The sequence below is a fragment of the Paenibacillus sp. y28 genome, from assembly GCF_037137075.1.
Classification (GTDB): Bacteria; Bacillota; Bacilli; order Paenibacillales; family NBRC-103111; genus JBBBNV01.
Map to the genome: position 1 here is coordinate 1 of NZ_JBBBNV010000027.1, position 57,671 is coordinate 57,671.

Annotated in this window: 59 protein-coding genes and 1 riboswitch (1 of these 60 running past the window's edge); of the genes, 2 read left to right on the plus strand and 57 right to left on the minus strand. The window is 53.0% G+C overall.

Annotated features, from left to right (window positions below; genetic code table 11):
- Positions 1-397: 397 nt before the first annotated feature.
- The 34 genes from lysS to pth all read right to left on the minus strand — a co-directional run bounded on the left by lysS (position 398) and on the right by pth (position 37,419).
- A complete protein-coding gene (lysS, locus tag WBG83_RS18155) occupies positions 398-1,894 on the minus strand; it encodes a lysine--tRNA ligase (protein WP_336746700.1) in 1,497 nt (498 codons plus the stop codon).
- 227 nt (positions 1,895-2,121) lie between these two features.
- Positions 2,122-2,598: a transcription elongation factor GreA gene (gene greA, locus WBG83_RS18160; RefSeq protein WP_336746701.1), complete on the minus strand. Its 477-nt coding sequence runs from the start codon at positions 2,596-2,598 to the stop codon at positions 2,122-2,124.
- Positions 2,599-2,815: 217 nt separating this feature from the next.
- Complete coding sequence (gene dusB, locus WBG83_RS18165) at positions 2,816-3,844, minus strand: tRNA dihydrouridine synthase DusB (protein ID WP_336746703.1); 1,029 nt, start codon at positions 3,842-3,844, stop codon at positions 2,816-2,818.
- 160 nt (positions 3,845-4,004) lie between these two features.
- Positions 4,005-4,514 (minus strand): 2-amino-4-hydroxy-6-hydroxymethyldihydropteridine diphosphokinase, encoded by a 510-nt coding sequence (gene folK / locus WBG83_RS18170; protein WP_442955853.1) that lies wholly within the window; start codon positions 4,512-4,514, stop codon positions 4,005-4,007.
- Positions 4,515-4,529: 15 nt separating this feature from the next.
- Complete coding sequence (folB, locus tag WBG83_RS18175; RefSeq protein ID WP_336746706.1) at positions 4,530-4,895, minus strand: dihydroneopterin aldolase; 366 nt, start codon at positions 4,893-4,895, stop codon at positions 4,530-4,532.
- 173 nt (positions 4,896-5,068) lie between these two features.
- Positions 5,069-5,902, minus strand: coding sequence for a dihydropteroate synthase (gene folP, locus WBG83_RS18180; RefSeq protein WP_336746707.1), 834 nt, complete (start codon positions 5,900-5,902; stop codon positions 5,069-5,071).
- A 46-nt stretch (positions 5,903-5,948) separates the two neighbouring features.
- Entirely contained in the window at positions 5,949-6,827 is an 879-nt protein-coding gene (locus WBG83_RS18185; RefSeq protein ID WP_336746708.1) for an aminotransferase class IV, read from the minus strand.
- On the minus strand, positions 6,824-7,411 hold the full coding sequence (gene pabA / locus WBG83_RS18190) for an aminodeoxychorismate/anthranilate synthase component II (protein ID WP_336746710.1): 588 nt from the start codon (positions 7,409-7,411) through the stop codon (positions 6,824-6,826). Before pabA ends, WBG83_RS18185 begins: the two co-directional genes overlap by 4 nt.
- A complete protein-coding gene (locus WBG83_RS18195) occupies positions 7,395-8,987 on the minus strand; it encodes an anthranilate synthase component I family protein (protein WP_336746762.1) in 1,593 nt (530 codons plus the stop codon). The genes pabA and WBG83_RS18195 overlap by 17 nt, the downstream gene beginning before the upstream one ends.
- 200 nt (positions 8,988-9,187) lie before the next feature.
- Positions 9,188-10,129 carry a cysteine synthase A gene (gene cysK / locus WBG83_RS18200; RefSeq protein WP_336746711.1) on the minus strand — a complete coding sequence of 314 codons (942 nt, stop codon included), beginning with the start codon at positions 10,127-10,129 and terminating at the stop codon, positions 9,188-9,190.
- A 128-nt stretch (positions 10,130-10,257) separates the two neighbouring features.
- On the minus strand, positions 10,258-11,190 hold the full coding sequence (locus WBG83_RS18205; RefSeq protein ID WP_336746712.1) for a peptidylprolyl isomerase: 933 nt from the start codon (positions 11,188-11,190) through the stop codon (positions 10,258-10,260).
- 22 nt (positions 11,191-11,212) lie between these two features.
- On the minus strand, positions 11,213-12,079 hold the full coding sequence (gene hslO / locus WBG83_RS18210; protein WP_336746713.1) for an Hsp33 family molecular chaperone HslO: 867 nt from the start codon (positions 12,077-12,079) through the stop codon (positions 11,213-11,215).
- A 24-nt stretch (positions 12,080-12,103) separates the two neighbouring features.
- On the minus strand, positions 12,104-12,871 hold the full coding sequence (locus tag WBG83_RS18215; RefSeq protein WP_336746714.1) for a type III pantothenate kinase: 768 nt from the start codon (positions 12,869-12,871) through the stop codon (positions 12,104-12,106).
- Positions 12,868-13,740: a carboxylating nicotinate-nucleotide diphosphorylase gene (gene nadC / locus WBG83_RS18220; RefSeq protein WP_336746715.1), complete on the minus strand. Its 873-nt coding sequence runs from the start codon at positions 13,738-13,740 to the stop codon at positions 12,868-12,870. Before nadC ends, WBG83_RS18215 begins: the two co-directional genes overlap by 4 nt.
- A complete protein-coding gene (gene nadB / locus WBG83_RS18225) occupies positions 13,700-15,346 on the minus strand; it encodes an L-aspartate oxidase (protein ID WP_336746716.1) in 1,647 nt (548 codons plus the stop codon). Before nadB ends, nadC begins: the two co-directional genes overlap by 41 nt.
- Positions 15,347-15,384: 38 nt before the next feature.
- The gene (gene nadA / locus WBG83_RS18230; protein WP_336746717.1) at positions 15,385-16,323 is read right to left on the minus strand and encodes a quinolinate synthase NadA; all 939 of its coding nucleotides are present in this window, start codon (positions 16,321-16,323) and stop codon (positions 15,385-15,387) included.
- A gap of 200 nt (positions 16,324-16,523) precedes the next feature.
- Positions 16,524-18,497 (minus strand): ATP-dependent zinc metalloprotease FtsH, encoded by a 1,974-nt coding sequence (gene ftsH, locus WBG83_RS18235; RefSeq protein WP_336746718.1) that lies wholly within the window; start codon positions 18,495-18,497, stop codon positions 16,524-16,526.
- Between the two features lie 79 nt (positions 18,498-18,576).
- On the minus strand, positions 18,577-19,116 hold the full coding sequence (hpt, locus tag WBG83_RS18240) for a hypoxanthine phosphoribosyltransferase (RefSeq protein ID WP_336746719.1): 540 nt from the start codon (positions 19,114-19,116) through the stop codon (positions 18,577-18,579).
- 40 nt (positions 19,117-19,156) lie between these two features.
- Positions 19,157-20,593 carry a tRNA lysidine(34) synthetase TilS gene (tilS, locus tag WBG83_RS18245; protein WP_336746720.1) on the minus strand — a complete coding sequence of 479 codons (1,437 nt, stop codon included), beginning with the start codon at positions 20,591-20,593 and terminating at the stop codon, positions 19,157-19,159.
- A gap of 32 nt (positions 20,594-20,625) precedes the next feature.
- Positions 20,626-21,561 (minus strand): protein kinase domain-containing protein, encoded by a 936-nt coding sequence (locus WBG83_RS18250; protein ID WP_336746721.1) that lies wholly within the window; start codon positions 21,559-21,561, stop codon positions 20,626-20,628.
- The gene (locus WBG83_RS18255; RefSeq protein ID WP_336746722.1) at positions 21,545-22,315 is read right to left on the minus strand and encodes a hypothetical protein; all 771 of its coding nucleotides are present in this window, start codon (positions 22,313-22,315) and stop codon (positions 21,545-21,547) included. Before WBG83_RS18255 ends, WBG83_RS18250 begins: the two co-directional genes overlap by 17 nt.
- A 202-nt stretch (positions 22,316-22,517) precedes the next feature.
- Positions 22,518-23,210, minus strand: coding sequence for a Crp/Fnr family transcriptional regulator (locus WBG83_RS18260; protein WP_336746723.1), 693 nt, complete (start codon positions 23,208-23,210; stop codon positions 22,518-22,520).
- Positions 23,211-23,390: 180 nt separating this feature from the next.
- A complete protein-coding gene (spoIIE, locus tag WBG83_RS18265) occupies positions 23,391-25,838 on the minus strand; it encodes a stage II sporulation protein E (RefSeq protein WP_336746763.1) in 2,448 nt (815 codons plus the stop codon).
- Positions 25,839-26,087: 249 nt separating this feature from the next.
- Positions 26,088-26,570: a S1 domain-containing RNA-binding protein gene (locus WBG83_RS18270; protein WP_336746724.1), complete on the minus strand. Its 483-nt coding sequence runs from the start codon at positions 26,568-26,570 to the stop codon at positions 26,088-26,090.
- A 121-nt stretch (positions 26,571-26,691) separates the two neighbouring features.
- Positions 26,692-26,985 (minus strand): FtsB family cell division protein, encoded by a 294-nt coding sequence (locus tag WBG83_RS18275; RefSeq protein WP_336746725.1) that lies wholly within the window; start codon positions 26,983-26,985, stop codon positions 26,692-26,694.
- Positions 26,986-27,005: 20 nt separating this feature from the next.
- Entirely contained in the window at positions 27,006-27,518 is a 513-nt protein-coding gene (gene yabQ / locus WBG83_RS18280; protein ID WP_336746726.1) for a spore cortex biosynthesis protein YabQ, read from the minus strand.
- The gene (gene yabP, locus WBG83_RS18285) at positions 27,515-27,796 is read right to left on the minus strand and encodes a sporulation protein YabP (RefSeq protein WP_336746727.1); all 282 of its coding nucleotides are present in this window, start codon (positions 27,794-27,796) and stop codon (positions 27,515-27,517) included. Before yabP ends, yabQ begins: the two co-directional genes overlap by 4 nt.
- A 196-nt stretch (positions 27,797-27,992) precedes the next feature.
- Complete coding sequence (locus WBG83_RS18290; RefSeq protein WP_336746728.1) at positions 27,993-28,262, minus strand: RNA-binding S4 domain-containing protein; 270 nt, start codon at positions 28,260-28,262, stop codon at positions 27,993-27,995.
- Positions 28,262-28,534: an HU family DNA-binding protein gene (locus tag WBG83_RS18295; RefSeq protein WP_336746729.1), complete on the minus strand. Its 273-nt coding sequence runs from the start codon at positions 28,532-28,534 to the stop codon at positions 28,262-28,264. The genes WBG83_RS18290 and WBG83_RS18295 overlap by 1 nt, the downstream gene beginning before the upstream one ends.
- A gap of 103 nt (positions 28,535-28,637) precedes the next feature.
- On the minus strand, positions 28,638-30,140 hold the full coding sequence (gene mazG, locus WBG83_RS18300; RefSeq protein WP_336746730.1) for a nucleoside triphosphate pyrophosphohydrolase: 1,503 nt from the start codon (positions 30,138-30,140) through the stop codon (positions 28,638-28,640).
- A gap of 147 nt (positions 30,141-30,287) precedes the next feature.
- Positions 30,288-32,042, minus strand: a complete 1,755-nt coding sequence (locus tag WBG83_RS18305) for a putative polysaccharide biosynthesis protein (RefSeq protein WP_336746764.1) — start codon at positions 32,040-32,042, stop codon at positions 30,288-30,290.
- A 226-nt stretch (positions 32,043-32,268) separates the two neighbouring features.
- Positions 32,269-32,811, minus strand: coding sequence for a stage V sporulation protein T (spoVT, locus tag WBG83_RS18310; RefSeq protein WP_336746731.1), 543 nt, complete (start codon positions 32,809-32,811; stop codon positions 32,269-32,271).
- A 284-nt stretch (positions 32,812-33,095) separates the two neighbouring features.
- On the minus strand, positions 33,096-36,617 hold the full coding sequence (mfd, locus tag WBG83_RS18315; RefSeq protein WP_336746732.1) for a transcription-repair coupling factor: 3,522 nt from the start codon (positions 36,615-36,617) through the stop codon (positions 33,096-33,098).
- Positions 36,618-36,852: 235 nt separating this feature from the next.
- On the minus strand, positions 36,853-37,419 hold the full coding sequence (gene pth, locus WBG83_RS18320) for an aminoacyl-tRNA hydrolase (protein WP_336746765.1): 567 nt from the start codon (positions 37,417-37,419) through the stop codon (positions 36,853-36,855).
- 137 nt (positions 37,420-37,556) lie between these two features.
- Between pth and WBG83_RS18325 the strand changes: the two genes are divergently transcribed.
- Complete coding sequence (locus tag WBG83_RS18325; RefSeq protein ID WP_336746733.1) at positions 37,557-37,757, plus strand: hypothetical protein; 201 nt, start codon at positions 37,557-37,559, stop codon at positions 37,755-37,757.
- A 151-nt stretch (positions 37,758-37,908) separates the two neighbouring features.
- Here the strand turns inward: WBG83_RS18325 and WBG83_RS18330 are convergent, their stop codons facing one another.
- The 14 genes from WBG83_RS18330 to WBG83_RS18395 all read right to left on the minus strand — a co-directional run bounded on the left by WBG83_RS18330 (position 37,909) and on the right by WBG83_RS18395 (position 50,133).
- Complete coding sequence (locus WBG83_RS18330) at positions 37,909-38,538, minus strand: 50S ribosomal protein L25 (RefSeq protein WP_336746734.1); 630 nt, start codon at positions 38,536-38,538, stop codon at positions 37,909-37,911.
- 75 nt (positions 38,539-38,613) lie between these two features.
- Positions 38,614-40,002 carry a bifunctional UDP-N-acetylglucosamine diphosphorylase/glucosamine-1-phosphate N-acetyltransferase GlmU gene (gene glmU, locus WBG83_RS18335; RefSeq protein ID WP_336746735.1) on the minus strand — a complete coding sequence of 463 codons (1,389 nt, stop codon included), beginning with the start codon at positions 40,000-40,002 and terminating at the stop codon, positions 38,614-38,616.
- A 105-nt stretch (positions 40,003-40,107) separates the two neighbouring features.
- Positions 40,108-40,392, minus strand: a complete 285-nt coding sequence (gene spoVG / locus WBG83_RS18340; RefSeq protein WP_336746736.1) for a septation regulator SpoVG — start codon at positions 40,390-40,392, stop codon at positions 40,108-40,110.
- A 103-nt stretch (positions 40,393-40,495) separates the two neighbouring features.
- Entirely contained in the window at positions 40,496-40,876 is a 381-nt protein-coding gene (locus WBG83_RS18345) for a RidA family protein (RefSeq protein WP_442955854.1), read from the minus strand.
- 2 nt (positions 40,877-40,878) lie between these two features.
- Positions 40,879-41,715, minus strand: coding sequence for a pur operon repressor (purR, locus tag WBG83_RS18350; protein WP_336746738.1), 837 nt, complete (start codon positions 41,713-41,715; stop codon positions 40,879-40,881).
- Positions 41,716-41,871: 156 nt separating this feature from the next.
- The gene (ispE, locus tag WBG83_RS18355; protein ID WP_336746739.1) at positions 41,872-42,744 is read right to left on the minus strand and encodes a 4-(cytidine 5'-diphospho)-2-C-methyl-D-erythritol kinase; all 873 of its coding nucleotides are present in this window, start codon (positions 42,742-42,744) and stop codon (positions 41,872-41,874) included.
- A gap of 130 nt (positions 42,745-42,874) precedes the next feature.
- A complete protein-coding gene (locus WBG83_RS18360) occupies positions 42,875-43,054 on the minus strand; it encodes a small, acid-soluble spore protein, alpha/beta type (RefSeq protein WP_336746740.1) in 180 nt (59 codons plus the stop codon).
- Between the two features lie 188 nt (positions 43,055-43,242).
- Positions 43,243-43,518, minus strand: a complete 276-nt coding sequence (gene veg / locus WBG83_RS18365) for a biofilm formation stimulator Veg (RefSeq protein ID WP_336746741.1) — start codon at positions 43,516-43,518, stop codon at positions 43,243-43,245.
- A 164-nt stretch (positions 43,519-43,682) separates the two neighbouring features.
- Positions 43,683-44,552 carry a sporulation peptidase YabG gene (gene yabG / locus WBG83_RS18370; protein WP_336746743.1) on the minus strand — a complete coding sequence of 290 codons (870 nt, stop codon included), beginning with the start codon at positions 44,550-44,552 and terminating at the stop codon, positions 43,683-43,685.
- Between the two features lie 31 nt (positions 44,553-44,583).
- Positions 44,584-45,489: a 16S rRNA (adenine(1518)-N(6)/adenine(1519)-N(6))-dimethyltransferase RsmA gene (gene rsmA / locus WBG83_RS18375; RefSeq protein WP_336746744.1), complete on the minus strand. Its 906-nt coding sequence runs from the start codon at positions 45,487-45,489 to the stop codon at positions 44,584-44,586.
- Entirely contained in the window at positions 45,490-46,044 is a 555-nt protein-coding gene (gene rnmV, locus WBG83_RS18380) for a ribonuclease M5 (protein WP_336746745.1), read from the minus strand. It lies immediately after the preceding gene.
- A 95-nt stretch (positions 46,045-46,139) separates the two neighbouring features.
- Positions 46,140-47,279, minus strand: a complete 1,140-nt coding sequence (locus tag WBG83_RS18385; protein WP_336746746.1) for a ubiquitin-like domain-containing protein — start codon at positions 47,277-47,279, stop codon at positions 46,140-46,142.
- Between the two features lie 307 nt (positions 47,280-47,586).
- Positions 47,587-47,786, minus strand: a riboswitch (cyclic di-AMP (ydaO/yuaA leader).
- 265 nt (positions 47,787-48,051) lie between these two features.
- The gene (locus WBG83_RS18390) at positions 48,052-48,837 is read right to left on the minus strand and encodes a TatD family hydrolase (RefSeq protein ID WP_336746748.1); all 786 of its coding nucleotides are present in this window, start codon (positions 48,835-48,837) and stop codon (positions 48,052-48,054) included.
- 57 nt (positions 48,838-48,894) lie between these two features.
- Positions 48,895-50,133 carry an HD domain-containing protein gene (locus WBG83_RS18395; RefSeq protein ID WP_442955855.1) on the minus strand — a complete coding sequence of 413 codons (1,239 nt, stop codon included), beginning with the start codon at positions 50,131-50,133 and terminating at the stop codon, positions 48,895-48,897.
- A 311-nt stretch (positions 50,134-50,444) separates the two neighbouring features.
- Here WBG83_RS18395 and WBG83_RS18400 point away from each other — a divergent pair, with 311 nt between their 5' ends.
- Entirely contained in the window at positions 50,445-50,705 is a 261-nt protein-coding gene (locus WBG83_RS18400; RefSeq protein WP_336746750.1) for an AbrB/MazE/SpoVT family DNA-binding domain-containing protein, read from the plus strand.
- Between the two features lie 354 nt (positions 50,706-51,059).
- Here WBG83_RS18400 and rsmI read toward each other — a convergent pair whose 3' ends face one another.
- The 9 genes from rsmI to WBG83_RS18445 form a co-directional block, all read right to left on the minus strand.
- The gene (rsmI, locus tag WBG83_RS18405; protein ID WP_336746751.1) at positions 51,060-51,932 is read right to left on the minus strand and encodes a 16S rRNA (cytidine(1402)-2'-O)-methyltransferase; all 873 of its coding nucleotides are present in this window, start codon (positions 51,930-51,932) and stop codon (positions 51,060-51,062) included.
- Positions 51,929-52,717 (minus strand): tRNA1(Val) (adenine(37)-N6)-methyltransferase, encoded by a 789-nt coding sequence (locus WBG83_RS18410; protein WP_336746766.1) that lies wholly within the window; start codon positions 52,715-52,717, stop codon positions 51,929-51,931. Before WBG83_RS18410 ends, rsmI begins: the two co-directional genes overlap by 4 nt.
- Positions 52,718-52,820: 103 nt before the next feature.
- Positions 52,821-53,156, minus strand: a complete 336-nt coding sequence (yabA, locus tag WBG83_RS18415; RefSeq protein ID WP_336746752.1) for a DNA replication initiation control protein YabA — start codon at positions 53,154-53,156, stop codon at positions 52,821-52,823.
- A 19-nt stretch (positions 53,157-53,175) separates the two neighbouring features.
- Positions 53,176-53,976: a PSP1 domain-containing protein gene (locus WBG83_RS18420; protein ID WP_336746753.1), complete on the minus strand. Its 801-nt coding sequence runs from the start codon at positions 53,974-53,976 to the stop codon at positions 53,176-53,178.
- A gap of 9 nt (positions 53,977-53,985) precedes the next feature.
- Positions 53,986-54,963, minus strand: coding sequence for a DNA polymerase III subunit delta' (gene holB / locus WBG83_RS18425; protein WP_336746754.1), 978 nt, complete (start codon positions 54,961-54,963; stop codon positions 53,986-53,988).
- A 16-nt stretch (positions 54,964-54,979) separates the two neighbouring features.
- Positions 54,980-55,426, minus strand: coding sequence for a YaaR family protein (locus tag WBG83_RS18430; protein ID WP_336746755.1), 447 nt, complete (start codon positions 55,424-55,426; stop codon positions 54,980-54,982).
- A gap of 138 nt (positions 55,427-55,564) precedes the next feature.
- The gene (locus tag WBG83_RS18435; RefSeq protein ID WP_336746757.1) at positions 55,565-55,894 is read right to left on the minus strand and encodes a cyclic-di-AMP receptor; all 330 of its coding nucleotides are present in this window, start codon (positions 55,892-55,894) and stop codon (positions 55,565-55,567) included.
- A gap of 188 nt (positions 55,895-56,082) precedes the next feature.
- The gene (gene tmk / locus WBG83_RS18440) at positions 56,083-56,736 is read right to left on the minus strand and encodes a dTMP kinase (RefSeq protein WP_336746758.1); all 654 of its coding nucleotides are present in this window, start codon (positions 56,734-56,736) and stop codon (positions 56,083-56,085) included.
- A gap of 175 nt (positions 56,737-56,911) precedes the next feature.
- On the minus strand, positions 56,912-57,671 hold the 3' portion of the coding sequence (locus WBG83_RS18445) for an aminotransferase class I/II-fold pyridoxal phosphate-dependent enzyme (protein ID WP_336746759.1). The gene runs 851 nt beyond the window's last position; the window shows 760 of its 1,611 coding nt (coding positions 852-1,611); its start codon lies beyond the right edge, outside the window; its stop codon occupies positions 56,912-56,914.

Genomic DNA, 57,671 nt, shown 5'->3' on the forward strand with positions numbered 1-57,671 from the left:
CAATTCGCCCGCCCCTTGAGTAAAGAGGAGAAGCGCGTGTTGGCCAGTCTCGGTTTGGATGAATCGGTTTACCTCGGCTAACTGAATCGACTTGCCTCAGCGATGGTGTTGCTTCTGAAGCCATCGCTACACGCGTTTAACGGCTTGCTGACCCCCAAAAAAGCCATTCGCTACCACATGATCAGGGTGCGGAATGTGAGTCGAAACTCAGGATTGAGTACTGATATGACCACTTCACCGCTGTCAGGCATGCTAAGCGCCCCTTGAACGGGAAGCTGCAGAGCATTGCTGTACTCGATAACAGAATTCTGCTGCAACGCTTCCGCCACTTAGCCGCTAATAAACAAAACGGCAGCGAGCCCTAAGGCCGCCACCGTCATTTTATTGATCTGAAATGTTATTCGCCTGCACGTTCACGCATTAACGGGAACAACAAAACGTCGCGGATAGACGGAGAATCAGTAAGCAGCATAACCAAGCGATCAATACCGATACCCAGCCCGCCTGTCGGCGGCATGCCGTATTCCAGCGCACGAATGAAATCATCATCCATCATATGCGCCTCATCATTGCCGTGCTCGCGCTCCTGAAGCTGTCCTTCGAACCGCTCACGCTGATCGATCGGGTCATTCAGCTCTGTAAATGCATTGGCATGCTCACGGCCAACAATAAACAGCTCGAAGCGATCCGTAAAGCGCGGATCGTCGGCGTTCTTCTTCGCCAGCGGTGAGATGGCCACGGGATGTCCGTACACAAACGTAGGCTCAATGAGCGTTTCCTCGACGAACGCCTCAAAGAACTGGTTAACGATGTGGCCAAAGGTCATGTTCGGCTCTACCGGCACTTTATGCTCTTTGGCAAGCTGATGAGCTTCTTCATCAGTCATATGACGGCTGAAATCAACGCCTACGGCCTGCTTGATCGCCTCAACCATAGACACACGGCGCCAAGGGGTTTGCAGGCTGATCTGCTTGTCCCCATAAGCGATCTCTGTGGAGCCGCGGACTTCCTTCGCGATATGAGCAATAAGCTCCTCGGTCAGCCGCATAATATCCTGGTAGTCGGCATAAGCCTCATAAAGCTCCAGCAGCGTAAATTCCGGGTTATGACGCGTAGAAACCCCTTCATTCCGGTAAACGCGGCCAATCTCGTATACTTTCTCCATGCCGCCTACAATCAAACGCTTCAAGTGAAGCTCAATAGCTATACGCAAATAGAGCTGCATGTCCAGCGCATTGTGATGTGTAATAAACGGCCGTGCTGCAGCACCCCCGGCAATGGCATGCAGTGTCGGTGTCTCCACCTCCAGGAAGCCCAGGTTGTCCAAATAACGGCGCATGGATTGAATGATTTTCGAACGGGTAATAAAGGTTTGCTGTACTTCCGGATTTACAATCAAATCGACATAGCGCTGGCGGTAACGCACCTCGATATCCTTCAAGCCATGGAATTTCTCCGGCAGCGGGTAAAGCGATTTCCCCAATACCTCAAGCGACTTCACTTTAATGGAGGTTTCACCGGTTTTAGTTTTGAAGACTATGCCCTTTACGCCAACCAGATCGCCCAAATCCAGAATGTCGAATGCCTTGAATTTGGCCGGCTCCACCGAATCTTCACGTACATAGATTTGAATTTTCCCGGTAATATCCTGAATATGAGCGAATGCAGCTTTGCCCATGCCGCGCTTTTGCATAATCCGGCCTGCGAGGCTGACTTCGGCATCAAGCTCTTCCAGCTCTTCCTTGGACTTGTCTTGGTACGCGCTCAATACCTCACCGGCATGGTGGGTGCGCTCATATTTTTGGCCGAACGGATCAATGCCAAGCTCGCGGATCTCGTCCAATTTGTTGCGCCGTATCTGCAGCAGCTCATTTAATTCCAATTCTTGACTCACGATGTTATGCCACTCCTCATCTATTTGCTACTCCCATTCCGTCTCCGGACCAACCCGGATTCCTGTTCCTGCTTGCGGCCAGACGGCTCTTGCCATCCTCAAGTTCAGGCATGATGCGCGTAATTAGCGATATCCGAACCAGATGAATGAGCATAGCGGTTTACTTTCTGATAATAGTAACAAAAAAGCTTCCATAAAGGAAGCTTCCGCAAACAATCGAAATCCAGCTACTTCTTGATATCTACGATCGTGTATTGAATAATGCCGGCCGGAACACTTACATCAACCGTTGAGCCCTTCTGCTTGCCGAGAATCGCTTTGCCTACGGGGCTTTCATTGGAAATCTTATTGTTGATTGGGTCGGACTCAGCGGTACCTACGATGGTATACTCCACCAGATCACCAAATTCCAAATCCTTCAGCGTAACGGTCGATCCTACACTTACGGTGTTCGTATCTACATCGTCATTATTAATAATCCGTGCATTGCGGAGCATTTTCTCCAGAGTAATAATCCGGCCCTCAGTAAATGCCTGCTCGTTCTTTGCATCCTCATATTCGGAGTTCTCGCTAATGTCTCCGTATCCGATTGCCACTTTAATCCGTTCCGCAACTTCACGGCGTTTAACCGATTTGAGATGCTCCAGCTCTTCTTCAAGCTTCTTCAATCCGTCATGCGTCAAAATTACTTCTTTTTCGGACATTGCAACAAACTCCTGTCGTGTGAGAATTTTTCACGCTGCCAGCGAGCATGAATTCACCTTTGCATGGTTCTAATATATTAGTTTTATCAACCAAGATGACTGGTCAAAATACGTATTTTTCCGTGAAAAGAACGTATCGGTGCCACTTATTGCATGATTATATTTCATGCCAACCTAATTGTCAATGTGAGGAAAATCACCAGAAACCAGCATCCGCTTAATGGTACGCAGCCGGCTCCGCTGTATCATCGGCCCCTGATTGGTCATGGCCCCCACTGGCTAAATCGGAGATAAACTGCTCCAAAATACTTGCCATTCCGCCCCGGGTTGTCTCATCCATAATGGCGTCTTTGACCCGCGCCGAGCCCCGCAGTCCTTTGAGATACCACGCCAGATGCTTGCGCATTTCCTTCACGGCCACGGATTCTCCCTTCAGATCGATAAGCCGATCCATGTGCAGCAGGGCGATTCTGATTTTCTCCTCCGGTGTCGGATCTGCCGGAAGCTCTCCCTTGGTCAGGTACTCGATGGTGCGGTACAGCATCCAGGGGTTCCCCAATGCCGCGCGGCCGATCATAACTCCATCACAGCCAGTATGGTCGAGCATGCGGCGGGCATCCTCCGGGGTGAATACATCTCCATTGCCGATTACCGGAATGGAAACAGCTGCCTTGACTTCTTTAATGATGTCCCAATTGGCATGGCCCGTATACATTTGGACCCGCGTTCTGCCGTGCACCGCAACCGCAGATCCTCCGCCGGCCTCTACGGCCTTGGCATTGTCGATAGCATAAATATGATCATCATCCCAGCCGATACGCATCTTGACGGTTACCGGCTTACTGACCGATTTAACCACCTCGGAAACCATCTTTTCAATTTTAGACGGATCCAGCAGCCAGCGGGCGCCGGCGTCACTCTTCGTAATTTTGGGCACCGGACAGCCCATATTAATGTCAATGATATCGGCATTGGTCTCCTGATCGACAATCTTGGCCGCCTCCACCAGTGTCTCCGTATCTCCGCCAAAAATTTGCAGGCTGAGCGGCTTCTCCCGCTCGTCTACATACAGCATCTCAACCGTACGCTTGTTGCCGTGGACAATCGCCTTGTCGCTGACCATCTCCGCACACACGAGCCCACAGCCGAATTCCTTGGCAATGAGACGGAACGCCGGATTGCATACGCCCGCCATGGGAGCCAGCACCACATTATTTTTAGCGGTTATGTTTCCTATTTTAAGCATCGTTTCCTTCACTCCTTTCTTTCATCCGCACAGTCTGCAAAAGCATCACTCGTGCAGATCCTCCGCTGCGAATATGGTTCATTCAGAAGATCATGTATTGTGTGAAGCCCTGTCACCCTATAAGAAGCCGTCAAAGCCTGAGAATTCGCTGCCACACACGCTACTGCGAATCGGCTTGCCGGACGGTTCGCCATCTTCTGACCCCTTGGTCGCCTAGTTCCCGTCTCCACGCTTCCAATTGCCCCGCCAAAAGATTGTCCTGTTCCGATACTACATCCTGAAGGGGAACAATGACAAAAGCCCGCTCCCGCAGCCGGGGATGGGGCACGATCAAATCATCCTGCTCAATAACCCGATTCCCGTAAAACAGCAAATCCAGATCAATTGTGCGCGGCCCCCAACGCACGTCACGCACACGCCCTAGCTGATGCTCCACCTCAAGCAAGGTGTGAAGCAGTTCCTGCGGGGAAAGCGTCGTCTCCACGCGTATCGCCATATTCAGAAATAAATCCTGTTCTGTCAAGCCTACCGGATCGGTCTCATAAAAATGAGATGCCCTGCGCAGCGTAATGCCAGGCACAGCCTCAAGCAGCTTGATGGCGTCGGCCAAATACTGCTCGCGCTCCCCCTGGTTGGAGCCCAATCCAATGTAGGCCGTAATCGGTGTCATGCTGTTCTCCGTCAACTATTCCGCCCGCTTTCTGTGGATTTCCACACATACAAAATCGAAATGTACAGCAAAAGGCGGATGTGGTTTTTTGAGCCGGACTGTAATTTGTTCTAGTTTAGTATAAAGTTGCAGCAATTCAGATGCAATGGCCTCAGCCAATGCTTCAATTAATTGGAACGGCTTCCCTTCCACGATTCGCTGTACTGCGGCGAATACCTCTGCATAATTGACGGTCTCATTTAAATCATCGGTTTGTCCGGCCCGGCGCAAATCCAAATACAGCTCCAGGTCAACCATAAATCGCTGCCCGAGCTTGTTTTCCTCTGCAATGGCACCGTGATAGCCATAAAAGTGCATATTTTGCAATACCATTCTATCCATAAGCTTCCTCCCATCCAGCCAAAAGGCTCGGCACCGTTGAAACAAGCCGGGGCTTCCCGCGGCCTCCCTCCAAATGCCGAATCTGAGATTCCCTCAAAGTGCAGAACCTTAACCTGCAGAAGCGCTTCAGCAATGAAGCGCCGTATATTTCGCTATATAACGTTCAGCCCGGCTTACCGCTGCTGCACAATGGCGTCCGTCATCTGCGCCACCCGTTTCATCGCCCGCACGTCGTGGACGCGCATAATATGGCAGCCCTGCATGATGCCCAATGCGACGGTCGCAGCCGTTCCTTCGACTACATCCTGAGCAGGAAGCCCCAGTGCAGATCGGATCATGCTCTTTCGCGAGGTTCCAAGCAGGACAGGATAGCCAAGCTCGGATACAAGGGATAAATGATTCATCAATTGTAAATTTTGTTCATAGGTCTTCGCGAAGCCGATACCCGGATCGAGAATAATTTGCGCCTTGTCTACTCCGGCTTCACAGGCCGCTGCAATCATGCTCTGCAAATCAAGAATGACATCCTTCAAAAAGTCCTCATACTCCGTATCCTTCCGGTTATGCGTGAGTACAATAGGACATTTCTTCTCCGCAGCAACCGTCAGCATTCCCGGATCAGCCAGCCCTCCCCAGACATCATTAATGAAATGAGCTCCTGCATCAAGCGCCTGTCGGGCTACCTCCGCTTTGTACGTATCAATGGAGATCGGCAGGGGCAGCTCAGCCCGGATTGCCCGGATAACCGGAATAACCCGCTCCAGCTCCTCCTCTGCCGACACCGGCGCAAAGCCCGGACGGGTGGACTCCCCCCCGATATCAATCATGTCGGCGCCTTCCTCCATCATCTGCCTGGCCCGCTTTACCGCATCCGCTACTTGAATATATTGACCGCCATCCGAAAAAGAATCCGGAGTCGTATTGAGTATTCCCATAATGAGCGTCTTGGGGCCAAATTCCAGCGCTCCGCCTTCGATCGTCATTCTCTGGATCACTGAAGCTGACATACGTCCTCACTGTCCTTCCTTGTGGTACAAAATCATATGACGTCAATTACTGCAATGCCGTCAGCCGGTAATTGGCCATAAGCGCTGTCGTCACCGAACCCGGGCGACCCGTCCCGGCTTGCTTGAACTGTCCCTCCGGCGTGTATATGCCTGTGACGGGCACGATTTCCTGCACGGAATTGGTCATAAATACTTCCTCGGCTCCCCAAAGCTGCTCCTCCGTAAACAGTCCCTCCGCCACGGCTAATCCGGGGACCCAGCGTTCGGCATTACGAATGACCCACTGGCGAGTAATGCCTGGCAAAATTCCGGTTTCTAATGCAGGGGTACAAAGCTTGCCGCCAGCAACAAAAAACAAATTGCTTACGAGGCCTTCCGCCAAATATCCCGCTTCATCCGTGAACAATCCCTCCGCGCCCTGCGACCAGGGATACGAGTTCATTTCCATTTTAGCCAAAATGTTATTCATATAATGGAGCGATTTCAGTCTGATTGGGGTTTCTGGTCTCGTCCGCCGGGTTCGCAGCAGCTGCAGCGGCTTGCCTGTACGGGAAGCCGGTTCATCCAAAGGCGGCAGCGGCTTCACATAGATCACGATCGCCGGCTTGCCATACGGCTCTGCGGGAAGTCCCAGAGGCTGAATACCGGCTGTTACGGTGTAACGGACATATGCATCCTCCAGGCCATTGGCCGCCAGCAGATCATGGATTTCCCGCTCTACACCCGCCGTATCCGGTTGAAATTCAATCCCGAGTTCCTTGCAGCCGTTCTTCAGCCGCTGCATATGCTCAGCCAGCAAAAACGGTTTACTCCTGTAAGTACGAAGCGTCTCAAAAACCCCCATGCCGTAAAGAAAACCGTGATCATATACCGAGATCACGGCTTCTTGCTCGTCACATTGACGACCATTGACGCTGATTATCATATTGAAGCTCCGCTTGTCGCCTTCAGCTTGAGGAAATTGCTCAGCAGCTGATGCCCGTGCTTCGTAATAATGGACTCCGGATGGAACTGCACCCCTTCAATCGGGTACTCCTTATGGCGAAGCCCCATAATCTCACCTTCGGCTGTTTGGGCGCTAATTTCCAGGCAGTCCGGCAGCGTTTCTTTTTTGACAATAAGAGAATGGTAACGGGTTGCCGTGTAGGGCGATGGGATTCCTTCAAAAATAGTTTTTCCATCGTGCTCAATTTCGGAGGTTTTGCCGTGCATCAGCTTCTCGGCACGTACAACGTCTCCGCCGAATACCTGACCGATAGACTGGTGTCCCAAGCAAACGCCCAAAATCGGAATTTTTCCTTTAAAATGCTCGATAAGCGCCAAACTAATTCCCGCTTCATTCGGTGTACATGGACCCGGGGAGATTAAAATATGATCCGGATTGAGGTTCTCGATGTCCTCCAGCGACAGGTCGTCATTGCGGTACACCTTAACCTCCTGTCCCAGCTCGCCAAGATACTGCACCAGGTTATAAGTAAAAGAATCATAGTTATCAATAACTAAAATCATGGACGATCTCCCCTTTGCTTCCGGTTTGCGCCCGGAACTGTTCAGCCAGCTGCAGCGCTTTCCATAAGGCCTTCGCTTTGCTGATGGACTCGGCATATTCCTTCTCCGGAACCGAATCAATCACAATGCCGGCCCCGGCCTGGATATGCGCCTTGCCTCCGGCGGCAACCAGTGTACGTATAGTTATATTAAATTCCATATTGCCACTGTAGTCAATCCAGCCGATCGACCCCGTATACGGGCCGCGTCTGACCGGCTCCAGCTCTTCGATGATTTCCATGGTCCGGATTTTGGGCGCGCCGGTAATCGTTCCTCCGGGAAAGGCTGCCGCCAATGCATCATAGCCGTCCTTCCCTTCGGCCAGCTCCCCTTTTACCTCCGACACAATGTGCATCACATGCGAATAATATTCAATGACCATCAGCTCATCCACCCGTACACTCCCATAACGGGAAACACGGCCCAAATCATTGCGAAGCAAATCCACCAGCATGATATGCTCCGCGCGCTCCTTCTCATGACCGATAAGCTCTTCGGCCATGAGCCTGTCCTCGGCCTCGCTGCTCCCTCTTGGCCTGGTTCCGGCTATAGGGCGGGTCGATACCTCGCCGCCCTCCACTTTTACAAGCAGCTCCGGCGATCCGGATACAAGCGTATACCCCGGATAACGCAGCAAGCCCATATACGGCGAAGGATTAAGCAGCCTCAGCCACTCGTACACTTCTTCCGGCTCCAGTCGCAGCGGGCAGCTTTGCCGAACAGACAAATTGACCTGGAATACGTCGCCTTGTGCGATGTACTCCTGAATACGGCGAACCGCATGGATGAACTGCTCTCGGGAAAAATGTCGTTCCAACCCCGGCAGCGCATCCACATCGATGTTAAGTCCCTCCGCCCGGGCCGCGGAATGATAATACTGCAGCCGTTCCCCGGCCTGCTCATTGTGACGGGCCGCCGTCATCCAGCTTGTCCACCGCCGGTGCATCACCCCGGCCTCCTGCTCCGCCACGGCCATTGCCGCTTCCAATTGAGCATCCGATACATCCGGGGTTATAGGCGTATGAACAGCGCAGTATAGAAGCTTCTGCTGGTGATCTACAATCCACAGCTTGTCCATCAGCATGAAGGCATATTCCGGAAGGGGCAAATCATCCGCCGCCAGACTGGGCAGCCTCTCAAGCGATCGGACCACATCATAGCTGAGAAACCCGACGCAGCCGCCAATAAATTTAGGCAGCCCTTCTACCCGGGGGCCCCGGTAGGCATTCATCCACCGCTTGAGCAACTCCAGCGGCTTGCCCTGGAGCTGCAGACGCCGGAATTTCCCATCTCCAGCTAATGCTCCAGCAAATGGATCATCACCGCCATCCGTGCTTTGGCCGGAGCCGAACTCGGTTAGTACCGCTTCACCGGCTTTGCCTTCCAGTAATGCCCGGGGCTGTACCCCCAAAAAGCTGTACCTCCCGCCCTTGCCGCTTTCCAGCACAAACGATGTTTTGCCCATGCTGTTCCAAACGGCTTCCCAGGATGCGGGCCGCACCTCGTCCAGAGGAAAGCTCCGCACATACGGAAGCATCGTGCAGGAAGTACGCCAGCTCTTCCATTGTTCCAACGTTATGGCCGCCAGTGCTGCCGCCTCCTTGTTTACATTGGACGAATTGAATCCTTTGTCTTGTATTGAACTTAGTATACTTCAAACCAGCCAAAACCAAAAGAGACTGCCCGCAGACAGACCTTCGTCTGTTCGGACAGCCTCTGCCATATATGGACCAGCAATTATTGCTCGTCGAATTGGTACAGCGGTGTGCTCAGGTAACGTTCGCCATTACTTGGAATGACAGCGACAACACGCTTGCCTTTCCCCAGCTCTTTGGCCACCTGCAGTGCTGCAAAAATAGCCGCGCCAGAGGAAATACCGCCCAAAATGCCTTCTTCTTTGGCTACACGGCGGGATGTTGCGAATGCATCATCGTTCTCAACCGCAATAATACCGTCATAAATGTCGGTGTTCAAAATATCCGGAACGAAGCCTGCGCCGATACCTTGAATTTTGTGAGGGCCTGGCTTGCCACCGGATAGGACCGGGGAAGCGGCCGGTTCGACTGCATAGACTTTAATTCCTGGGAAGTTTTCTTTCAAGACGCTGCCTGCGCCGGTAATGGTGCCGCCGGTTCCGATACCGGAGATAAAGGCATCCAGCTTGCCGTCGTGGCTGTTGATCGCTTCCACGATTTCCGGACCTGTTGTCAGACGGTGGATTTCCACATTCGCCTGATTTTTGAACTGCTGCGGGATGAAGTAGCTCGGGTTCTCCGCTTGCAGCTCTTCCGCACGCTTGATAGCCCCTTTCATACCTTCCGCTCCTGGAGTCAAGACAAGCTGTGCACCGTATGCGCGAAGCAGGTTCCGGCGCTCCAAGCTCATGGTTTCAGGCATCACGAGAATGGCCTTGTAGCCTTTGGCCGCAGCGACCATGGCAAGGCCGATCCCCGTGTTACCGCTGGTTGGCTCGATAATTGTGTCACCCGGCTTTAAAGTGCCGTCCTTCTCAGCCGCTTCAATCATATTAATGGCAATGCGGTCTTTTACGCTCGCGCCCGGATTTTGATACTCAAGCTTGACATAGATTTCCGCGCTATCTTCTGGAACAACCCGGTTCAAACGAACCAGTGGAGTATCGCCAATCAGTTGTGTAATACTTTGCACAAGCTTTGCCATGAATAAGTCCCTCCCAGGAAATGTTAGCATTTAGTATTCCGACTAAATCAGTCGGTTTTTATCTATTCTCATCTTATCAACCTGCTTCGCGCTTGTCAATCATTACGTAAAAAATAAACCTCCGCTCGTTATTTTAGCAGAGGTTCGACAATTTCCGCCTGATGCTTGGTGCGCAGCTTCGCGAGCAGCTCCTTCATCGGCGGCGCTTTTTGCAGCGCGAGCTCACGCCGGACAATCTCACGAGCACTGTCATCCACCTTGCCCGACGGTTCGATTTTGTCCCGAAGAATAAGCAAGGCGTACCCTTCTTCAACAGCAACGGGCTTGCTTACTTCTCCAGGCTTCAATTGCTGCAAGGCTTTCATCACAGGAGCCGGGACAAACAAATCATCGGCATTAATCCAGCCGAGATCCCCGCCTTCTGCGGCTGTGGCCTTATCCAGAGACAACGATCGCGCTAATTCGGCGAAATCGGCGCCTCTCCCAATTTCCGCCGCCAGCGATTCTGCTTCCTTCTTCGTCTTGACGACGATTTTGCCAGCGCGGTATTTCGTTTTTTGCTCAAACTCTTCCGGGTGGGAGGAAATATACTGATTAACCTCCGCATCCGTCACACGAATGGCATATGTGGCAATACGCTCCTGCAGCAGCTTATACTTCAAATCCTCCAGCACGTTTTCCTTGCTGAGGCCAAGCTGCTCCTTCATGGACTTGTAAAACTGTTCTTCATCCTCATATCCGGCCTGCATCCGTTTCAGCTCTTTATCAATGTCACCTCTACCGATTGTAATGCCGAGGGACTTGCTCTCCTGGTCCAGCACGGCGCGGTCAACCATCGTTTGCAGCAGTTGGGAACCATGGCCCTTAATTAGCCCGTCAACAAGCTGGTCGTAGGTAATTTCCTGAGCGTCTATGCGAGCCACAACATGCTTGGATTCAGCGGGCAGCTGTATGCCAGAATTCCGGGGCGTCTGCAGTGAACGATAAAGCAGCAGCGACAAAACAAGAATACAGGCCAGCAGGAAAACGATCGTTCCCCACACCCATTTAACACTCCGCATCCTTTACCCCTTCTTGCCGCCCCTATAGCTGCTTGATTATCTGTTGAAGCTGTTCGTCTTCAAAATTGTACTTTTCGTTGCAGAAATGGCACACCACCTCGGCGTTGCCATCTTCCTCCTGAATCGCTTCCAGCTCCTCCTTGCCCAGGCTAATCAGCGTTTGCTCTACCCGTTCGCGGCTGCACTGGCATTGAAACCGGATGTCCATCCGTTCCAAAATTTCAACGTCTTCCAATATCGCGCGCAAAATATCTTCCATCGTCATGCCGCTGTCCAGCATCGTCGTGATCGGCTTCAGCTGTCTCAAATGAGCTTCGATTTGGGTGATTTCTTCCTCACTCAGGCCCGGCAGAAGCTGAATGACGAAGCCTCCCGCCACACGAATGCTTAAATCGGTGTCCACCAGCACCCCAAGAGCCACTGCGGAAGGAGTCTGCTCGCTTTTGGCAAAATAATACGTAAAATCATCGGCAATCTCGCCCGAAATAATGGGCACGCTGCCGCGGTAGGGCTCTTTCAAGCCCAGATCCTTGATCACATACAAATGCCCTTCAATTCCGACTGCGCCAGCAACGTCCAGCTTGCCCGCAGCATTCAGAGGCAAGTCGACTTCCGGTTCATCCACATAACCGCGAACCTCGCCCTTGGCATTGGCATCCACAACAATTTGACCGATGGGGCCGCCGCCTTTTACCTGAATGGTCAGCTTCTCCTCACCCTTCAGCATAGCTCCCATCATGACACCGGCGGTTGCTGTCCGGCCCAAAGCGGCGGAAGCGGTCGGCATCGTCTGATGACGGCGGTACATCTCATTTACAATTTCTGTAGTAAGGGCAGCAAACGCTCTTACCTTTCCATTCATTGCAGTAGCTCGGAGCAAATAATCCATCTTGTTTACCTCACAATATCCATCTTATGTATGGTTCCGTTCATAAATGATTCGCAAGCCTTCCAGTGTCAGCAGCGGATTGACAATTTCGATAGTTCTGGACTCCCCTGAGATAAGCTCAGCCAGTCCACCTGTTGCAATGACCTTCGTTTGGACCTGAAACTCTTCTTGGATTCGTTCAACGATCCCGTCCACCTGCCCGGCAAAGCCGTAAATAATGCCGGCCTGCATCGAAGCAACCGTATTGCGGCCGACGGTGGTTTTCGGCTTCACCAGCTCGATACGAGGCAGCTTGGCCGCCTTCTGGTAAAGCGCTTCGGTTGAGATGCCGATACCCGGAGCAATGACGCCGCCGATATATTGCCCGGCACCGTCAATATAATCGAAGGTTGTGGCTGTGCCGAAGTCGACGATAATAAGCGGCGGCCCGTAGATTTCAATGCCGGCCACGGCATTCACAATTCGGTCGGCTCCTACCTCACGCGGATTCTCGTACCTGACGTTGAGGCCGGTTTTGATACCCGGTCCGATAATGACTGGCGTTTTCCTCACATATTGTAAGCAAAACTTCTCCAACGTAAACATTATCGGCGGCACAACGGAGGAGATAATGACGCCATCCACCTGTTCGAAGCCAATCCCGGCATGCTGGAACAGGTTATATATAAGCATACCATACTCATCCGAGGTTGCGGAACGGTTTGTGCTTATCCGCCAGTGATGCTGCAATTGTTTGCCTTCATATAAACCAAGCACAATGTTCGTATTGCCTACATCAACAACAAGAATCACTCTGCCTGGGCCCCCTTCTTCTCGTTCAGATCCAAGCTGATATCCAGCGCTTGAACCGAGTAGGTCAGGCTGCCCACCGAAATGACATGTACGCCCGTCTGAGCAATGCCATGAATCGTCTGCAAATTGACATTGCCGGATGCCTCGATAATTACATGCGGCGCTGCGGCGCTAATCCGCTGCACGGCTTCGCGCATGCTCGCATTCGGCATGTTATCCAGCATAATAATATCCGCGCCGGACTGAAGCGCAAGCTCGACCTCGGCCAGCGACTCCACTTCGACCTCAATTTTCATGGTATGCGGGATGGCACGCCGAGCGGCGCTTACGGCCTCCAGAATTCCTCCGGCGGCTTTAATATGGTTATCCTTTATCATCACCGCATCGTAAAGCCCGAACCGGTGATTATGTCCGCCGCCGACGGTTACTGCATATTTCTCCAGCATCCGATGTCCCGGCGTCGTCTTGCGCGTATCCACCAAACGAACCGGCAGGCCTTCCAGCGCATCCACAAAGCGTTTCGTTTTGGTAGCGATCCCCGAAAGCCTTTGCATTAAATTCAGAGCAAGACGCTCGCCGAGCAAAATACTCCGGGCGCTGCCCTCCACTTCGGCAAGAACGGTACCTTTGGAGACCAGACTGCCCTCCTGTGTTCGGGCCGAAAAACGGAGGCTCGCATCCACCACGTTAAACACGGCTTCCGCCAGAGGCAGACCTGCAACCACGCCTTCTTCTTTGACATGAATAATGCCTTTGGCCATTCGATCGGCAGGAATCGTGGTCATCGTCGTCACGTCACCGGTACCGATATCTTCCCGCAGCCATTGTTCAATCTGCTGTTTTAGTTGAGACGAGTTCCAATCGATCATCGGTTACATTCTCCTCCAGTATCCCCTGCTCACGCTGGAACAAGGTATGCTTACGCCACTCGGCGTCATTCCGCTCCGGGAAATCCTCCCGGAAATGACCGCCGCGGCTTTCCTCACGAATCAAGGCCGCTTCCGTCGTTAACAAAGCGCAGGTCAACAGGTTGGCAAATTCGAATTCTTCCTTTTTCGTCAACACCGCATCATAAATTGTATGCTGCCGTTTCAACTCTTCATGGCCCTTTTGCAGCCCTTCTGCAGAACGGACCAAGCCGGCATAACGGAGCATGATTTTTTGAAGCTTAAGCCGTTTCTCTACAATCGGCTGCGTTAACGTCTCTACCCGTTCCTGCTTGACAGCAATAACCGGACGATGAGTCAGCGGGGGCAGCTGGTTAATACTTTCAATGATACGACGTCCAAATACAATCGCTTCCGACAAGGAGTTGCTTGCCAGACGATTCGCCCCATGTACGCCTGTAGACGAAACTTCGCCGCAGGCATACAAGCGTTTAACAGAAGTTTGTCCATTCAAGTCGGTCTTGACCCCGCCCATCATATAATGGCAGGCCGGGGCAACCGGTATCCAATCCGTTGTTAAATCCAATCCATATTTCATGCAGGTTTCATATATGGTCGGGAACCGATGCTGAATGACTTCCGCAGGCTCGTGTGTAATATCAATATAAACAAAAGTCGATTTGGTAGCTTCCATCTCGCTTACAATAGCCCTGGCAACAATATCCCGCGGAGCGAGTTCCATAAGCGGGTCATAGCGATCCATGAAGCGCTCCCCTGCAATGTTTCGCAAGACAGCGCCTTCACCGCGCAGGGCCTCCGAGATTAAAAAGCGGGGCGCCCCCGGATAGCATAATGCAGTTGGGTGAAACTGAACAAATTCGACATCGCGCACCAAGGCTCCGGCCCGGTAAGCAATCGCAATCCCGTCCGCCGTGGCTACTTCCGGATTCGTGGTATACCGGTATAATTGACCTGCGCCGCCGCTGCAAAGCACCGTGGCGCTCGCCCGTACGAATATCCGCTGCCCCGCCGGCTTCTGGACGAGAACCCCTACACATTCTCCATCCTCGCTCACCACATCGATAACAAAGTGGTCATCCCATACATCGATTCGTGGATTTTGAACCGCTTGCTCGGATAATGCCCGAACGATTTCGAAGCCTGTCGCATCTCCATTGGCATGAAGAATACGCCGCTGGCTGTGTGCCCCTTCCTTTGTCAACGCGAATTCGCCGTTCTCCACATCAAACTGCGTGCCAAGCTTTATCAGGTCATTTACTCCATGAGGCCCTTCATGCACTAATACCTCGACGGCATCGGTAGAGCACAAGCCGGCCCCGGCCATCAAGGTATCCTGTAAATGAAATTCCGGTGAATCCTCGTCGGAAATGACGGCGGCGATTCCCCCTTGGGCATACCGGGTATTGCTATCCATGACGGATTTTTTGGTAATCAGAATGACGTTTTGCGTTTGGCTCGCCTTGATAGCTGTAAACAATCCTGCGATTCCGGCGCCAATCACCACCACATCTGTATCCACTTGTACCAGCTGGTCCAGATCAAAATCCACTAAGTAACGAGGTACCACGAAGAAGCCACCTGCCTCAAACAAGAGAGTAGCGCATGCTACTTAACCTGCAGCATGCGCTCTAAGGATAATCGGGCTTGATCCGCAATATGTGGCGGAACGTAGATTTGCGGCTGCATCGTCTCCAGGCACCGCACTACTTTTTTCAAATTGTTCACCTTCATGTTCGGGCAAACAAGGAATTTGCTGGCGAAATGGAACGTCTTGTCCGGGCTGTCCTTACGCAGCTGAAACCCGGTTCCGTCCTCTGTGCCAACGATAAATTCCTGGCAATCGGATTCCTTGCAATATTTGATAATGGCAGTCGTGCTACCTACGAAATCTCCAAGCGCTACAACTTCAGGCCGGCATTCCGGATGAACGACAAACTGTGCGTTCGGATGCTTGGCCTTCATTTCCTCGACATCCTTAACGGTCAGCATATCGTGGGTGTTGCAGTAGCCTTCCCAAATAATCAGCTTCTTGCCGGTTTTCTCCTGGACATAATGACCCAGATTTTTGTCCGGCACCCAAATGATTTCATCCGAATCCACGGATTCGATAACCTTCACCGCATTCGCGGACGTACAGCAAATATCCGTCTCCGCTTTAATCTCGGCCGATGAGTTAATGTAGGTGACAACCTTGGCGTTTGGGTGCTTCCGTTTCAAGGCGCGCAGCCCTTCCACATTGACCATGTCGGCCATTGGACAGCCGGCCCGTTCATCAGGAATGATAACTGTCTTGTTCGGCGCCAAAATTTTAGCGCTTTCCCCCATAAAATGAACACCGCAAAACACAATAACCTCGGCATCGGTTTCCGCGGCCTTCTGAGCGAGCAAAAACGAGTCCCCACGGAAATCGGCAACCTCCTGTATTTCATCCCGCTGATAATAATGGGCAAGAATAATGGCGTTTCTTTCTTTCTTCAGCTGGGCGATACGCTCTTTCAACTCGCGATTCTGCTCCGCCTTGCGCTCAAGCGCTAAAGCTTCCACTTCGCATTCCTCCTTGGGGAAGTACGTGAACTTCTTCACTAAGTTTCGCGTCCGTACATCATTTAGTATGACCCGACGCTCCCCTGCGTACTATTGCAGTTTACAACTAATTTACACGATGCTGTCAGTGGTGTCAATGTGCTTATCCGCTTATTCTGATATAAAAAATCCGGCATTCGTGTGGAATGCCGGATTGGAGACTACGATTCATCTTTTGGATCATTTTCGCTTTTTTTATCACGGTCAAAATCGAGCTTGTTCGCGTCATTTTCTTGTGCTTGCGGCTGAATGTTGATTGTCGGCTCGCCTTCCGAAAGCGGCTTATCAAAATTCAGGTCAGACACTTGCAAATGGCCGCTCTCGATAAGCTGTGAAATTTCTTCCTTCTCGAGCGTTTCCTTCTCCAGCAGCGTCTTCGCAATGAGATGCACCTGTTCCTGATACTTCTGAAGCGTTTCTTTCGCACGCTCATAGCATTCAGTAATGATGCGCTGCATTTCCTGATCAATCTCATATGCGATGGCATCGCTGTAGTTTTGCTCATGACCGATGTCGCGGCCAAGGAACACTTGCCCTTGGGTGGAGCCGAACTGCATCGGGCCAAGCTTACTCATCCCGTACTCCATCACCATGCGGCGGGCAATTCCGGTTGCCTTCTGGAAGTCACTGTAAGCGCCGGTGCCATACTCACCAATGAACAGCTCCTCAGCGACACGACCGCCTAGCAAGCCGGTGATTTTGTCAAGAAGCTCGTTCTTGGTCGCCATCATGCGGTCTTCGCCTTCCTTCGGCAGCATCATGACATATCCGCCGGCACGGCCGCGCGGGATAATCGTCACTTTGTGCACCATATCGGCATCTTCCACATGGTATCCGATAATCGTATGTCCTGCTTCGTGATAAGCGATCATTTTCTTCTCGCGCTCACTGATGACACGGCCTTTTTTCTGCGTACCGACGATAACGCGATCAAAGCCTTCCTCGATTTCCGCCATCGAAATATCCTTCCGGTTGCGGCGGGCGGCAATCAGGGCCGATTCGTTCAACAGATTTTCCAAATCTGCGCCTGTAAAGCCTGTCGTATACCGGGCGATTACATCCAGCTTCACGTCCTTGGACAACGGCTTGTTGCGGGCATGTACCTTCAATACAGCCTCACGGCCTTTGACATCCGGGCGGTCCACCGTAATTTGACGGTCAAAGCGGCCTGGACGCAGAAGCGCCGGGTCCAGAATGTCCGGGCGGTTCGTTGCGGCGACGATAATAATACCTTCGTTTGCGCCGAAGCCGTCCATTTCAACGAGCAATTGGTTGAGCGTCTGCTCCCGCTCGTCATGACCTCCGCCGAGTCCTGCCCCGCGCTGGCGGCCGACCGCGTCGATCTCATCTATAAATATAATACAAGGCGCATTTTTCTTGGCGTTCTCGAACAAATCCCGCACACGGGACGCACCAACACCGACGAACATCTCCACGAAGTCCGAGCCGCTGATGCTAAAGAATGGCACGCCTGCTTCACCGGCAACAGCACGGGCGAGCAAGGTTTTACCGGTTCCCGGAGGACCGTTCAGCAAAACCCCTTTCGGAATGCGTGCGCCAAGCGCCGCAAACTTGCGGGGATCCTTCAAAAATTCAACGACTTCCACGAGCTCTTGCTTTTCTTCATCCGCGCCGGCCACATCTTCGAATGTGACCCGTTTCTTCTCTTCGTTGTACAAGCGAGCACGGCTCTTGCCAAAGTTCATCACTTTGCCGCCGCCGCCTTGAGCATTATTGAGCAAGAAGAAGAACAGGATGAATATAATGACGAACGGAATAATGGAGGTCAGGAACGTAATCCAGACATTGTCCCCTTCCATTTTGTCGACCTGGATGGTCTTAATGCCGCTGTCTTCCAAATATTTCACAAAATCGTCACTGAAGGGGGCATGGGTTACGAAATTCAGCTTGTCGGAATTGTCCGGTGCTTTCCGGTATTTACCGTTCACCAAGTATGTATAACCCTCAAACTTGATGTTTACCGACTCCACATTATTGCTTTTGATTTCCTGGCGGAGCTGGTCGTAGCTAATCGATGCCTTCTGATCGTTCTGTGTACTGATAAAGTGAACGATACCCACGGTGACTAAAAAAATAAGCAGATAAAATCCGGTATTCCGGATAATACGATTCATCCCCTACCTCCTCTCGCGGCGCACTTCATTATTTTACCACAGCCACTCTGGCCTTCACAATAGAACGGGGTGGCGGGCATCACTTGGTATACACTTCCGGCTTCAAAATTCCGACATACGGCAAATTGCGGTATTTCTCCGCGTAATCCAGACCGTAGCCGACTACAAATGCATCCGGGATTGTAAAGCCTTTATAATCGGCTTCCAAATCAACGGTGCGCCGTCCCGGCTTGTCGAACAAGGTTACAACCGTAACAGACAATGCGTTTCTGCGCTCCAATACGTCGATTAGATAGCTTAGCGTCAGCCCGCTGTCAATAATGTCCTCGACGATCAGCACATCGCGCCCTTCAACTGTCGTATCGAGGTCTTTTACAATTTTGACCACGCCCGAGGACTTGGTCGATTGACCGTAGCTGGACACGGCCATGAAGTCAAGCTCTACCGGAATATCCATCCGCTTGGCCAAATCAGCCATAAAAATGAACGCGCCCTTCAAAACACAAATCATTAACGGATTTCTGCCAGCAAACTCCCGGCTGAGCTGTTCGCCAAGCTCCTGAATTTTGTCCTGGAGCTGCTGCTCGGTAAACAGCACTTCTTGAATATCATTCTGCAAGCCAGGCCCCTCCTGTACTATTCTATGAGATGTAGGATAATTACATTCTCGCCCCGAAGCCCAAGATTAATCTCGGCTGATCGCCCGTCTCGCCGTCCGGCAGCGCGTGCCGGGACCGTCGGATGCCCGGAATCCACAGCACACGACCGGAAGCGTCACAAACAAGCGGCAGCCTGCTGCGGACATCAGGCGCAACCTTGTCGTCAATGTAAATATCTTTTACTTTTTTGGAGCCGTTTAAACCGAGAACCTCCATACGATCTCCCGCAAGGCGGCTTCGGACAACAAGCGGAAATTCCAATTGTTCCAAAGCAAACTGCGCTTCATCTAAAAAGCTTGCCGGCTTCGGCCTACATATCACACCCTCATGGCTGCGCACTTCATAAAAAAGAACACCTTCTGCCTCCGGAAGTTCCAGGATTCCGGCTTGAAGTGCCTCGTTTTTGGATAATGCATAGGAATAATCGGCCTTACTTTTGTTCGTGGTTCGTTCCAGCCGAATTTCATCGTATACCCGAACCATTCGTGCAGCACCCGGAACCTCAATATGTATATTGGATTTGCGCTGCTGTGCAGCCGCTCGGCGGATGCGCTCAATGGCTGAAAAATCCACTGAACCCCCACCTGAAAAAACATAACTTAATATTAGTTTAATAACTCTTCTTTGTAAAGCAACATGCTCCTTGATGAAGGCCTCCCGGGAAAATGCATAGCCCGGCCCGATTGACCGTCCATGCTGTTGAAGCCAGCCTGCCGCCACCCCCTGCAAATAATCATCCTCCGCCCGGTTCGTTTCGGCCAGACGCACGAGCGCTTCGCTGATGCGCGGATTAAATTGGCGCAAATAAGGCAGCGCATCCAGACGAATCCGGTTACGGGCATACTTGCGTTCAGCGTTGCTGCTGTCTTCACTGAAGAGAAGTCCATTATCAGAGCAGTACTTCAGCAGTTCTGTTTTGTATATACGCAGGAGGGGCCGAACAAGTTCCACATTTTTTTCAATCCGCTTGAAGGCCATTCCCGATAGGCCTGATCCCCCGCTGCCTCGCAGCAAATGAAGCAGCACCGTCTCCGCCTGGTCATCGGCATGATGGGCCAGCACAATCGCGCTTGCCCCATACCGGCCGGCCGTCTCCAGCAAAAAAGCGTACCGCCGCTCGCGGGACGCATCCTGCGGGTTCATGGCCCGGCTCTGCAAATAACCGGGGATATCGATATGCGCGGTCTCGCAGGGAAGGCCCAGACTCCGGGCCAGGGCCTCCACTTGCCTTGCCTCCGCAAGCGATTCGTCTCCCCGGAACATGTGATTCACATGGGCGACAACCAGCCGCCAGCTCCACTCTTCACTTAGCTTGTGCAGCATATGCAGCAGCGCGGTGGAGTCGGCGCCGCCGGATACTGCCACAATCAGCACAGATCCTTGGCGCAGCAGCTCCTGCTCCCGAATATCCCGCTCCACCCGTTCCAGCAATTGCATTCGGGCTATCCCCCCCCCTAGAGCAGCCTAATTTACTGCAAAAAATAATATAAGCTTGTACCAAGCAGCACGAGCGCCCCCATAAAAGCGGCGGTCAGCCACCCGCCTACCGGCGTTGCCTTACGGCCGCCGGCACGCCTTGATCGCCTCAGGGCGCTTTGCTGATACTGCAGCGCCCGCCACTCGGTTAAAGCCTGGGCCGAAGACCCATACTCCCCGCGCACAGCCTTGATGAGCACCGGCGCGAATTTACGGCAGTACCGGCTGGCCCGGATCGCATCCAGCAAATAGTCCGCCTCCCGGTGCTGGGGAATCAGCTTGCCCGAGGAGCAAATCCGGTTATCCTCATCGGTCAGATGCAGACAGCACAAGGCAAATGCGAATAAATCGTAGCCCGCATCGGCTGTTCGCGAACCCGCCCCCCAAAAGCCCCGGTCATACAGCTCCGTAAATTGTCTGACCGCTCTCCCCATTTGGGTCACACCGCCATAATCGATGAGCTCTACCTCACCTTCACCGGAAACGAGCACATTATCGACCTTCAAATCCCCGAATACCCAACCGCCCTTATGAAGCGCGCACAGCTTATTTAGCAGGTGCCCGCCCACTACTCCGATGCGGTCTTTGCCGTATTTCGATATGAACGAAAGCGCCGGCACGCCCTTGACATACTTCATCACATAAAAAGGAACGGACTGCCCGCCCTCCTGCCAATCGTCCACGTCGATTAAATAATTCGAATCGATACAGCCGGCCGACATCAGCGTACGCAGTCCGTTGACTTCCATTTGCAAATCCATCCCGTCATAGCCGATTTTGAGAGCATAGGGGATGTAGCCCTTATAAGCCAAATATACTTTTCCGTTTGCACCTTGTCCGAGCAGACGGGCCACCCGGTATTCATAGTGGTTCCAGCGCCCGCGGATGCTGCTGCCCGCGCCGGGCCACCGGTCAAACGAGGTACTCACCGAACATCCCTTCCTTCCGCGGGCTTTGAATGACCCGGGCCGTCCGGACCGGCTCCCGCAGTTGCTTCGCGGTTCCGCCCGCCGAGGCAATCGCTTCGACTACATGAAGCAGTGCCGGCCCTGTCGGTGTATTTCCTTTCATCTTAAGCCTTCCGAACAAACGGGGAAGCGCCGAAACATCCCTGGACCATGACGTGAGCTGACAAGCCGCATCGTCCTGCCCGGCAGGGCCAGGGAAATGGAACACAGCGACCTCGCTTATCCCTTGACGCGCCTGCAGGCTGAGCATCAAATCCCGAATCGCCTCTTCTACAGCCCCAAGCTTCGGCTTCATGCTGGCGCTTGTATCCACAAGCAGGGCGATTTGCAGTGAGGCCGATTCACTCAGCTCCTCCACCAGATGCACCACTTCGCCGCGGCGTTCGGGTGACAGCTCCGTCAATTCTCCCTGTTCAGGCCCCAGAATATGCCGAAGCTCCTGATTCACCACTTGCTGCAGCGTAGATATCACCGTTTTACGGGTAAGCATCTGTACCGTCTGCGACAGCATGCTTGGGGCAACAATTTTACTCATGCCGCCCCCCGCCTGCGCTGTCTCGGCAATTTCCTCTGCGCCATGTTCTCCGATAAGCCCGCCGTCGACAACCCCGATGACATTGACAGTAATCCCCTGCCCCCGTGCATGTGCCGCCGCCATTTCCGGACTGATTCCCACATTGGAACAGCCATCTGTGATTAACAAAATTTGTTTCATGCTAGCGCCTCCCGTTTTCCCGATACGAAACTGGATAGCACTAGTATCCCCAAATAATGGATCATTCAACCTCACAGACGATGTAATTCTCGATTCTTACTATACCGAAGCTGAGAGTAAAACGCCAGAATCCGGCTGACCCTGATGGTAATGCCAAATAAAACCGGACTGGCCCAGTCATACGCAGCATAGGCAGCCCGGTTTATAGATAACATATTTTTTGCTGCAGCGCTTCTTGATCCTGGACCAAAATCATTTTTTTTCGAATCACGATGACATTATCATCCTGCAGCTCTTGAAGCACCTTCGTGACCGATTCGCGAACCGTTCCCACGATATTGGCGATTTGCTGATGGGTGAGCTTCACATTGATGAGTATCCCCTCTTCATTCTCCGTGCCGTACTCGACGGCCAAGCGCAGTATCGTTTTCATAATCCGCGAACGGACGTCCAGAAGCGTGATATCATGAATCACCTCATTGGCCCGGCGCAGCCGATCCATGGTGACCTCCAGCAGCTTCAGGCACAAGCTGGGACTGACCTCCAGAAATTTGAAAAAATCTGTCCGACTGAGCTGATACAGTGTCGCATCCTCCATCGTTTCCGCCGTAGCCGACCGGGTGAGGCCCTTTCGGATAATAGCCATATCTCCGAAAAAGTCACCGCTGCGAAAAAGCGCCAGTGTGACTTCCTTGGAATTCTCGAGACGGGAAATTTTGACGACTCCGGTATGGACAAGAAACAGCTCTTCCCCCAAATCGCCTTCAAAAAACAACACAGTTCCTTTCTTATAAGAACGCACGGCGAATAACGGGGCCATATTCTCCAGCTCCAGTTCAGAGAAATCCTGAAACAATGGAACCTTTTGCAGCAAGTTTACGATGGAATGCACCATATTCTCCTCTTCCAAATGAAGGATAAATCCAGTGAGGTAACAATTCCATACGTTTCAACAAAAATCCTCCTTTCTGCGCAACATTTTTTGCAGACGTATTCCCCTGATATGGCAGGTTCATAAACAAAGGGCTGCTTCCGCGTAAAAGAGGGCGCCCGTCGAGTCTTGACCGCCTCGTGGTTAACTGACTGTCCGGGGCCGCTCAATCCGGGTGGTCCCCGGCCAGCGGAAGGTCGCCCATTCCGGCTTGTACTTCTCAATTCGCGCCACCACGACCGTCATGTCATCGACAATATCGCCTTGATGATGGCGGACGATCCGCTCCAGCAGGCAATCGGCAAATTCCTGGGAATCCTGAACTTCAATTTCCTGAATCATGCGCCTCATCCACAAATCCTTGTTCACCGCATGGCCCGGCGCGTCATATATACCGTCCGTCATCATAATAAGCATGTCCCCCGGCAGCAATTGAAGCCGGACCAAATCAATATCGATGTCCTGCAAAATGCCGACCGGCAAATTGCTCGATGAAACCGGAATAACCTCCTGACCGCGTTTAATGAAGCTTGGCGTCGACCCAATTTTGAGAAAGGTCGTTTTGGCATGGTACAAATCGATTAAGGCCACATCAACCGTAGCATACATCTCATCGGAGGAACGCAGAAGCAGCACTGAATTTACGCTTTTGACCGCCAGACGCTCGTCCATGCCGGAGCGCAGGAGCTGCTGCAGAATGGACAGGGCCGCGCTGGACTCGGCGCGAGCCCGTTCGCCGTTGCCCATGCCGTCGCTCAGCGCAACCGCGAACTTGCCGTTCCCAAGCTCCGCAGTGCTGAAGCTGTCGCCGGACAGCAGTTCTCCGCCCTTCGCCGCATAGGCTACACCGGTCTCGACCTCGTACTCCTTGGCTGAAGCCAGCATCACCGTACTGGCCCCCTCCCCGTTCGGAGCCGATTGCTCCTTCTTAACCGCAATGTTCTCCCCTAAAATGTCGGACAACAGCGGAGCGATTATTTTGCGGCATTCGTCGTAGCCCCGGGTGTAGCGGTGCACAATCTCGATTTCGACGTTCCCCTCCTCCAAGCAAATAATATCGATGCTTTGAATCGACAAGCCCAGCGACTCCAGCGCGCTTCGGATTTGCTCCTCCTGCACAAACAGCTCCTGCCCTTCCCGCCGGATTTCCTTCGCCAAATCCTCCATCACCTGAGATACGCCTGTCAGCTGCTCGGCCACGAGCTGGCGGCTGTCTTGAATTTGGCGCTTCCAGTGCAAATTATTTTGATACAGCTCATACTGCCGCTTCATCGTTTCCAGCACGGTTTCGGTTTTGTTGCACTGCTTCCGCCAGGACATCGGAATGTCCTTGGCCTGAACAGCCGGGTTCGCTTCGACGACGGTCATCATATCCGTCATGTACTGGTAGGTCGACTTAAACTGAAATTCCCAGCATTGTCGCTGCTTTCCGCAGGAACCGCATGTTTTGTCCGTGACCGCATTCATAAAATGATCGGCCTCCCGTCCTTGTCCGGGCTCCCCGCTCTCTTCCTGGCCCGTCAGCTGCTTGAAGCTGCGTGACAATTGACGGAACACCTCCGAGAACTGGGCCACACGCTGAGCCGTCACGTCCCGCACGCGCTTCGCATAATCGTACTGCGACTTCATATTTTCTTGTGTGCCCGGCACGTACTTGCTCACCTGGGTCAGCCACCGCTTCGGCGTCAGCATAAACAGCACCACTGCGCCCAGCGATTCCCCGAGCGAGTACAAGATTTGCCCCGCCTCATCCAAGTAGACGGACAGGATGGACACTCCCAGCAGCATCCCCACAGCCACGGCCCATTTCCCTCCGTCCTTCAGCAGGCCGGCCAGCAAGCCGGAGAAGGCCAGCAGGCTCATTTGGACAATCGCATTCAGATTGGCCAGGCTGAGTATCAGACCGGCGATTACTCCGACTGACGCTCCGAGCGGGGCGCCTCCAGCCAGAGCAAAGATTAGAATCAAATACCTCGACAAGAAATGCTCTACGGAAACCCCGTAAATGACCCAGCCGACCGTTCCCGTCATGACGGAGGCAAGTAATATCACTAGACAAATGATTTCTTCATTTTTCAAATGATAATTTTTACGTCCGGGTGTAAACACCGACAGCGCTTGCACGAAAATGAGCGTCAGAATAAAGCTGAGCAGCGCATCCACTCCGGTCATCGTCAGCGCATACCAGTTCAGCTCGGCGGCCGTAATGCTGGAAAACAACTGAACCATGAATGCGGAGACGAAAACCAGGAATGGCGCATACGAGACCTCGGCCCGTTCGAATCGTTCGAGTCCCTTTTGCAGCAGCAGGAACACAAGCAGCTCCGCCGCCAGCTCCACGGTCCGGATCTCGGCTGCAAACAAGCTTCCTGCGAGAAGCGCCGCGCCGACCCAGCGCAAAACATCAGGCCGAATGAAATACACGACGGCAAAAAAAGCGATTGCGAACGGCGCAAGCTGCTCCAGAATCATGGCCCGTCCCAGCAAAAAGCTCATCGCCACGAGCAGCACGGGGCCTTGTCCCAGGACAAGTGCCTGCCTGATATTCGGCAGTCCCTCAGACGTATCTCCGGTTTGGTTTCCCTTCCGCATTTCTTTGTGCAGTATCGGATTGAACTTACCCAGACGCAATTTCATCATTGAGAGCTACACCACCTATGACAATTTGGTGTTCCCTATTATACCGGGGCTCTAGTATAAAGTTTGTCGCAATGGCGTAGTAGATTCAAAGTTTTTTCCGACGAAAACAGCCAACGGCCGTACGGGCATTTTCCCGAAAAAATGCAAAAAACCGCACCCGGTCATAGTCCGGATGCGGAAATGTGAGTCTAGGATGTATGATTAGTCGCGACGCGCGCCACGGCCGCCGCGTTTTCCTTCAGTATTCTTCCGTAATGACGAAATACGCTCTTCACTGTCCTTCAGAAAACGTGACATTTTGTCTTCGAAGGAAAGTCTATTCATTGGAGGTCTACCCATTGGGGGCTTGCCTCCGCGCCCACCGCGGTCGCCGCGGTCTCCACCACCGCCGCGCGGGAAATCGCCGCGATTCGGCCGTTCTTGCCGGGAAGGCCGTTCCTCTACCGGTTTATCCACCGTTTGCTTGATGGAAAGACCGATCTTTCCGTCCTTATCGACATTGATGACCTTCACTAAAACTTTGTCCCCGAGCTTCAAATGGTCATTCACGTCTTTGACGTAGTTATCGGCAATCTCTGAAATATGAACGAGACCAGTGACACCTTCGGAAAGCTCCACAAACGCTCCAAAATGGGTGATTCCCGTCACCTTGCCTTCTAACTTGGTGCCCACTTCAATTGCCATAGAGTAAACGAATCCTCCCTTAAAAATGTACCAACGAAACTATTGGCTATGCAGATTATACATGATGCTGTTTACGAGATCAATGGTCTATCATCCGGCTGCGCGCAACATTTGCTTCAGGCTAGCGCAGGGTGTTGAACATGGTCTCCCCTGCACGTGTATAATTGTATTCCTTACGCAGCTTTTGTTCAATAAATTCGGGGTCTTCCAAACGAGCCACTTCCAGCTTGTACTGGTCATTCTGCTGCTTCATGTCGTCCAGCTTTCCCTGCAGCTCGTCAATTTGGTCAGATTTGGCTTGCAGCCGTCCCATCTGATTCCAAAACGTGCAGCCTGCCCAAACCAATACACCGGCCACGATGAGCAGCACCATGCGGATGCGCCGTTGAGAACCCGTATTTTTCTGAGCTTGCATGCGGAAAAATTCCTCCCACGTCATTTCTTGAACCGTCCGAGCATGCTCCGATACAGCCATTTCAGCAAGCTCCAGAATGGATAAAGCAATTGTAACACAATTTTGAACAGGAAAATAGAGATCGCCCGGAAAATTCGGAAAATGGCTATAGCTATGCGCCAAAGCGCCATCAGAGGACCAAGCAATACGATCCGCAGCAGCTTGATAATAAAACGGATCAGCGCGGCCGCTATTCGCAGCAGCCGATTTATCGTCCAAACCGCAGCGCGGCTAAACAATACGAAATACATGCCCGCTCCAAGCAGGATGCCAATAAACACCACCAGGCGCACCTGCCCGTGGTTGCTGTACAGGAGCATTTGAAACACCAGCGCTGTGGCGGCAATCCAGTATACGATGTCAAGCAGGGCTAGCGGCAGACGGGACAGCTTGAACCGGGCGGCCAGCACACGATAAAGGTCGAAGGCCAGCCCCATGCCCATGCCGCAGCCGAACATCATGTACATGGTTAAGAACTGCTCATTTAAGCTCACTTGAACAGCTTCCCGAGCAGACCCTTGCCTTTTTCCTGCCCGCCCGCTTCTACGTAGGCCACCAATCGGACGACACCCTCAATAGCCACAAGCCCCTGCTCCAGGCTCAAATTTTTGATATGCAGGTTCTGTCCCTTCACCTCCAGCAAGCCGCACTCCGTATCCAGCAAAAAATGATCGCTGTCGAAGCTCTCTACCTTGCGGACCCCGGATATTTCGAGCAGCTTGCGGTTCACCAGATGAACCTCCTGCCGTTTCGCTTTGCCCTGTTCCACCATAGCCTGTACCCCTCCTTCTTGTACTACGATATGGACTAGGGCGGGAAAATAGAACAAGCGGATCCGCATAAACCTGCGTCAAAACCGTGAGGTCTGCAGCCGGGTCGGTAAATGGGAACGGCACAGCGTCGCCGACACGCGAGAAGACATCAAAAAAGCGGTCTCCGTCAACCCGGAAACCGCCCGTATACTGGCTTTATTGTTCATCAGCCTTATGAAATTGTTCGCTCAGCACGGTATACATTTGGGCCGCCTCTTCCTTACGGGTCGTATCGCTGATACGCTCTACCCGGACGGTAAGACTTTTCTGGCCGAAGCGTACCACCAGCTCATCGCCGACCTTGACAGTGCTGCTGGCTTTGGCTTCCCGGCCGTTAATCCAAATGCGCCCCTGATCGGACACATCCTTAGCTACAGTTCTCCGCTTAATGAGGCGGGAAACCTTCAGAAACTTATCGAGCCGCATTATTTCACAGCTTCTTTAAGCTTGTTGCCCGCTTTGAATGCCGGAACCTTGGACTCCGGAATTTCAATTTCTTTGCCGGTTTGCGGGTTGCGGCCCGTGCGGCCGGAACGTTTGCGGGTTTCGAAGGTTCCGAAGCCGATCAGTTGAACTTTGTCGCCGCCAGCGAGCGCATCGGTAACTTCACCAAGGAAGCCGTTCAGCACAGATTCGACATCTTTTTTGGACAGGCCGCTCTTTTGAGCAATATTGTTGATTAGATCCGTTTTGTTCATGTTATTTTTTCTCCTCCTATATGAATGTCCAATGAAAAATAGACTAGCACCACAGTATTATTCTTTGTTAGTCAGGAAAATCCTTCTACTTCGGTCGTATTTTTTAAAAGTTTTTCGCTTCCTGCCACCATTTCTCCATCTCTTGAATATCAGTTTGCTCAAAACTTTTTCCATTTAAACGCAGCTTTTCCTCGATATACAAAAACCTTTTTTGGAATTTATTGTTACATTGCGTCAGCGCCAATTCGGGGTCAATCTCCAAAAATCGAGCAATATTGACAACGGAAAAAAGTAAATCCCCCAGCTCTTCCGCGCTGTGCTCGCGCGCCTTCTCGTCCCTGCTTCCGGCTGCTTCACGCACCGCCTCCTTCAGCTCCAGAAGCTCCTCCTCCACCTTGCCGATGACGCCATCCAGGCTGTCCCAATCGAAGCCGACCTTCGCCGCTTTCTTCTGAAACGCAGCCGCTTTAAGGAGGGCAGGCAGGTCTCTCGGCACACCGGCAAGCACCGACTGCCTTTCGGTATCGATTCCTTTGGCCTGCTTCTCTTCGGCCTTGATTGCCTGCCAGCTGCGAAGCGCCTCTTCGGCGTTCTGCGCCGCAGTTTCCCCGAATACATGGGGATGACGGCGAATGAGCTTCTCGTTAAGCGTTCGAACCACATCATAGACATGGAATGCTCCCGTCTCAGCCTCCATTTGGGAATGAAGCATGATTTGAAGCAGCAGATCACCGAGCTCCTCGCACATAGCGTCAGGATCATCGTCATCCAGCGTCTCCAGCACCTCATAGGCTTCCTCGATTAAGTTTTTGCGGATACTGAGGTGCGTCTGCTCCCGATCCCACGGGCAGCCGTCCGGGCTGCGCAGCAGTTCCACAATTTCCCGCAAGCGCTCAAAGCTGCGGTTTAATACCGCATCGTCATTACGGGCCGGCACCCAGATTAAGGACAAATTGCCGTACTCCTTCATCCGGTCCAGCTCAAGCAAGGGCACCCGCTGGATATGCTCTCGTCCCGCCACGCCAAGCGCATGGCCGACGACAACCTCGGCATCCTCCGGGTACCATTCCATCAGCGTCAATTTCACATCCGAGGCCGTCAGGGCATCGTACACTTGACCGATTATCGTATGTAAACGGGGGTTAATATGGGCGTGCTGAAGCGCCGTTGCGTCCAGCAGGATGAAGCCCTCAATCGGGTCAAAGCCGAACCGGAGAAACGCCTGATCAAGAAAGCTTTCCCCGCCGAGAAAATGCAGCGGAATCCCCTGCTGCGGACAGCGCTCACGGAGCAGTACAGCTGTATATTCCGCGACCATCGGATGCCCGGGAACGGCATACACAATGTCTCCCGTGCCAGATTCTCCTGCGGCTGCGATGAGCTCCTCCACAATAGCCTCATACACCCCGGCAAACGATTCATGCTGCTTATAAAGCGTATCGAATGTAGAAAACGCAACCTGCTGCTCCTGCAAATATTGAACCACCGGGTGATCCGCCGTGCGCAGATATAAGCTCCCGGCGGTGCTGATTTTGTTCCAGACCCCGAGTGTAAGCTGGGATGCGTCGCCGGTGCCAAGCCCGACGACTGTAATCGATGCAGTCATGCTCGGTCCCCTCCCTTGTTTAAATGAATTTGCTGCCGGGTAAGCCGACTCGTCCGGATTGTTCATGGAGCGCCTTGCCGAGCAGCGAAATCAGATTTTAACCGTCACCATCGAATCGAAATCAGTCCTGTCCAAAATCAATCCCGGCTACTGCTTCCTGCGGTTGTCCGCCGCATCAAGCCGCAGCCAGCTCCTCAGCCGGCGCGGCAGGCGTGCTGCACGGCCTGCAATACCGGGCAGCGCCCGCCAATCCCGGTCTGTCCATGCTCCGGAAACTAGCAGCCCGGCAAAATAAAGCGGAACCGCCGCCGCAACGGCCAGCAAGGACGTTGCAATAGCGTAGAGCCGCTCAGGCGGGGTCCAGACTGCACCCGCTTCCCCGAGCGCCCACAAAAGGCCCGCCAAGCCGCAGGCCAGCAAGGCCGCCGCCAGCAAGGGACGCCATATATACGCGCCGGCCGGGAAGCGGCTGCCTGCCGCCCGCCGCAGTTGAATCAGGTTCAGCAGGCAAGCGCCGGCATATGCCGCAACGGCCGCGGCGGCAGCGCCGTTAATCCCATAACGCGGGACCAGGAGCACATTCAGCGCCAGCTTCATGGCGGCGGCCAGCAGCAGATGTACTGCGGGAAGCTTTTCACGCCCCAGCCCCTGCAGCACACTGCCGGACACGACGCAAACGGTGCTCAGCCATGCGGTCAGCGCCAAAATGCGCATGGCATCCGTGCCGAGCGTATTTTGATAAAACATCACATTCATCGGCGCGGCCGTGACGGCTAAGCCTACGGCCGCCGCCAGGCCAATCAGCCACGAGAAGCGGACAGCGGCTTCACTGTGGCGGCGGATCAAATCCGCCCGCCCGCTGGCTTTGGCGTTTGCGATCGCAGGAATAAGCGCTACGGCCAGTGAGGTCGCCGTCAGACTGACGAGCTGGATTAGCGGCTGCGCCCGGTTGTATACACCGAATTCAACCAGCGCGGCAGATTCTGTCCAGCCCTCCGCTCCAAGCAGCCGGGGAATGGTGAAGGAATCCACAAGCGCCAGCAGCGGGACGGCCATCAAGCCGAGACAGACCGATAACGCATACGGTACAAAACGCGATGCCAGCTCTTTTACACTTTCCGGCTGGACGCCCGCTCCGGCTTGCAGCCGTGCGGAGACGGAGCGGTCAGAATGCCTCCGCCGCTTCTCCCGCCGCCAGTAGTACAGCATAGCGCCGAGACCGGCCGCTGCGCCGGTAACTGAGCCGAACATCGCGCCGGCTGCGATAACCGTGTCGTCCATATGTAAAAATAAAAACAGCAGCCCCAGCATGGTGACGACACGCACAAGCTGCTCCCACACCTGTGACACTGCGGTAGGGATCATATCCTCCAGCCCCTGAAAATAACCCCGCAGAGCCGACATCAACGGTACAATAAGCAGCGCAAGCGACACACTTCGTATCGCCAACGCCGTCCGGCTGTTTCCGAGCAGGCCTGCCAGCAGGTCAGCGCCGAAATACAGCCCCATGCAGCAAAGCAGTCCTGTCCCGGCAAGCCACAGGCTGGTGAGCCTCAGAATGCGGCGCGCTTCCCCCCAGTTTCCTTCTGCGGCTTTTTCCGCCACAAATCTGGATACAGCAATGGGAAATCCCGCCACTGCCAGCGTCAAAATGACGTTGTACAGCGGGTAAACCGCATTATAAATACCGTAGGCTTCATCGCCCGCTAAATTTTGCAGCGGGATTTTTTGCATCGTACCCAGCAGCTTGGACACAATGGACGCAAGCCCCAAAACCGCCGCTCCTTTCAGCAGCTTGGATCCTGCCTTGCTCTCCTTACGGGGGCCCGCTGAAAACTGCTCCGGCCCTGATCGACTTTCCTGCCCGCTGCCCAAGGCAGCGGCTTTATCATGCTGCTTCATACTCACGCACCCGGTTCACCTCGTGCCTATTATACATTACCCGTGCGGTCCAATACTACGGGCTTCGGCCAGACGAGGAGCACAGGCACGCAGGAATGCCACTGTTCAAGCCCGAATCCGCCTCCGAAAAAACGCACAAAAACAAGCTCCCCATCTACGTTGAACGCCCCGAACGTCCCACGTGACAGGAAGCCTGTCTTGTCCGGCCGGTCTGCTCCACCGGCGCCTATTGCTCCATCTGCTTCGCCAAAAAGCCCGCAGCGGTCTCAGCCATCTTCAGCTCCATTTGCCCCATTTTTACGGCTTCGTCCTTGCTGACCAGAATAACCGCCCCAATCGGGTCTCCTCCGGCTACAATCGGCGCTATGACATAGGAGACATAAGCCTCTGGCGTATCCTTCAGCAGATCGAATTTGCCGGCGGTTGTTTCAAGCGTTGTCCTGCGGTTTTCCATGCAGGATTCCACCTGTGCGCCGATCTGCTTCTCCAGATATTCCTTTTTCGGCGCGCCGGATACGGCAATAATGGAATCCCGATCGCAAATCATCGTAATATGATTCGTGCTTTCATGCAGAGACTCCGCATATTCCTTGGCGAAATCGCCAAGCTCTCCGATTGGAGAATACTTCTTCAAAATAACTTCCCCGTCGCGGTCAACAAATATTTCGAGCGGATCGCCCTCACGAATCCGCAAGGTGCGGCGAATTTCTTTGGGTATGACAACACGGCCTAAATCGTCGATTCTGCGCACTATTCCAGTAGCTTTCATACTTCTTGTTGCCCCGCTTTCTTGAAAGGTTTTGACTGACTGGATGGTTCAGGTGTATTTGTTCAATGAAAGTTAATTGAGTGTGATCTTGCTGTCGTTAGTATCCTACCGTTGCCATGTTCTTATACATCTGGCATTTCCGCTAATCTGGCCCGAATCCCGCTCGAACCGGATCGCGCCTGAGCCAACACGAAAAGCACAAAAAAACGGTATACTGTCCCGCAGCATACCGCTTTTTTCACCATCCATGAGACCGTTTTACTGTTATTTGTCACTTTCGTCGTCTATCGCACTGCCTCCTGCCGCGGCTCCGCTGCTGAAAGCACTTGGCCCAGCGACCCCAGGAAGCCTTCGAGCATCTGCAGCGCCTCGTCGGCCTGAAGCCCGCGGGCTTTGAAGATCAGCGCCGGCCGGCTGCCTTGCACAGGCTTAAAGCGACCTTGAAACTCCGCGCTGGATAGCTGACTCAGCTTCTGACCGTCCAGATACTCCCCTTGGCTGGCATGCAGCGTAATCGTCCAATCTTCATTTTTCCGGGTAATCGATTCCACGTTGTACTGGGCGCTGTACACCTTCATACGGGCCACCGACAGTAGATTGAGGACGGCCTGAGGCAGCGTGCCGAATCGGTCTTCCATTTCCTCCTGCAGGTCCGACGCTTCCTCCAAGGTTTTAATATTGGAAACTTTTTTATAAATTTCAATTTTTTGCATACTGTCATAGATGTAGTCCGACGGCAAGTATGCATCAATGTTAATATCCAGCTGCACGCTCAGGCTCTGCACAACCGGAGCCTCTTCCCCCATCTCCACCTTGCGCCGCGCGATTTCCTCTCCGAGCATCTGGGAGTACAAGTCAAAGCCCACCGATGCGATAAACCCGTGCTGTTCCGCGCCAAGCAGGTTCCCGGCGCCTCGAATCGATAAATCGCGCATCGCGATTTTGAAGCCCGATCCCAGCTCGGTAAATTCCTTAATCGCCTGCAGCCGCTTCTCGGCGACCTCATTGAGCACTTTATCCCGCTGATAAGTGAAATACGCATACGCAATCCGGTTGGAACGGCCTACGCGCCCCCGGAGCTGATACAGCTGGGACAGTCCCATTTTGTCTGCATCGTGTACAATCAAGGTGTTTACATTCGGGATATCGACACCGGTCTCGATGATACTGGTGCTGACCAGCACATCGTACTCCCCGTCCAGGAAGTCCAGAATCGTCCGCTCCAGCTCCTGCTCCCCCATCTGGCCGTGTCCTACGGTTACCTTGGCATCCGGGACGAGCATCGAGATTTGATCCGCCATTTGCTGAATGCCTTGCACCCGGTTATACAGGTAATAAACCTGACCGCCGCGGGAAAGCTCCCGCTCTACCGCCTCGCGGATCAGGCTGTTGGAGTGCTCCACCACATAGGTCTGCACGGGGAACCGATTCTCCGGCGGCGTCTCGATAACGGACAAATCACGCACCCCGAGCATCGACATGTGCAGCGTGCGCGGAATTGGCGTTGCCGTCAGTGTCAGGACATCCACATTTGTTTTGAGGCGCTTCAGCTTCTCCTTGTGCGACACGCCGAACCGCTGCTCTTCATCCACGATAAGCAGTCCCAGGTCCTTAAACTGCAGGTCCGACGACAGCAGACGGTGCGTGCCGATAATGACATCCACCGTTCCGGCCTTCACTCCCTTGATCGTGTCGTTCTGCTCCTTCTTCGAGCGGAACCGGCTGATGACCTGAATATTAAACGGATAGCCGGAGAAGCGCTCCCGGAATGTCTCATAATGCTGCTGGGCCAAAATCGTCGTCGGCACCAGCACCGCTACCTGCTTGCCGTCAATAGCCGCCTTGAAGGCCGCGCGTATCGCCACCTCCGTCTTGCCGTAGCCTACATCGCCGCAGAGCAGCCGATCCATCGGGCGAGGCTTCTCCATGTCCTTCTTGATTTCCTCAATTGCCCGCAGCTGATCGACGGTCTCGTCATACGGGAACATGCCTTCGAATTCCTGCTGATACGGCGTATCCTTCCCGAACCCAAAGCCGGTAGCGGACTGCCGCTCAGCATAGAGCTTAATCAAGTCATCGGCGATATCCTGCACCGAGGTGCGCACCTTGCTCTTCACCCGGTTCCATTCCGTGCCGCCCAGCTTGTATACCTTCGGTTCCTTTTCCTCGGAGCCGATATATTTTTGAATCAAATCAATTTGCTCGATCGGAACGGACAGCTTGTCGCCGCCGGCATACAAAATATGCAAATAATCCTTATGAATACCGCCGATCTCCAGCGTGCCGATACCGACATATTTCCCAATACCGTGATTGACATGTACTACATAGTCGCCGATTTTCAGCTCCGAATAGCTTTTAATCCGCTCCGCATTGTCGATTTTTTTGTCCACCTTGCGTGCTTTGCGCTGCTTCTGCGTGAACATCTCGCCTTCCGTAATAACCACCAGATGAACCGAATTCAGCTCGAAGCCGCTTTGCAGATTACCGTCAATGATGAGGGGCTCGCTGATATCATAGTCGTTCAGCACCCGGCGGATACGATCAACCCGCTCTTCCCCGCTGCCAAGCAGCATCACCTGGACGCCGGCTTTTTTCCAGCGCTCCATTTCGGATTTCAGCACATTCATCTGCCCATGGAAATTTTGCACCGCCCGGCACAGGAAGTTCACGATATTTTGCGGCTGCGTCTGGGGAACCTGGCGAAGGAACAAGGACAAATATAGAACCGGGAACGGCGTTCGGTGCAGCAGGGTCTCATATTTCTTCGCCAGCACACAAGCGGGCAGCATCTTGCCATCGGCCAGCTGTCCCGTAACCCACTCCGCCTCATCCCGCTCGAGCTGCTTGGCCGTTTCGATCAGGCGCGGCGGCTCATCCAGCAGCAGCAGCGTATCCTGCGCCACATAATCCAGCAAGGTTTGACGCTCCGGGTACAACAGCGAGACATAGGCATACATGTCGTTAAAATAGTGCTCTTGCCGCAGACGCTCGATATCGTGTCCGATATGCTCCTGCAGCTTCTGCTTTGCCTTGCGGTCCGTCATTTTGCCAAGCTGCTCCTCCAGCAGCTCAAAGGCGTGATTAGCCGCATTTTGGAAGCGCTTACTGTCGGCCAAAAGCTCCTTACACGGCGCAAGCGACACCCGCTCCAGCTTATCAATCGAACGCTGATCGCCGGGATCAAAGGTCCGGATCGAATCAACCTCGACATCAAACAGCTCAATACGGTAGCCTGCCTCGGCCGTCAGCGGATAAACATCAATAATGCCTCCCCTGACGCTCATCTCGCCTTTGCGCTCTACGCGCTCGACACGCTCATAGCCCAGCTCCACCAGTCTCCGCAAAAATGCCTCCGGCTCCAGTGTATCGCCAACCTGTACGGTCACTTCGGCCTGGCGGAATACCGCGCTTGGAGGCAGAAGCCTGCGCAGACCGGCGTACGGGGCGACCACGATCCCGCGGAATCCCCTTGCCAGCCTGGACAGGGCATCAATACGCTGCGCCAGCATTTCCGGGCTGGCTACAGCCGATTCCGCCACCATCAGCTCATTGGCGGGATATAGCAATACATTTCCCGGGGGCAAGCATTCCTCCAGGTCTTCAGTCAGCTTTTGCGCAGCGAACATATTGTGGGTTACAACCAGCAGCGGCCGATCCAGCTCCTTGGTTAACGCGGAAACCATCACCGGCTTGGACGATCCGGTCAGCCCGCATACGAGCTGTTCCCGCATACCGGCACGGACCCCGCTTACCACTGCTTGAAAATCATGATCCTGCGAAAAAGCACGTATTAGTCGCTCCATCTGACAAATGTCCTCCTACCGAACACCAAGTAGACCAAAGCGTATTTCCGCCAAGGTCCAGGTTCGCTCCCGTCAGCACGGCGGCAGCTCCGGCTTCTTCAAGCCGGATCATCCTCCGCACGCGCTCTGGAATTTATATCCGTAATTATAGCGCCCCACCGGGGAACAATCAAGAAAACAAGCCGTTTTCGGACCGCCCCTTTTTTGGAATTCCCAGCCGGGTTGGTTCATATACTCAGCTGGATGCATTAAACAGCCCCATTGTTTTTTCGAATGGATGCTGCAGCGCATGCTCCAGCGCATCGCATGTCCGGTCAAGCACATCCGGCATCGCGGCAAATTCTTCCTTAGTGAATTTGGTTAAGACGTAGTCCACAATCGGAAAACCAGGCCGGGGCCGTGAAATACCGAGCCGAATCCGGTTAAATTGGGGAGTGCCCAGATGCTGAATCAGCGACTTCATTCCGTTGTGCCCGCCGGGGCTCCCCTGATAGCGCAGCCGAATATTCCCGTACGGCGTGTCCATATCATCATACAGCACAATCAAATCATCGATGCTCGCCTTATAGAAATCCATGTACGAGCGCAGAGCTTCCCCAGACAAATTCATATAGGTCATCGGCTTTATCAGCACAACCTTTTGCCCGCCGACATGCCCTTCCCCAAGGACAGCCTTATGCCTCGCCTGCGTCACCGCAATGCTGTGCCTGGCGGCAAAGCGATCCACCGCCATAAACCCGATATTATGCCTCGTATCCTGATAAGCCGCACCGGGATTTCCAAGACCTACAATCCACTTCATCATCCTTCTCCTCCGCCAAAAAAATCTGAGAAAATGTGCATTTTTCTCTTCTTCAACGCAACCATCCGGCATGTCCGATTGTCTTAGCTGATGAAGAAAAAACCAACTATTTTTGAGAAAAAGGGTGAACTCGCCGAATGTACAGAAACGGTCAAAACTTAACTGAAGACCTTCACTTTCAGGACCATCTCGAGCACGAGGTTCCAATCCAAATTTATTTGGGCGTCAATCACAAGGATATTGGTTTTGTCGAACAATACAGCGGTATTTTCATCAAAGTGAACAACACCTTTTATCGCCGGGACTACTTTACGTTTATTTCCCGCCCCGGCTATTAGAAACCGTCGCCGTCAAGTGCTGTACAGCTACGAAGCCGCCCCTTCACCATCCGCCCGGCGGCTTCCGAGCGCTCCGCCTGAAACCACCCTGGTCATGTGTAAAAAGGGGACGGCTTCCCATCCCCTTCACACATGTGCCGAGCCTATAGGATTACGCCCCGCTGGGAGCTTCTGTCTTGGCTTGTACCGGCTCCCTTTTCTCTTCCTCATCCACCGGGATAACCAGCTCCTCCTTCTGAGGCGCCAGCACGGTGACCAGAAGCGTCTCCGGATCAGATTTTAAGCTCACCCCTGGCGGCAGCTGCAGCGCGCCTGCCAGAATGCTATCCCCTACCCGCAGGCTGCTGACATCCAGAACGATCGAGGCAGGGATATCCTTAGGCAGGCAGCGAATCTCCACCTCGTGGAGCAGCGTTGTCAGCAACCCGCCTTCTGCTTCCGCCTCGTCCTGTCCCTTCAGCTCAAGCACTACCGATGTCTTGACAGGCTCGTTCATTTCGATTTGGTGGAAATCAATATGCAGCAGCCGGCGGTTAACCTTCTCCCGCTGAATAGCGCTGACCATCACCGGCTGATGTCCGTGATCGGGCATCTCCAAGTCCACGATGGCATGGGCGCTCTCCTTCAGCAGTGCAAGCAGCTCCTTCTCATCCACCATAATCGCCGTGCTCGGCAGCTGCTTTCCGTAGACCACACCGGGAATTTTCCCCTGCTTGCGGGCCGTTTTCGTATCCGATTTCGTTTTCGTTTGGCGGGCTTCCGCCTTTAAAGTATTGGGCATACGTCAACCTCCTGACAAAATTGGGTTCCACCTGACAGTTTCCCCAACCGTCGGACGTTTTAGTCTGCCCGCGCTTTACTCGCTTTTGCCTTTTTTGAGCCGGACCCGAAGCTCTTCTGCATACCCGGTCTTAACAACCTGCCGTTCCCGGGCAACCGCCATGTCGTTCTCCCCGACATCGGAAGTAATCGTCGAGCCTGCAACCACAAAGGCGCCTTTGCCGATTTTGACCGGCGCAACCAAATTCACGTTGCTGCCGATAAACGAATCGTCACCGATTTCCGTCATATGCTTGCGGAAGCCGTCATAGTTCACCGTAATCGCGCCGCAGCCGATGTTGACGTTGCTGCCGACCTTGGCATCACCGACATAAGAGAGATGGGATACCTTGGTTCCTTCGCCCAATGTTGCGTTTTTAATTTCGACGAAATCGCCGATTTTCGCGTAAGCGCCGATATTGGCCCCCGGACGCAAATAAGCAAACGGGCCGACGGACGCCTCATTGCCGACCACTGCCTCCAGCAGCACCGACTGTTTCACGGTCACCCCGTCGCCCAATTGGCTGGAGGTCACTTCCGTATTCGGTCCGATAACACAGTCTCTCCCGATGACGGTATCGCCTTTAAGAATCGTTCCCGGATACAGCACCGTATCGGGGCCGATTTGGACCGTTTTCTCAATGTACGTTTGCTGCGGATCAATAATGGTCACTCCGCCCAGCATGGCCTTGCGGTTAATACGCGCACGCATCTCCTGCTCGGCTTCAGCCAGCGCAACCCGATCATTGACTCCCAGCGCTTCCGCCGTATCCTGCGTGGAATAGGCCAGCACAGCCTCCCCTTGTCCCCGCAGAATGCCTACAACATCCGTCAAATAGTATTCCTGCTGGGCATTGCTGTTGGTTACCAGCTTCAATGCCGCAAACAGCTTGCGGTTGTCAAAACAGTACGTGCCCGCATTAATTTCCTGTACCGCCGCTTCTTCCGGCGAACAGTCCTTTTGCTCCACAATACGCTGGACAGCGCCATCGTCGCTGCGAATGACCCGTCCGTATCCGAACGGATTGGACATCCGGGCGGTCAGCATTACCGCTCCGGCCTGCTTCTCCTGCATGAGCCGGACCATGCCTTGCAAGGTTTCCGCTGTAATAAGCGGTGTATCCCCGCAAGCAATAATGGTAATCCCTTCCTCCTCGCCCAGCACCGCCTCAGCCTGCATTACGGCATGGCCTGTTCCGAGCTGCTCCGCCTGAAGCGCATATTCGGCGCAATCGCCCAAATAACCCTTTACCGCCTCGGCTCCATGGCCGACTATTACCACCGTACGGGCGGTTCCCAGCTCGGCGAACGTGTCCGTTACATGCCCGACCATCGGCTGTCCGCATACCGGATGCAGTACCTTGTAGAGCTTGGATTTCATACGCTTTCCTTGGCCCGCGGCAAGGATAATGCCATATATATTCACAGGTTGTTTCCCCTTTTCCGTAGAGTTCTCCCTTCAAACTATAGCTCAGTTTTGTATAAATGAAAAGGGAGCCCCTGAGGGGCTCCTTGGGATTGCAGAATTACATTACGCGCCTTCTTCAATAACCTCTTCTTCCGTCGCCGCTCGCTCATATTCAGTCAAAACAGCTGCCTGAATCTTCTCACGGGTTGTCGAAGAGATCGGATGCGCGATGTCGCGGAACTCACCATCCGGTGTCCGCTTGCTCGGCATGGCAACGAACATGCCATTATTTCCATCGATAACACGAATGTCGTGAACGACAAATTCGTTGTCAATCGTGATGGAAGCAATAGCTTTCATTCTCCCTTCCGAGTTTACACGGCGGAGTCGAACATCAGTAATTTGCACCTCTAGTCACCACCTTTTTGTTTGACGAGACTTACCTCCTAAATTCCACATTTATACATTAAAATCCTTCTTGTTTTTTGAATTTTTTTTAAATTTTTAAACTTTATTTTCGAAGAGCGATAAGTTCGATTTCTACAAGGACATCCTTAGGCAGCCTTGCGACCTCCACCGTCGAGCGCGCAGGCTTGTGATCTCCAAAATATTCGGCATAAATGGCGTTTACTGCAGCAAATTGATTCATGTCCTTCAGGAATACAGTCGCCTTGAGCACCTGATCCAGCCCCGATCCCCCGGCCTCCAGCACAGCGGTCAAATTGCGGAATACCTGATGAGTCTGCTCTTCAATACCGCCGCTGACAAGCTGACCGTCCGTACCGAGCGGAATTTGCCCCGAAGTGAACAATAAATTGCCAAGTGCCGTCGCTTGTGAATAGGGTCCGATTGCAGCAGGAGCTTTCTGTGTGCTTACAATTTCAATCGCCATCGTCATCTTTTCTCCTCATCTTGTTCGAAATAGTTGCCCGGCGTCACAAGCAGCTGCCGATTGCGCGATTCCACGCCCGACACCTTGGCCAGGGATGTATATTCTTCTACCAGATGTTCGTCCACTTCGCCCGATTCCACCAGAACGCCGACTCCTTTGACCGTGGCACGGAATTCGGAGAGCAGATCCATCATCCCGCGAATCGTTCCCCCGGCCCGCATAAAGTCGTCGATAATCAGCACCTTGGATTCTTCCTTCAGCGCCCGGCGGGCAAGCGACATCGTTTGAATCCGTTTGTTGGAGCCAGAAACATAGTTGATGCTGACCGCAGAGCCCTCAGTTACCCGGTTGTCCCGGCGGACGATAACGACAGGCAAATTCAGATACGTCGCTGTTGCGTATGCAAGCGGAATACCTTTGGTTTCCACCGTCATCACCACGTCCAGATCACGGCCTGCGAACGCGGAAGCAAACATTTTACCCACTTCATTCAAAAATTGCGGCTGGCCCAGTATATCGGACATGTACATGTAGCCGCCGGGCAAAATCCGTTCAGGCTGTTCAAGCTGCTTGCAATATTTATTAATTATTTCCAATGATAGCGCCTTCGGTATTTTGGGGATGAATTTCACCCCGCCCGCAGCCCCAGCCAAGGTATGCAGCTGGCCTAAGCCTTCTTCTTCGAACACTTCTTTTATGATGGCCAAATCCTCGCTAATGGAGGATTTCGCTGAATTGTATCGTTCGGCAAACGTTGTAAGCGGAATCAGCGTATGGGGGCGAAACAACAAATATTGTGTCATTTCCACCAGCCTCGCGCTGCGCTTTAACTTTTTCATTCCGGTTCCCCCTTAGAATCTCAATCCAGCAAATCCGAATATTATAAAGAGAATATACCATTTTTATACGTTTTTCAGCAAGAACTTCATGAAAGATTTATGAAATTATCCTTAACGTCAACCTGACATATACTTACATTCGTGTTCCCGTATTTACTAGTCCGCAAGCATGGGCGCAGTAAGCAGGCGGATGGCATATACTTCCTTGCAAAATCCGCGCAGCCCGTTATAAATGGCACAGGCTTTGGTCTCTTTCGATACAAGGCCGAATACCGTCGGGCCGCTGCCGGACATGAGGACCCCATCGGCTCCCAGCCGTTCCATACAATCCTTAAGCTGGCGCACCTCCGGGTACAGCCGAAGCGTAACCTCCTCCAGAACGTTGCCAAGCCGTGAGCATACCCCCTGATAGTCTTGAGCAGCGATAGCTTGTACCAGCTGTGCCGTTGGCGGATGGCGGCGAATCTCACTAGCCCGCAGCTGCCCGTATACTTCGGCTGTGGACACATTAATCGGCGGCTTGGCAAGCACGACCCAGCAGGCCGGGGGCGCGTCGATACGCTCCAGCTTCTCCCCGCGCCCTGTCGCCAGCGCAGTGCCTCCTGTGACACAGAACGGCACGTCGGAGCCCAGCTCCGCGCCCAGCTCCTTCAGCTCTTCCACCGAGAGCCCCAAGTTCCACAGGCGGTTGAGCCCGCGGAGAGTTGCCGCCGCATCGCTGCTTCCTCCAGCCAGGCCAGCCGCGACGGGAATTTTTTTGTCGAGATGAATATAAACCCCTTCCCGCACACCGCAGCGTTCCTTGATTAGCCTGGCCGCCTGAAACGCCAAATTTTTCTCATCTAGCGGAATATAGCCTGCCTGACTTGAAATCATAATCGTGTCCCGCGGAATTGCAGTCATCTCCAGACGGTCCGCCAAATCAACCATCGTCATGACCATCTCGACCTCATGGAAGCCATCCTCGCGTTTATATAGAACGTCTAGCGATAAGTTAATTTTTGCCGGCGCTTTTTCATAAATTTTCATTCCCGCACCCCTTAGATCCAGTTTGACTATGTATTACTATAACAAATGAAAAAAAGAAAAGCTAAAGCGTCTGCTTGAAAGCGGTCGCTTTAGCTTGGAGTCGAGAAAACGAGCTTACCAGTCCCTGCAGCTAGTGCGGATTGCGGGCAGACTGCTCGGCGATTTGTATGGCTCTTTTGACCATATTCCCCGCATCCTTCGTCCGGATTCCGCCCCAGCCGTCCCGCTGCACCGTGTCATAAAAGCCAAGGTCCTTAGCCAGCTCATTTTTGAACCGCTCTGACATCACACCACGATTACGGCGTCCCATCGCACATCGTCTCCTTCGTTTGAGAGTATCGTTAGTATGCCGCACGGTCGTTTCTTTTACTCCTGACGCCTGGCTGTCCTTGTCCGCCCGCTCCCATTGCTCTCTCGCATTCCGCCTGAAACGAAAAACAGAACCGGAAGCCGGCTCTGTTCTTCATGTATAGTCAATGCTGATGATACTTTGCTGCTTTATTGCTGTGCATACGTGATTCGGACCTCGCCCTCATTCTGGCAGACGGTCACTTCCACGGATTCGGTCAAAATGTCCGCATAGCTGTAGGACACCCGCTTAAATGCGTGCTGTTCTTCATCCAGCTTGACAATAAACACAGAAGGGTAGATTTCTTCCAACACACCGGTTCGTTCGATGGTCTTTCGGCGGCCACCGTTAGCACGTAACAAGATCTTCTGCCCGACATGGGCTTCCAAACTGCGTTTGATTTCCAACAGCGCATTTTTAGCCATTGTGTACTACCACCTCTTTCCTTGGTAATTATACCGCAATAGTGGTAGTATGTCAAATAAAGCTTAATATTATAGCAGGGGTACAAAGTTATTGTCAACGGTCTATCTTCACTAAAAAAAGCGTCCCGGCCATCCCGGGACACTTTCAAGCTCCTATTTGGCAATCACGCATCGGCTGTAGACTGCAAATGAGGATATCCCAAACGGTGAGTACCCTTGGTTTCAATGCCGCCCATGCCTTTGACGCCGCTTACGGTTTGATGGATAACATCCGGCAAATTAACCGTCTCTTTCACCGATGTAAACGCAGCCTTCGCTGCGACAGCGACCGGGTCCAGAGCGTGAATTAATATCCGGCCGGGCGAGCTTGCAAAATTAGCCCCCGCCTGCAAAAGCGCCTCGAAGTGGGACTGGCAGGCGCCGGCCACCACAACGAGTCCATCCCGGTCCCGCTCGTACTGGCGGGCAATCTGAACCGATTGCACGAAGTGAGCGGAATTTTTGTAGCTGTTCAAATCCGACGGATCGAGCGGCTCACGCTGCTTGAGCATTCCGTCATGCCCCGTCACCACCACAACATCCGGACGCACCTGCGGCAGCAGCCGCTGCAGAAGCGTAGGCATGTTCGTCTCCGTGACATACATGCCTTCAGCAGGGATATTCAGCTTGCCGTATACTGCCATGCTTTTTCGCAAATAGTTAGCGTCTCCATCCAGGTGAAGAATTTTGCCGGGCATATCAAAAAAAGCCTGCTGCCTGCGTCCTGAAGCCGGACTTGCGGCAGATTGCCGCCAGATACGCTCCCGCTGCGCGCGCACGGACTCGGTCAGACGATCCAGAACGCGCGCTTCCGACTCAGCCAGCTTATGGCTTATACGCATGTCCTGGACCGCTTGAATGTCGTGCAGCGGAGCATCCGCCAACAGACGGTATTGTATGCCTTTCAGCATGACGAAAGAACGTGCCAGCTGTTCGATTCGAAACAGCACGTCGCCGCCATAGGATTTTCGTACCACGAGGTCTCCGAGATTCATAAGCCAAATCCCCTCCTCGACTATCCTATGGTTAGTCTGGGCATTTGGTGCGGAGCAGCGCATTGCTGAGACGAGCAAATTCCTCCATCGACAGCGTCTCGCCGCGCCGCTGCGGCTCTATGGCATTATCCAGCAGCAAAGCCTCCCACTCCGGGCGGGCCATACGGCCGGGATACCGGTTCATCAGATTGTTTACAAGCGTCTTGCGGCGCTGTCCGAAGGCGGCTTGAACCACTTCAAAGAAATGCCCTTCATCCTCAACAGGAACCGGCGGCTCTTTGCGCAGTGAAAGCCGGATTACGGCAGAATCTACATTCGGCTGCGGAATAAAGACAGTTTTGGGCACAATCGTGACCACCGCAGGCTCACAGTAATATTGTACCGCGATACTCAGACTGCCGTAATCCTTCGTGCCGGGCTTGGCCGCCATGCGGTCGGCCACTTCTTTTTGAATCATCACCACGATATGCTCCAGCGGCAGACGTTCCTCCAGCAGCTTCATAATAATCGGCGTCGTGACATAGTACGGCAGATTCGCTACAACACTAATCCCCTCGCAGCGCGGAAACCGGGTGGCGAGTATTTCCTTCAAATCCAGCTTCAGCACATCCCCATGAATGACCTCTACATGAGAATAGCCGCCCAAGGTTTCCCCCAGAATGGGCAGCAGCCGCTGATCGATTTCAACGGCAACGACTTTCCCCGCCGTTTTGGCCAGCTGCTCCGTCAGCGCACCGATGCCCGGTCCGATTTCCAGCGCCCCCCGGCTTGCATCCAGTCCGGCCGCGGAAACAATTTTGCCCAAAATGTTCAAATCGATCAGAAAGTTTTGTCCCAGGCTTTTCTTGAGCGAGAAGCCGTATTTATTAATGATTTCCTTTGTGCGCACCGGGGTAGCAATATCTTTGCCGGTCCGTGTAAGTTCATTCGAATTCATTTATAACCCTTTCCCGCGCACATACGCCAGCGCCGCTTCAAATTCCTCACGTGTAATCCGGAAAGCCCGGCAGCGTTTATACAGCTGCTTCCCATTAGCATACCCGATACCGAGCCGTTTGCCCAGCTCCAGCCGCCGTTCAGATGCATGAGGATGGGTAATTAGTCCCGCCGCTATCAGGTCGGCCATCGTCACATCGTCGTAGGTCTCCTCGCCCTCAGGAAGCTCTGTACGTACTCTGGACAGCGCTTTGCGAATGGCCTCAGGGGAAGCATTCTCCACGCCGAGATCGCCCTTGCGCCGGGCCTCCTCCTGCGTCAGAAAGGCATGCTTACAGCCGGGTACCCGGGCGGAGATGATTTTGCGGATACGCTCCCCCGGATGATCGGGGTCCGTAAAAACGATAACGCCCCTCCTAGCCTGAGCCAGCTCGATTTGACGCAAGATGTCCTCGTTTATCGCGGACCCGCCGGTTTCAATTGTTTCGGCCCGCACAGCTCGCTGGATGGCCGCTGTATCATCCCGGCCCTCCACGACAATAATTTCTTTAATCATACTGCAACCCTTTCCGGCCTTTTGGCGTCTAATATTCAACCTGAATCCAGAAAAAAGAAGAGGCAGCATGCCTCCTCTTTCCATCCTAACACCTATTAATTCACAGCCGGCTTATCCTTACCAATAATGTATACTTTATAGCCGCGTTTTAACCCAAAACGCTGCGCATAGCTTTCATTCTCGAAGTAAATATCGATGGTATTGCCTTTCACAGCACTTCCGGTATCCTCCGCCCTGCGGAAGCCAATGCCCTCAATATACACCCACCAGCCCATCGGAACTACCTTCGGATCAACAGCGATCGTACGGCCCTCCATTGCACGGGAGCCTGAAGCCGTCATTCCATAGCCCGGATGATCCGGCCCTTTGCCGGTCGAAGCCACGCCTGCCGAATAAGCCGTCACTGTCACATTGTTCAGGATCTGCTTATAGCCGAACGTAACACCGCTTTTCGTCACTTCATCCACACTCGGAGAGCTTGCCGACAAAGCCACCACTGGATTTTTGCTTCCAATAGCCACAATTTTGCTGACACTCTCCGTCTGGACATTCTCATCTACAATGGCTTCCGACACAAGCGTCCCGTCCTCGAACGTCTTCTCGACGATCTTGGTCAGCGCACCTTCCTTGCCTTCCTGCACAGTCTGCTCCTTGCCTTTTAACAGGTTCGGATCGTTTTTCTTAACCACTTCGAACGGAATGGGTTCCGTTGTCTCCTCTTGCTGCTTGGTAACCCGTACGACCTTGACTTCACCGTCCGGCGTAATGGCTGAATCAGCCTCAGGCGTAACCTTATCCAGTTCGCCCAACGATATATTTAACTCTTGCAATGCACTTCCGACTGTTTTTCCTGTAGTGTACAGGGTTTCCGTCTTCCCATCGGCTGTCAGACGAATTGGCGCAGCCTTTTCAATGACGATGCGATCCCCGTTCTTCAACACGGTGTCGAGCGGCATCGAAAGCCGGTCATATTGTCCGACAGATATAGCTTGTTCATCCAGCAGGCGTTTCAGGGCATATTGCTTCGTTTTCACTTGCTTTTCTTGCCCATCCACTACTACGGATACGCTCTTGGTAGCCGTACCGTACAACAACATCAAAAACATGAAAGTCAAAGCGAAAGAAAATAAGGCTACACTTGCAATCAATCGCTTGTTTTCACGCTTCCATCGCAATGCGAAGGACATGCTGGATGATCGTTTCCCATGGGTCTCCTTATCGGGGATAATGCCCATTTCTTCGGTCCTCCTCCATAGCCCCGCCGTCAACTGTCAAGCATGATTAGAATTGACGCGACTATAAAATGGTTTAGTTTATGTTTCTTCCACGCCGCTGCAAGAGCCGACATGGCCGCTTCCGCCTCGCGTTGTTCCCCTCCTTGCCTACTTATTTTTCTTTGAGATCCGCTGATGAGAGAATTGTATGAGAGCGAGTGCCCGAATATCCCTAGGAGTTCAACATAAAAAGCCCGATAAAGAGGAACTCTTCATCGCGGCTTGTGATTGTAGGTGTGTAATTAGCAGAATAATCGACGCCCGACAAGTTTCCTCTCTCATCACGCTTACGAGGTTAGCTGACGGATTCGGACGAGAGAGTCGCCCTATTCGCGTTCCGCTGCCCTACATGCAACAGCCTACCGCGAAATTCACCCCATTTGACGCTTGCAGTATGTAAGTCCTTGGACGCCGCATGCAAACGTTGGTTCCCCCGTTCTCCTGTTTGAACATTCGCGGCTTCTTAGACCGGATCATTCAAGGAAACTCAGCGAGTTTGGAAAATCGGTAAATTATTAAGTTTTATGAACAGTATATTACCTTCATCTTGGCAACCTGTAAAGCAGATGAAGGCCTATTTTCAGGCAAAAATAGTGAAATTCAGGCCTTTCAATAAATAAACCACCTGATTATCTACTTATTTCTTGCGTTTTTAGCATTACAAACAGCTTTTAAATGGAAAACAGCAAAATCACACGATTATGGAACCTAGGCAGGGCCAGGTTTACAAGCTTCAACAATGGTCCCCGAATTCGCCGAATTTCAACAGTTTGACTGCATTGTCCGTGGTAATCCGAGCCAATTCCTCCACCGATATTCCCTTGATTTCAGCGGCTGCTTCCGCAACGAGTCGAACATAGGCAGATTCATTCCGTTTTCCCCGGAAAGGATGTGGTGTAAGGTAAGGGGAATCCGTTTCAATCAGCAGGCGATCCAGCGGAACCTTGGCCAGCACTTCTTTGGGCTGAACAGCGTTTTTGAATGTAATCGGACCGCCGAAGGAGATGTGAAAATTCATGTCCAGGCACTGCTTGGCCGTCTCCCAGCTTCCGGAGAAGCAGTGCATAATTCCGCCGACCTCGGACGCCTGTTCTTCTTTTAGCACCTTAACAATATCGTGATGGGCATCCCGGTTATGAATGACAATCGGCAGACCGACCTTGCGGGCAAGCCGAATCTGCTCCCGGAATACACGATCCTGCACCTCCTTAGGGGAGGTATCCCAATAATAATCCAGCCCGATCTCTCCGATCGCGACCACCTTCTTATGCGAACACAGCTGCTCCAGCCATTCCAAATCGCCGGGCTCCATCGTAATCGCGTCCTGCGGATGCCAGCCGACCGTTGTATAGATAAAATCATATTTCTCCGCCAGCGCAATCGAGCTCGGTATCGTCTCCCGGTTGAACCCGACATTCACCATCCGCGTCACCCCCTGATCCAGGGCGCGCTGTATTACCGCTTCACGATCCTCATCAAACTGCACAACATTCAAGTGGGTATGTGTATCTGTCAGCATGACCTTCATCCTCGCTTATGAATCATCATTTTTTTCTGCCGTTCCGGTCCCAACTGTTCACAGCTTTAGCTCTCCCATTACATCGCCGGGATAATACAAATGGTGCCGTCCCAGATGGATGCCGCTAATCGATCGCACGATTTCGGAGCGTAGCGATATTTCGACAAGCTCGTCCTTCTCATTCAACAGCAATATCGGAAGCTTCTTCTCGTCCGCGTCTCCCGGACGGTACACATCATACGGCAAGTCCGAAGCAAAGTCGAGCTCCAGGTAATAATCCGGGTCCGCGCCAGCGGCCCTCATCTCGCACCGAAGCTGCTCTATGCGCTCCTCATCAATCTGCTCCAGGGTCACATACTTGAATAATTTCCGGTTCAGGAACCGGCGGCACAAGTCGGATAGAATGACATCCTCCTCCATCGACCACTGAGTAAACACCAGCTGCATAAACGATTCATCGAGCTGAACATAGTCTTCCACGGTCAAGTCGTTGACAAACAGACGGGCAAGCGGATGAATCAAAAATTGAAACTTGTATTCCTGCTCATAAAGGCGCTTCGCCCGGAGCAAAATTTTGCGCAAAATAATTTCCGAGCTGCGGGTGACCGGATGAAAATAAACCTGCCAGTACATCTGATAGCGGGACATCAAATAATCTTCTACGGCATGCATGCCGCTTTCTTTGATCACAATATGGCCTTGATGCGGCCGGGTAACCCGAAGAATACGCTCCAAATCAAAGGTGCCGTAATTGACCCCGGTGAAATAAGCATCGCGCAGCAAATAATCCATGCGATCCGCGTCCAGCTGGCTGGAAACAAGGCTCACGACGATTTGGGGGCTGTACTTTTTTTCAATCACCTGCGCAACCTTCTCCGGAAAATCGGGCGAAAGCCGTCTTAGCACTTCCCCGACCTCGGTATCGCCAAGAATGATAGCGCATGTCCATATTTCATGGCTGGTACCGAACACCTCTTCCACGGAATGCGAGAACGGGCCGTGGCCGACGTCGTGCAGCAGGGCAGCGCAAAGAGCTAGCAGCCGCTCCTCCTTCGGCCAATCCGGGTAGTGATTCCGTTCGAACTGGGAGATGATTTTGCGGGTGATTTCATACACGCCGAGCGAATGGGAGAACCGGCTGTGCTCCGCCCCATGAAACGTGAAAAAGGATGTCCCCAGCTGTCGAATACGCCGCAGCCGCTGAAATTCGCGCGTATTAATTAATTCCCAGATCACCGCATCCTGGACGTAGATGTATTTGTGCACCGGATCCTTAAACACCTTCTCTTCTTTCATCGAAGCACCTCTGTTACTCATCGATTACGCCCCCTTGGATACGATAATTTTGTTAAATAACTCACATTTTTTCGCCTAATCCGACATAACAATCGTAGCATAATTCGACAAGAGTTCATGGTTTTGTCGAATTAAAGACTTGCTTTCTACCAGCCTTTTGTGGGACACTTAGCCAAGGAAACCCGTAAGTACATAGTGATATAATACGCGCGCGTGAATTCAGGTTGACTATTATGGGAATGGTTGGTATCATAAAAAAACGAAAAGAATGTCGAAACTTGGCGACATTAAAATAGAGGAGGACTTTGAACATGATGAAATCCACAGGTATTGTAAGAAAAGTCGACGAGCTGGGCCGCGTTGTTATTCCGATTGAATTGCGCCGTACGCTTGGAATCGGAGAGAAAGACGCTCTCGAAATTTACGTTGACGGCGAGCGCATCATGCTCAAAAAATACGAGCCGGCATGTATTTTCACCGGCAATGCTGACAACCTGATCTACTTCAAAGGAAAAATGATCAGCAAAGAGTGCTTGGAAGAGCTTTCCGAAATTTTTAAATCCATGGCATAATAATTGTAAAGTTTTGCTTTCTAATTACGCCAAAATCGGTTATAATAGATTTATCGAACTTGTTAATTCTAACCTTTTTCATATCTCCTCTTGTCCCCGGGCCTTTTGGCTCCGGGGAACTTTTTTTCCTGTGCCGCGAACAACCATATCGCTGCTAAACGGAGCCAAGCCCCCTTCCCTTACCAGATGCTGTAGTTCGCCGCCGTCATGCCTACTACACTCTGTGCCGGGAGCTGCGCTGCGCGGATAATATTCTTCATTTAAGCGAATAAGAGGAAAGAATAAGAGAAAAGACCTTACCCAGAAATAACAGCAGCATCCATTCTTATTCAGATCCAGCCTATTCAATCCAAATTACCGGTTGAGTTCATTATAAATGTCCCGCTTGGAAACTCCCCGATCCTGCGCCGCCCGCTTCATCGCTTCTTTACGATCCCCAGTCTGGGCCTCATAGCGGGCAACATGATCCTCCAGGCTGAGTCCGTTCCACCATGCCTCCTCCCGGGCTCCTGCCGCACCTGGCTCCCCGCGGCCGACCACGATGCAGTACTCTCCGAGTGCTTCATGCTGATCCAGATGCGCCAGCGCTTCGGATATCGTTCCCCGCAGCAGCTCCTCGTGCTTCTTGGTCAATTCACGGGCTAGCGCAACCGGACGATCACCCCACACCTCGATCATGCTTTGCAGTGTCTTCGCCACCCGATGAGGGGATTCGTAAAAAATGAGCGTCTCTTCAGCCCGGTCAAGCTTCTCCAGCGCTTCACGCAGGGGCTTCTTCTCCCGCGGCAAAAAGCCGTGAAAACGGAACGTGTCCGTAGGCAGACCGGATACGATCAGGGCCGAAAGAGCGGCGTTCGCCCCAGGCACCGGCACAATCGGAACTTCAGCCTCGACCGCCAGCCTGACCAAATCCGAGCCCGGGTCCGAGATCGCCGGCAGCCCCGCATCGCTGACGAGGGCGATGGATTCCCCCTGGAGCAGCAGCCGGATGAGCTCCGGTCCGCTGGCTCGTTTGTTATGCTCATGATATGCGACCAGACGGGTCCCAATTTCGAAATGCGCCAGCAGCTTGCGGGTTTGCCGGGTATCTTCCGCGGCAATCCACTGCACTTCCTTCAGTGTCCGCACTGCCCGATACGTCATATCCTCCAAATTGCCGATTGGCGTGGCCACCAAATACAGAGTACCACTGGCTTTGGCGCCCTGGAAACTTTTTTGAAGCCTCATGCCCCTTGCTCCCCCTTTCCGCTTTCTTTTTCTGTTTGAAGCTCAGCTGTCTGGCCATAGTAGACCTGCAGCAGCTCCTCGCAATATTCGTTATTGTCTTCGTATACGATTAACGGCGGAAGCAGCCGAATTTCAGGCTTGCCGTCACGCAGCGCTTCAATTAATAGCATATTCGCTTCCTCTGCCTTGCGCGGGTGAACAAACCGTATCCGCTTCGGCTCCAGCCGGTATTTGCGCATAAGCAGCATAATATCGGCGAGTCTTGCCGGACGGTGCACCATGGCGACCCGGCCGCCCGGCTTTACCAGCCTGCTGCTGACACGGATCACGTCTTCAAGCGTACAATGAATTTCATGCCGTGCTGCCGCGATATGGGCATTCACATTTTGATCCCCGTTCGGCACAGGCAAATACGGCGGATTCACCGTAACCAAATCGTAGCAGCCGTTCTCCATCGACAAATCGATATGATTCAAATCCCCATGGCGAACGTTGATTTGCGATTGCAGCCCGTTGTAGTCTACTGAACGCTTCGCCATATCCCACAGCCGCTCCTGAATTTCCACGCTCTCGATTTGCGCTTTGGAACGTGTGGACAGCAGCAGCGGAATGACTCCATTGCCTGAGCACAGATCCATGATTTTCCCCCGGGCGGGAACCTGACAGAACCGGGCCAATAAGACCGCATCCAGCGAGAAGCTGAACACTTCGCTGCTTTGTACGATTTTTAATTCATGCGTCAATAAATCATCCAGACGCTCCTCCGGCGAGAGCCGGATAGTCATAGGTTGTTCCAACGTCGGTGCACACCTTTCTATTGAGGGGGCAAACAAGCAATCCCCGTATCCAAAAAAGCCGCAGAGGACATCGTCCCTCTACGGCTCAACGTTATTTGTTTAAAAAGGACAAACAGAACAAGCAATCCCCTTCTGTACGCAGGTGGCCGTAATACACATTACATATATGAAAGCCTTCATGATACAGCCGGGCAAGGTTATCATAGCCTTCGCCAACAACCGATTTGCCTGCTGCCGTATTCTCCGGCTCTTCCTGCGTTGTTTCATGACGAAGCAGCTTGCGCAATTGAGCGTTCTCGATGGTAAGCCGGGTATTCTCCTCCAGAAGCTCAACCAGTTTTTTCTTCAATTGGCCGAGTTCCGTATGCATCCGCCCCATCTGCTCTTCCACTTGGTCTAACTCGGTAAAAAACTCGTGTTTGTCCACGCTTCCACCCCAGCACCTGCTATTCTACTACTACGTCGTCCAGCGGCAGCACATCAGAACGGCCCGAATCAAAAAATTGCACCTTCACTGTGCGCTGCTCCACGTTCAGACCGATGACCTTGCCGGCTCCGAGTGAAGTGACAACATGGCTGCCCATCTTCGGCATCTCTTCTTTACCGCTTTCATACTGGTCATGTTCATATTTCAAACAGCACATTAAACGCCCGCATAAACCGGAAATTTTGGTCGGATTCAGCGACAGATTCTGATCCTTGGCCATCTTAATCGATACCGGGTCAAAATCACCCAAAAACGAGGAACAGCAAAGGATACGTCCACATGGCCCGATTCCGCCCAGCATTTTGGCCTCATCACGAACCCCGATTTGCCGCAGTTCGATTCGGGTCCGGAATACACTGGCGAGGTCCTTCACCAGCTCCCGGAAATCTACCCGGCCTTCGGCGGTAAAATAAAAAATAACCTTGTTGCGGTCAAAAGTATACTCGACATCAACCAGCTTCATTTTCAAGCCGTGATCCTTTATCTTCTGCAGACAGATGCCGAAAGCATTCTTGGCCGCCTGCTTATTCTCGTCCACCATCTTCGCATCGGCATCGCCGGCAATGCGAATCACTTTTTTCAGCGGAAGCACGACGTCCGCTTCGCCAACAACCCGCTGGCCAATGACCACCCGCCCGTATTCCACGCCCCGAGCTGTCTCCACAATAACAGAGTGCTCTTTTTCTATCGGTAGATCACTGGGATCGAAGTAATAAATTTTACCGGCTTTTTTGAAACGTACACCAACAACCGAGTACAACGTTCATCCCTACTCTCCCTGTACGTCTAATAGAAACTGTTCCAGTGCCAGTTGGGGGTTCACGTGATATCGAAGCCGCTTCTTCATCTCGGAAGCCCGCTCCATCGCCCGCGCCCAACTTCCGGTTTCTTTGGAAAACGCCATTTTCTTCAACCATTCTGCCTGGTCGATATATACAAGATGCTCTACTTTGCCGCATCGCACTAAAATCATATCCTTGAACCATAAAAAAAGAAGATCAAAGAACGTTTCCAAATGCTGTGCCGCCTCTCCCTTCATTACCTTTTGCTGGAGAGTCAGCCACATGTCCGGCGAACGGGAACAGCATTCTTTCATTAATTGTATCATTACGCCTCTGACTTCTGCAAACCAATTTCCATGGATGAATTCTCTAGCAGCACCAAGGCCTGCCGTCAGCTCAGCGGCAGCCCGCGCCAGCTCCGGGGCCGCGCCCTCCTGCACCAGAATCGGCGCCAGCTCCGAGGCCGCAAGCGGAGTAAACGGGATCCACTGCGAACGGGAGCGTATGGTCGGCAAAACCGCCTGTCCATTCTCCGTAAGAAGCACGGCGATAATGCGGGACTGCGGCTCCTCCAGAAACTTCAGCAGGCTGTTTGCCGCCTGAATCGTCATCCGGTCCGCCTCTTGAATAATGTACACCTTGGCTCCAGAGGATGTCGTCCGGAACGCAAACTCCTTTTGCAGCTCACGGATTTGGTCGATCTTGATGCTTGTCCCGACCGGTTCGATATGAAACACATCCGGATGGTTGCCATGCTCCACCTTCCGGCATTCCAGACACCGTCCGCAGGCATCATCCTGCCGTTCCGTGCAAAAAATAGCCTGCGCTAGCGTCAGCGCCATCGCCTTGCGCCCGGTCCCCAAGGGTCCCGTAAACATATAGGCATGAGACAGCCTGCCGGAACGCAGCGCATTTTGCAATATTCGCTTGGCCTTCTCCTGGCCCGGGATCTGATCAAAAGACATTTCGGTTCTCGCCTCGCTAGAAGAGTAAATTGATAAGCATGCCCCGGATTTCCCCGACCTTGCCGAGCAGGTCAATCTTGCCCTCTTCCGTCTCCAGAAGATCATCGGCCATATCCAGCAGCGCCCGATCAATTTCATCCAACAGCTTATACCGCTTTCCGCGGCCGCGGCGATCCCAGCCCGTCGTATCCTTCAGGCCGACGCCGCGCCGGACAGTATCCTCCAGAAACTTTTTGACGAGCAGCTTGTAAGCCCGCAATTCTCGGACTGTCATCGACTTGGTTAAACGGTCTCCCTGCAGTTGAATCTGCTGAAGCATTTTTTGCAGCTGCTCCTGATCGGCCTTCCGATCCTGCTGCTGGAGCATATCCGAGAAGCCTCTCATATTCGTCTGGTTGGCATTGCCTGCCTCCTGACGCTTCAGCTCTTTGCCCAAGGGGCGATAACCGGGGTTAATTTTCACGCCAATTTCACTCCATGGTTTTTACTTGATTGTAGCTGGTATCGTACGGTCAAATGCATGTATGCTGGGGTCCATGTTCGGCAGCTGAGTTTCCATAGCCCCCCAGTGCCCCAAGCCGCTACTCAATGCCGTATTTCATCAGAAATGCTCGAACCGCTCGACAGGCATTACGAATACAGCCGCACCCCCAACCTGCACTTCCACAGGGAACGGAATGTAGGAATCCGTTGTGCCGCCCATCGGGGAAACCGGCGTTACCAGCTGCTCACGCACCTTGCAGTTGGCCTTGATGACCTGCATCACATCCTGAATCCGATCGTCCTCGATCCCGATCATAAACGTTGTATTGCCGGCCCGGAGGAAGCCCCCCGTACTGGCTAGCTTTGTTGCACGGAAGCCCTCTTTGATCAGGGCTGCAGATAAACGGTTGCTGTCTTTGTCTTGAACTACGGCAATGACCAATTTCATGGGCAAGCCCTCCTTTTATAATAAACCGTGTCGCCTGCGCCGCTCCCCGCCTTGCTCCTCTGACACGCCTTACATCCTTCTCTCGGACGAAGTCTTCATTGCGCCTCCAGGAAAATGCGCTTACAACAGAACATGAAGCTATGAGGCCGGGCAGGCCATTTTGAATTGCAATAAAAGTCGTACGATTATTAATTTGACAAATGTATACCGAATTCCTTCATTCTTCTTCCAATGACACGGCAACTTTCCAAAAATACTTCCTCTATCGCCTGAGACGCATCAATGCGCACAATCCGATCCGGGTACAGCTTCAGCACTTGATTATAGCCTTCCTGGACCATTTCATGGAAACGCGATGCCTCCAAATCAAGGCGGTTAATCTCTCTCTCCCCGTTGGCTCGGATTCGCTTCAGTCCCACCTCCGGCGGCACATCCAAATACAGGGTCATATCGGGCATAACATCCCCAATCGCAAAACGGTTAATACTCCAAATCTCATCAATTCCGATCCCGCGTGCATGTCCCTGATAGGCCAGACTGCTATCGATAAACCGGTCGCACAAAATGACACAGCCCCGCTGCAGCGCCGGGACGACCTTTTCAACAAGATGCTGCCGCCGGGCCGCGGCATACAGCAGCGCCTCTGTACGGCCATCCATCTCGGTGTGCTCCGGATTCAGTATAACCTCGCGTATCCGCTCTGCAATACGAATGCCTCCCGGCTCGCGCGTCACAACAACCTCAATTCCTGCATGGCGCAGCCATTCGGCGATCCGCAGTATAATCGAGGATTTTCCAGCCCCCTCGCCGCCTTCTAATGTAATAAATACCCCTTTAGTCATGCTGAGCTTCGTCTCCTGTTCCATTTCTTCTATTACTATATGTCATCCGCCCAAAAGCGTTCCCAAGGCGCCATGCGCTTCCCGGCAAGCCGCTGCTGCCGCTTTGCTCCAATATATGGCTTGGCAGCACCGAAAGGTATGCACTTCAAGAAAGAGTCCATCACTGTAGCAGAGATTATATTTTTACCCGGACGGTTGCTCCTGAGGAATCATGCAGCCCCTGAAACCTTACGCCGCCTTCGGCTAATTTCCACAAAGCTTCAGCCGCTGTTGCCGTTATCGTTTCTCCTGCGAACACTACAGGAATACCCGGCGGATAGGGAATGACCATTTCCGCTGCAGCTCGTCCTGCAGCCTCCAGCCAAGGAACGGATTCGACTGATACCGTGGACTCTTTTCCCGAAAGCACCGAATGATCATCAAGCCCAAACGCAACCGGCAGCGAAATCCCCGTATCTCCCGTACTGCCAATGGGAGCAGCATCAATCGCGGGCTCCTGCGCCCAGTTGGACCCCGCAGCGCGGGTACATTCCTCAGGCTGACTCTCTGCAGCAGAGACCCCGGTTTCCTTGAACACGATCGGTGTTCTGGCGATACTTCCATCTGCAAGGCACTCCTCTGCAATCTCCTGCAAGGCCTTGGCGATTCGCAGCGCATCCCCGGCGGTAGATGCCGGACTGAATACGAGCAGGACGTATCTTTCCGTTGCCAGCTCCGGATAGCATCCCTTGCCCTCCAGCTGCCGCTGCAGACGCCCGCCGTTCAATGCTCCCGTTCGCTCCTCGACCAGCACCTTAAACGGATCAAGCGTTTCATAGGCGGCGGATAACTCACCCGGCCTCGGCAAAATTCTGAACACGGGGTCATCCTGCAGTTTTTCACGAAACAATCGGACAGCCTGCAGCCCTGCTTCAACCCGGGACTCTCCCTCCAGC

Excerpts from the sequence above, each read along its gene's own strand:
- nadC (WP_336746715.1), bottom strand. The coding sequence starts at position 13,740 with ATGATCGATTGGAACTCGTCTCAACTAAAACAGCAGATTGAACAATGG.
- WBG83_RS18330 (WP_336746734.1), bottom strand. The coding sequence starts at position 38,538 with ATGCCCAATACTTTAAAGGCGGAAGCCCGCCAAACGAAAACGAAATCG.
- mfd (WP_336746732.1), bottom strand. The coding sequence starts at position 36,617 with ATGGAGCGACTAATACGTGCTTTTTCGCAGGATCATGATTTTCAAGCA.
- rsmI (WP_336746751.1), bottom strand. The coding sequence starts at position 51,932 with ATGAGGCTTCAAAAAAGTTTCCAGGGCGCCAAAGCCAGTGGTACTCTG.
- greA (WP_336746701.1), bottom strand. The coding sequence starts at position 2,598 with ATGTCCGAAAAAGAAGTAATTTTGACGCATGACGGATTGAAGAAGCTT.
- rsmA (WP_336746744.1), bottom strand. The coding sequence starts at position 45,489 with ATGAATTCGAATGAACTTACACGGACCGGCAAAGATATTGCTACCCCG.
- dusB (WP_336746703.1), bottom strand. The coding sequence starts at position 3,844 with ATGCTTAAAATAGGAAACATAACCGCTAAAAATAATGTGGTGCTGGCT.
- WBG83_RS18295 (WP_336746729.1), bottom strand. The coding sequence starts at position 28,534 with ATGAACAAAACGGATCTAATCAACAATATTGCTCAAAAGAGCGGCCTG.
- WBG83_RS18275 (WP_336746725.1), bottom strand. The coding sequence starts at position 26,985 with ATGCAAGCTCAGAAAAATACGGGTTCTCAACGGCGCATCCGCATGGTG.
- veg (WP_336746741.1), bottom strand. The coding sequence starts at position 43,518 with ATGGCTAAAAATGCGCTGTTGGAAATCAAACGCAGTTTGGAAGCCCAT.
- WBG83_RS18255 (WP_336746722.1), bottom strand. The coding sequence starts at position 22,315 with ATGAAACAAATTTTGTTAATCACAGATGGCTGTTCCAATGTGGGAATC.
- yabG (WP_336746743.1), bottom strand. The coding sequence starts at position 44,552 with ATGAATCTCGGAGACCTCGTGGTACGAAAATCCTATGGCGGCGACGTG.
- tmk (WP_336746758.1), bottom strand. The coding sequence starts at position 56,736 with ATGACTAAAGGGGTATTTATTACATTAGAAGGCGGCGAGGGGGCTGGA.
- purR (WP_336746738.1), bottom strand. The coding sequence starts at position 41,715 with ATGAAAAAGTTAAAGCGCAGCGCGAGGCTGGTGGAAATGACACAATAT.
- WBG83_RS18260 (WP_336746723.1), bottom strand. The coding sequence starts at position 23,210 with ATGGTGCATTCCATCGTAAACTTGCTGCAAAAGGTTCCATTGTTTCAG.
- WBG83_RS18325 (WP_336746733.1), top strand. The coding sequence starts at position 37,557 with ATGTACAGAAACGGTCAAAACTTAACTGAAGACCTTCACTTTCAGGAC.
- folK (WP_442955853.1), bottom strand. The coding sequence starts at position 4,514 with ATGACACCGATTACGGCCTACATTGGATTGGGCTCCAACCAGGGGGAG.
- WBG83_RS18345 (WP_442955854.1), bottom strand. The coding sequence starts at position 40,876 with ATGGCGATTGAAATTGTAAGCACACAGAAAGCTCCTGCTGCAATCGGA.
- ispE (WP_336746739.1), bottom strand. The coding sequence starts at position 42,744 with ATGAAAATTTATGAAAAAGCGCCGGCAAAAATTAACTTATCGCTAGAC.
- WBG83_RS18435 (WP_336746757.1), bottom strand. The coding sequence starts at position 55,894 with ATGAAATTGGTCATTGCCGTAGTTCAAGACAAAGACAGCAACCGTTTA.
- WBG83_RS18195 (WP_336746762.1), bottom strand. The coding sequence starts at position 8,987 with ATGCTTCCGTATGTGCGGAGCTTTCCTCTGGACGAGGTGCGGCCCGCA.
- WBG83_RS18400 (WP_336746750.1), top strand. The coding sequence starts at position 50,445 with ATGATGAAATCCACAGGTATTGTAAGAAAAGTCGACGAGCTGGGCCGC.
- WBG83_RS18185 (WP_336746708.1), bottom strand. The coding sequence starts at position 6,827 with ATGATAATCAGCGTCAATGGTCGTCAATGTGACGAGCAAGAAGCCGTG.
- mazG (WP_336746730.1), bottom strand. The coding sequence starts at position 30,140 with ATGACTGCATCGATTACAGTCGTCGGGCTTGGCACCGGCGACGCATCC.
- folB (WP_336746706.1), bottom strand. The coding sequence starts at position 4,895 with ATGGATAGAATGGTATTGCAAAATATGCACTTTTATGGCTATCACGGT.
- holB (WP_336746754.1), bottom strand. The coding sequence starts at position 54,963 with ATGTCTTTTGATCAGATCCCGGGCCAGGAGAAGGCCAAGCGAATATTG.
- yabP (WP_336746727.1), bottom strand. The coding sequence starts at position 27,796 with ATGGTGGAACAGGGCAAAGCGAAACGGCAGGAGGTTCATCTGGTGAAC.
- hslO (WP_336746713.1), bottom strand. The coding sequence starts at position 12,079 with ATGGATTATTTGCTCCGAGCTACTGCAATGAATGGAAAGGTAAGAGCG.
- spoIIE (WP_336746763.1), bottom strand. The coding sequence starts at position 25,838 with ATGCGGAAGGGAAACCAAACCGGAGATACGTCTGAGGGACTGCCGAAT.
- cysK (WP_336746711.1), bottom strand. The coding sequence starts at position 10,129 with ATGGCAAAGCTTGTGCAAAGTATTACACAACTGATTGGCGATACTCCA.
- rnmV (WP_336746745.1), bottom strand. The coding sequence starts at position 46,044 with ATGATTAAAGAAATTATTGTCGTGGAGGGCCGGGATGATACAGCGGCC.
- WBG83_RS18390 (WP_336746748.1), bottom strand. The coding sequence starts at position 48,837 with ATGCTGACAGATACACATACCCACTTGAATGTTGTGCAGTTTGATGAG.
- pabA (WP_336746710.1), bottom strand. The coding sequence starts at position 7,411 with ATGATTTTAGTTATTGATAACTATGATTCTTTTACTTATAACCTGGTG.
- WBG83_RS18205 (WP_336746712.1), bottom strand. The coding sequence starts at position 11,190 with ATGCGGAGTGTTAAATGGGTGTGGGGAACGATCGTTTTCCTGCTGGCC.
- pth (WP_336746765.1), bottom strand. The coding sequence starts at position 37,419 with ATGAAGTGGATTGTAGGTCTTGGAAATCCCGGTGCGGCTTATCAGGAT.
- WBG83_RS18395 (WP_442955855.1), bottom strand. The coding sequence starts at position 50,133 with ATGAAAGAAGAGAAGGTGTTTAAGGATCCGGTGCACAAATACATCTAC.
- folP (WP_336746707.1), bottom strand. The coding sequence starts at position 5,902 with ATGTCAGCTTCAGTGATCCAGAGAATGACGATCGAAGGCGGAGCGCTG.
- ftsH (WP_336746718.1), bottom strand. The coding sequence starts at position 18,497 with ATGAATCGTATTATCCGGAATACCGGATTTTATCTGCTTATTTTTTTA.
- WBG83_RS18410 (WP_336746766.1), bottom strand. The coding sequence starts at position 52,717 with ATGACTATCCGGCTCTCGCCGGAGGAGCGTCTGGATGATTTATTGACG.
- WBG83_RS18360 (WP_336746740.1), bottom strand. The coding sequence starts at position 43,054 with ATGGGACGCCGTAATCGTGGTGTGATGTCAGAGCGGTTCAAAAATGAG.
- spoVT (WP_336746731.1), bottom strand. The coding sequence starts at position 32,811 with ATGAAAGCTACTGGAATAGTGCGCAGAATCGACGATTTAGGCCGTGTT.
- WBG83_RS18270 (WP_336746724.1), bottom strand. The coding sequence starts at position 26,570 with ATGGCAATTGAAGTGGGCACCAAGTTAGAAGGCAAGGTGACGGGAATC.
- tilS (WP_336746720.1), bottom strand. The coding sequence starts at position 20,593 with ATGCAATTGCTGGAACGGGTGGAGCGGGATATTCGGGAGCAGGAGCTG.
- WBG83_RS18385 (WP_336746746.1), bottom strand. The coding sequence starts at position 47,279 with ATGGGCATTATCCCCGATAAGGAGACCCATGGGAAACGATCATCCAGC.
- WBG83_RS18290 (WP_336746728.1), bottom strand. The coding sequence starts at position 28,262 with ATGCGGCTCGATAAGTTTCTGAAGGTTTCCCGCCTCATTAAGCGGAGA.
- WBG83_RS18305 (WP_336746764.1), bottom strand. The coding sequence starts at position 32,042 with ATGAAGCAGCATGATAAAGCCGCTGCCTTGGGCAGCGGGCAGGAAAGT.